At 69.1% G+C, this 57,671-nt stretch carries 45 protein-coding genes and 1 pseudogene (1 of these 46 running past the window's edge); 23 read left to right on the top strand and 23 right to left on the bottom strand.

The window, feature by feature from the left end:
• The 6 genes from BLR41_RS21615 to BLR41_RS21595 all read right to left on the bottom strand — a co-directional run.
• A protein-coding gene (locus BLR41_RS21615) for a VanW family protein (protein WP_176798093.1) crosses the window boundary here: on the bottom strand, positions 1-518 show its 5' portion. Its footprint begins 1,945 nt before the window's first position; 518 of the gene's 2,463 nt are visible here — the first part of the coding sequence; its start codon is at positions 516-518; the stop codon falls past the left edge of the window.
• Positions 519-684: 166 nt separating this feature from the next.
• Positions 685-1,005 (bottom strand): GroES family chaperonin, encoded by a 321-nt coding sequence (locus BLR41_RS21610; protein WP_092632434.1) that lies wholly within the window; start codon positions 1,003-1,005, stop codon positions 685-687.
• An 83-nt stretch (positions 1,006-1,088) separates the two neighbouring features.
• Positions 1,089-2,981 carry an NHL domain-containing thioredoxin family protein gene (locus tag BLR41_RS21605; protein ID WP_425426940.1) on the bottom strand — a complete coding sequence of 631 codons (1,893 nt, stop codon included), beginning with the start codon at positions 2,979-2,981 and terminating at the stop codon, positions 1,089-1,091.
• Between the two features lie 54 nt (positions 2,982-3,035).
• Complete coding sequence (locus tag BLR41_RS22635; protein ID WP_143013159.1) at positions 3,036-3,287, bottom strand: type II toxin-antitoxin system VapC family toxin; 252 nt, start codon at positions 3,285-3,287, stop codon at positions 3,036-3,038.
• Between the two features lie 19 nt (positions 3,288-3,306).
• Positions 3,307-3,582, bottom strand: a complete 276-nt coding sequence (locus BLR41_RS21600; RefSeq protein WP_143013158.1) for a YunG family protein — start codon at positions 3,580-3,582, stop codon at positions 3,307-3,309.
• A gap of 49 nt (positions 3,583-3,631) precedes the next feature.
• On the bottom strand, positions 3,632-4,522 hold the full coding sequence (locus BLR41_RS21595; protein WP_092632424.1) for an ornithine cyclodeaminase family protein: 891 nt from the start codon (positions 4,520-4,522) through the stop codon (positions 3,632-3,634).
• Positions 4,523-4,707: 185 nt separating this feature from the next.
• Between BLR41_RS21595 and BLR41_RS21590 the strand changes: the two genes are divergently transcribed.
• Complete coding sequence (locus BLR41_RS21590; RefSeq protein ID WP_143013157.1) at positions 4,708-5,412, top strand: hypothetical protein; 705 nt, start codon at positions 4,708-4,710, stop codon at positions 5,410-5,412.
• A 384-nt stretch (positions 5,413-5,796) separates the two neighbouring features.
• On the opposite strand, the gene BLR41_RS21585 is transcribed toward BLR41_RS21590, so the two are convergent.
• On the bottom strand, positions 5,797-6,030 hold the full coding sequence (locus BLR41_RS21585; protein ID WP_092632418.1) for a hypothetical protein: 234 nt from the start codon (positions 6,028-6,030) through the stop codon (positions 5,797-5,799).
• A gap of 696 nt (positions 6,031-6,726) precedes the next feature.
• The gene (locus BLR41_RS21580; protein ID WP_092632415.1) at positions 6,727-8,004 is read right to left on the bottom strand and encodes an acetyl-CoA C-acetyltransferase; all 1,278 of its coding nucleotides are present in this window, start codon (positions 8,002-8,004) and stop codon (positions 6,727-6,729) included.
• Between the two features lie 125 nt (positions 8,005-8,129).
• Here BLR41_RS21580 and BLR41_RS21575 point away from each other — a divergent pair, with 125 nt between their 5' ends.
• The 5 genes from BLR41_RS21575 to purL all read left to right on the top strand — a co-directional run bounded on the left by BLR41_RS21575 (position 8,130) and on the right by purL (position 13,868).
• Positions 8,130-9,467: a 3-oxoacyl-ACP reductase gene (locus BLR41_RS21575; RefSeq protein ID WP_092632521.1), complete on the top strand. Its 1,338-nt coding sequence runs from the start codon at positions 8,130-8,132 to the stop codon at positions 9,465-9,467.
• A 151-nt stretch (positions 9,468-9,618) separates the two neighbouring features.
• Entirely contained in the window at positions 9,619-10,488 is an 870-nt protein-coding gene (locus BLR41_RS21570; protein WP_092632412.1) for a MaoC family dehydratase, read from the top strand.
• A 127-nt stretch (positions 10,489-10,615) separates the two neighbouring features.
• Positions 10,616-10,855: a phosphoribosylformylglycinamidine synthase subunit PurS gene (purS, locus tag BLR41_RS21565; protein ID WP_092632409.1), complete on the top strand. Its 240-nt coding sequence runs from the start codon at positions 10,616-10,618 to the stop codon at positions 10,853-10,855.
• Entirely contained in the window at positions 10,852-11,538 is a 687-nt protein-coding gene (purQ, locus tag BLR41_RS21560; RefSeq protein ID WP_092632406.1) for a phosphoribosylformylglycinamidine synthase subunit PurQ, read from the top strand. The genes purS and purQ overlap by 4 nt, the downstream gene beginning before the upstream one ends.
• Positions 11,535-13,868, top strand: coding sequence for a phosphoribosylformylglycinamidine synthase subunit PurL (purL, locus tag BLR41_RS21555; RefSeq protein ID WP_092632403.1), 2,334 nt, complete (start codon positions 11,535-11,537; stop codon positions 13,866-13,868). The genes purQ and purL overlap by 4 nt, the downstream gene beginning before the upstream one ends.
• Positions 13,869-14,039: 171 nt before the next feature.
• Here purL and BLR41_RS21550 read toward each other — a convergent pair whose 3' ends face one another.
• Positions 14,040-14,858 carry a lysozyme gene (locus BLR41_RS21550; protein ID WP_092632400.1) on the bottom strand — a complete coding sequence of 273 codons (819 nt, stop codon included), beginning with the start codon at positions 14,856-14,858 and terminating at the stop codon, positions 14,040-14,042.
• Positions 14,859-15,217: 359 nt separating this feature from the next.
• Between BLR41_RS21550 and BLR41_RS21545 the strand changes: the two genes are divergently transcribed.
• Positions 15,218-17,395 (top strand): putative bifunctional diguanylate cyclase/phosphodiesterase, encoded by a 2,178-nt coding sequence (locus BLR41_RS21545; protein WP_092632397.1) that lies wholly within the window; start codon positions 15,218-15,220, stop codon positions 17,393-17,395.
• 243 nt (positions 17,396-17,638) lie between these two features.
• Here BLR41_RS21545 and BLR41_RS21540 read toward each other — a convergent pair whose 3' ends face one another.
• On the bottom strand, positions 17,639-18,490 hold the full coding sequence (locus tag BLR41_RS21540; protein ID WP_092632393.1) for a GGDEF domain-containing protein: 852 nt from the start codon (positions 18,488-18,490) through the stop codon (positions 17,639-17,641).
• A 506-nt stretch (positions 18,491-18,996) separates the two neighbouring features.
• On the opposite strand from BLR41_RS21540, the gene BLR41_RS21535 reads away from it, so the two are divergent.
• A complete protein-coding gene (locus BLR41_RS21535) occupies positions 18,997-20,478 on the top strand; it encodes a glycosyltransferase 87 family protein (protein WP_092632390.1) in 1,482 nt (493 codons plus the stop codon).
• Between the two features lie 214 nt (positions 20,479-20,692).
• On the opposite strand, the gene BLR41_RS21530 is transcribed toward BLR41_RS21535, so the two are convergent.
• Positions 20,693-22,204, bottom strand: a complete 1,512-nt coding sequence (locus BLR41_RS21530; RefSeq protein WP_143013156.1) for a hypothetical protein — start codon at positions 22,202-22,204, stop codon at positions 20,693-20,695.
• A gap of 220 nt (positions 22,205-22,424) precedes the next feature.
• Positions 22,425-23,687 (bottom strand): hypothetical protein, encoded by a 1,263-nt coding sequence (locus tag BLR41_RS21525; RefSeq protein WP_092632384.1) that lies wholly within the window; start codon positions 23,685-23,687, stop codon positions 22,425-22,427.
• A 333-nt stretch (positions 23,688-24,020) separates the two neighbouring features.
• Here BLR41_RS21525 and BLR41_RS21520 point away from each other — a divergent pair, with 333 nt between their 5' ends.
• Positions 24,021-25,172, top strand: coding sequence for an AI-2E family transporter (locus tag BLR41_RS21520; protein WP_092632381.1), 1,152 nt, complete (start codon positions 24,021-24,023; stop codon positions 25,170-25,172).
• A 296-nt stretch (positions 25,173-25,468) separates the two neighbouring features.
• Here BLR41_RS21520 and BLR41_RS21515 read toward each other — a convergent pair whose 3' ends face one another.
• Positions 25,469-26,665, bottom strand: a complete 1,197-nt coding sequence (locus tag BLR41_RS21515; protein WP_092632379.1) for a GGDEF domain-containing protein — start codon at positions 26,663-26,665, stop codon at positions 25,469-25,471.
• Between the two features lie 545 nt (positions 26,666-27,210).
• Here BLR41_RS21515 and macS point away from each other — a divergent pair.
• Together macS and BLR41_RS21505 are read left to right on the top strand one after the other, a co-directional pair.
• Positions 27,211-28,500 (top strand): MacS family sensor histidine kinase, encoded by a 1,290-nt coding sequence (macS, locus tag BLR41_RS21510; RefSeq protein ID WP_245694695.1) that lies wholly within the window; start codon positions 27,211-27,213, stop codon positions 28,498-28,500.
• 11 nt (positions 28,501-28,511) lie between these two features.
• Positions 28,512-29,189 (top strand): response regulator, encoded by a 678-nt coding sequence (locus tag BLR41_RS21505; protein WP_092632376.1) that lies wholly within the window; start codon positions 28,512-28,514, stop codon positions 29,187-29,189.
• A 49-nt stretch (positions 29,190-29,238) separates the two neighbouring features.
• On the opposite strand, the gene ptsP is transcribed toward BLR41_RS21505, so the two are convergent.
• Positions 29,239-30,876 (bottom strand): phosphoenolpyruvate--protein phosphotransferase, encoded by a 1,638-nt coding sequence (gene ptsP, locus BLR41_RS21500; protein WP_092632373.1) that lies wholly within the window; start codon positions 30,874-30,876, stop codon positions 29,239-29,241.
• A gap of 239 nt (positions 30,877-31,115) precedes the next feature.
• On the opposite strand from ptsP, the gene BLR41_RS21495 reads away from it, so the two are divergent.
• The gene (locus tag BLR41_RS21495) at positions 31,116-31,445 is read left to right on the top strand and encodes a hypothetical protein (RefSeq protein ID WP_143013155.1); all 330 of its coding nucleotides are present in this window, start codon (positions 31,116-31,118) and stop codon (positions 31,443-31,445) included.
• Between the two features lie 364 nt (positions 31,446-31,809).
• Here BLR41_RS21495 and BLR41_RS21490 read toward each other — a convergent pair whose 3' ends face one another.
• Both BLR41_RS21490 and BLR41_RS21485 read right to left on the bottom strand, forming a co-directional pair.
• Positions 31,810-32,115 (bottom strand): glutaredoxin family protein, encoded by a 306-nt coding sequence (locus BLR41_RS21490; RefSeq protein ID WP_425426942.1) that lies wholly within the window; start codon positions 32,113-32,115, stop codon positions 31,810-31,812.
• A gap of 334 nt (positions 32,116-32,449) precedes the next feature.
• Positions 32,450-34,600, bottom strand: a complete 2,151-nt coding sequence (locus BLR41_RS21485) for an MMPL family transporter (RefSeq protein WP_092632367.1) — start codon at positions 34,598-34,600, stop codon at positions 32,450-32,452.
• 125 nt (positions 34,601-34,725) lie between these two features.
• On the opposite strand from BLR41_RS21485, the gene BLR41_RS21480 reads away from it, so the two are divergent.
• Positions 34,726-35,493, top strand: a complete 768-nt coding sequence (locus BLR41_RS21480) for a TetR/AcrR family transcriptional regulator (protein WP_092632364.1) — start codon at positions 34,726-34,728, stop codon at positions 35,491-35,493.
• Between the two features lie 48 nt (positions 35,494-35,541).
• Here BLR41_RS21480 and BLR41_RS21475 read toward each other — a convergent pair whose 3' ends face one another.
• Positions 35,542-37,506 (bottom strand): acyl-CoA dehydrogenase family protein, encoded by a 1,965-nt coding sequence (locus tag BLR41_RS21475; protein WP_092632361.1) that lies wholly within the window; start codon positions 37,504-37,506, stop codon positions 35,542-35,544.
• Between the two features lie 149 nt (positions 37,507-37,655).
• Positions 37,656-38,396, bottom strand: a complete 741-nt coding sequence (locus BLR41_RS21470; protein ID WP_092632358.1) for a MerR family transcriptional regulator — start codon at positions 38,394-38,396, stop codon at positions 37,656-37,658.
• Between the two features lie 197 nt (positions 38,397-38,593).
• On the opposite strand from BLR41_RS21470, the gene BLR41_RS21465 reads away from it, so the two are divergent.
• Positions 38,594-39,322, top strand: coding sequence for a CPBP family intramembrane glutamic endopeptidase (locus BLR41_RS21465; RefSeq protein WP_092632513.1), 729 nt, complete (start codon positions 38,594-38,596; stop codon positions 39,320-39,322).
• Positions 39,323-39,481: 159 nt separating this feature from the next.
• A pseudogene (locus BLR41_RS23920) lies at positions 39,482-39,604 on the top strand (type II toxin-antitoxin system BrnA family antitoxin); the annotation flags it as partial.
• Positions 39,605-39,786: 182 nt separating this feature from the next.
• Here BLR41_RS23920 and BLR41_RS22960 read toward each other — a convergent pair.
• From BLR41_RS22960 to leuS, 3 genes are all read right to left on the bottom strand, one after another.
• Entirely contained in the window at positions 39,787-40,284 is a 498-nt protein-coding gene (locus BLR41_RS22960) for a calcium-binding protein (RefSeq protein WP_176798092.1), read from the bottom strand.
• A gap of 286 nt (positions 40,285-40,570) precedes the next feature.
• Positions 40,571-40,804: a hypothetical protein gene (locus tag BLR41_RS21450; protein ID WP_092632353.1), complete on the bottom strand. Its 234-nt coding sequence runs from the start codon at positions 40,802-40,804 to the stop codon at positions 40,571-40,573.
• A 173-nt stretch (positions 40,805-40,977) separates the two neighbouring features.
• Entirely contained in the window at positions 40,978-43,890 is a 2,913-nt protein-coding gene (gene leuS, locus BLR41_RS21445; protein WP_092632350.1) for a leucine--tRNA ligase, read from the bottom strand.
• A gap of 423 nt (positions 43,891-44,313) precedes the next feature.
• Here leuS and BLR41_RS21440 point away from each other — a divergent pair, with 423 nt between their 5' ends.
• On the top strand, positions 44,314-44,844 hold the full coding sequence (locus BLR41_RS21440) for an SdpI family protein (protein ID WP_092632347.1): 531 nt from the start codon (positions 44,314-44,316) through the stop codon (positions 44,842-44,844).
• A gap of 102 nt (positions 44,845-44,946) precedes the next feature.
• Here the strand turns inward: BLR41_RS21440 and BLR41_RS21435 are convergent, their stop codons facing one another.
• Positions 44,947-45,519 (bottom strand): YqgE/AlgH family protein, encoded by a 573-nt coding sequence (locus BLR41_RS21435; RefSeq protein WP_092632344.1) that lies wholly within the window; start codon positions 45,517-45,519, stop codon positions 44,947-44,949.
• Between the two features lie 323 nt (positions 45,520-45,842).
• Positions 45,843-47,294: a CCA tRNA nucleotidyltransferase gene (locus BLR41_RS21430; RefSeq protein ID WP_092632510.1), complete on the bottom strand. Its 1,452-nt coding sequence runs from the start codon at positions 47,292-47,294 to the stop codon at positions 45,843-45,845.
• A gap of 382 nt (positions 47,295-47,676) precedes the next feature.
• Here BLR41_RS21430 and BLR41_RS21425 point away from each other — a divergent pair, with 382 nt between their 5' ends.
• The 7 genes from BLR41_RS21425 to trxB all read left to right on the top strand — a co-directional run.
• The gene (locus BLR41_RS21425; protein ID WP_092632341.1) at positions 47,677-48,210 is read left to right on the top strand and encodes an NUDIX hydrolase; all 534 of its coding nucleotides are present in this window, start codon (positions 47,677-47,679) and stop codon (positions 48,208-48,210) included.
• A complete protein-coding gene (locus tag BLR41_RS21420) occupies positions 48,207-50,672 on the top strand; it encodes a DUF6049 family protein (RefSeq protein ID WP_143013154.1) in 2,466 nt (821 codons plus the stop codon). Before BLR41_RS21425 ends, BLR41_RS21420 begins: the two co-directional genes overlap by 4 nt.
• A 328-nt stretch (positions 50,673-51,000) precedes the next feature.
• Positions 51,001-52,920, top strand: a complete 1,920-nt coding sequence (gene murJ / locus BLR41_RS21415; RefSeq protein ID WP_218120306.1) for a murein biosynthesis integral membrane protein MurJ — start codon at positions 51,001-51,003, stop codon at positions 52,918-52,920.
• A 137-nt stretch (positions 52,921-53,057) separates the two neighbouring features.
• Positions 53,058-54,701, top strand: coding sequence for a protein kinase family protein (locus tag BLR41_RS21410; RefSeq protein WP_092632331.1), 1,644 nt, complete (start codon positions 53,058-53,060; stop codon positions 54,699-54,701).
• Positions 54,702-54,947: 246 nt separating this feature from the next.
• Positions 54,948-55,556 (top strand): RNA polymerase sigma factor SigM, encoded by a 609-nt coding sequence (gene sigM, locus BLR41_RS21405; RefSeq protein WP_092632328.1) that lies wholly within the window; start codon positions 54,948-54,950, stop codon positions 55,554-55,556.
• Positions 55,553-56,422, top strand: coding sequence for a hypothetical protein (locus BLR41_RS21400; protein ID WP_092632325.1), 870 nt, complete (start codon positions 55,553-55,555; stop codon positions 56,420-56,422). The genes sigM and BLR41_RS21400 overlap by 4 nt, the downstream gene beginning before the upstream one ends.
• Before the next feature lie 242 nt (positions 56,423-56,664).
• Positions 56,665-57,671 (top strand): thioredoxin-disulfide reductase (trxB, locus tag BLR41_RS21395; RefSeq protein ID WP_143013133.1); only part of this gene is annotated, 1,007 nt, incomplete at its 3' end.

Here is a 57,671-nt window from a genome sequence, read left to right as displayed (position 1 = left end):
GTGGAGTCGACGGCCCGCGTGCTCTCGGGCACGGCGGGAATCGTGTCGGTGCGCTCGGTGTCCCCCTCGAAGGGGACCGCCGTCGTCTCCTCGGTCACCCGCGGGATGAAATCGGTACTCTCGGTGGCCGTCTCCGCGGGGGCATCGTTGCCGGTGCCCGCCCCAGCGGTGCCGGTATCTCCGGTACCGCTCGCCGCACCGGCGGAACTACCGGTGGTGGAACTCCCGGGGGCAGTGCCACCCGTTTCGGTGTTCGCGGCCGCCCCGGTCGGCGATCCGGCGACGTGCGGCGGTGTCATACCGGGTTTCGTACTCCGGCGGGACTCGTCGACGGCCTCGTCGTCGTCCGATCGCCCACCGGTGGCCGACTCCGACGTCCCCTCGGCGGCCGCGCCGCCGCTCGGAGCACCACTGCCGCTCAGATCACCGGTGAGAAACTGAATCCGCTCGGTCGGTTCGTCCGCTCGCCGATCCCGACCGCCCTCGGTGCGATCGGGACGTTCGTGGTCTTCCGGCACCGCGTCCCCTTCTTCTCGGTCTTGCGGCGGGGTCGGCAGCACAACTCGAGCCTGCCGACCGGCATCACCGGTACAGCCCGGCTGGGGAGGCCTCACACGGCTTCCGAACTGGTATCACGTGCGCCACAGCACACAGCGGCCACGCCGAACCGGACACGCACCTCGGTCAAAGATACAGACCGGTACCCTGCTCGGTCCGCTCGGAGGCGACGGCGTGCAGATCCCGCTCCCGCAGCACCACGTAGATCTCGCCCTGCACTTCCACCTCGTACTGCTCCTCGGGGTTGAACAGCACCTGATCCCCGGTTTGGACACTGCGCACGTGGCTGCCCACACCGAAAACCTCGCCCCAGAGCAGGCGTTTGGCCACCTGGGCGGTCGCGGGTATCACGATACCGCCGCTGCTGCGACGTTCACCGGACTCTTCGGAGACCCGCACCATGACTCGGTCATGCAACATCTGGATCTCAAGCTTGGCATCGGTCACCCGGAAAGTTTACGCGTCCGGTCGAGCCCGGCGAATGCGCAGGGTAGACCGCCGAATCGGGCCCCGGAACCGTGACGAGCCGGTCACTGCTCGTCCATCCCTCCCATGACCAGCGGCAACCGCCGGCTGCCGCCGCTGTCGAGCCGGACCGGCACTCCCCAGTCCTGCCTGGTCAGTCGACAGGCCGGATGCTCGACCTCGGAGTCGTCGTCGCAACTGGCCGCCTGCGCGACCACGTGCAGCACCCCGTGCTCGATCCCCTCGGCCAGCACGAGCCGCCTGCTCAGCTCCGTACCGACACCGGCGCCCTCGACCAGCATGTTCTCCGGGGAGGAGCTGATCTCGAGCCGCGTGGAAGGGCCGTAGCGCTCGTCGAGCTTCTGCCCGGGCGGAGGCTCGAAGACAACGGTGAGCTCGACCTCGCCGGAACTGACCTCGGTCGCGGGGCGGTTGACCCGCTGGGACCCACCCTCGATCAGTCGCGCGGTCACCCCCGGCGGCACCGGGCGTTCCAGCCGGTGCGCGGTACTGGCCGCGACCACCAGCTCGCCTTCGGACGTGGTGGCACCGGACGGCTCGGCGACACCGGTCGCCAGCGTCGAGACCTCCCCGGTGGCGGGTTCGTAACGCCGAATCGCGCCGTTGTAGGTGTCGCAGATCGCCACGGTGCCGTCGGGCAGCACCGCGACACCGAGCGGGTGCTGCAGCAGCGCCTCGGCCGCCGGTCCGTCGGAGTGGCCGAAGTCGAACAGACCCCTGCCGACCGCGGTGCGCACCTCGAAACCGCCGTCGGTCGGCTCCACCCAGCGCAGCGCGGAGGTCTCGGCGTCGACGAACCAGAGGCGCTCCGGATCGCCCGCATCGGTGGCCGCCGCGACGGCGAGTCCGGAGGGCTGGGCGAAGAACGCCTCGTTCGCCGGGCCGTCGCGCAGCCCCTCCACAGTGGTGCCCGCGAACCGGGTGACGCTCTCCGCCACGGGATCGAACAGCCCCAGGGTGTGGTTCCCGGCCATCGCGATGACCACACCGCCAGCCGGTGCCCACCAGGTCACGTCCCACGGACTCGTCAACGCCGTCCGCGCCGCCGCGCCCGAGTCCGGCTCGTCCCGCCACTGCGCACCGGTTCCCGCCACCGTGACGACCGCACCGTCGGCCAGCCGCAGCCCGCGCAACAGGTGATTGACCGTGTCGGCCACCACGACGTCGTAGCCGACCCGCGCCGCGACCCGCTCGGGCAGCAGCGCCATGCCACCGGGCTCGCTGAAGGAGGCGAACTCGGCGTCGCCGTCCGCGTTTCCCCTGCGGCCGGTTCCGATGCGGCGCAGCTGGGTCTCGCCGTCCGCCGCGAACTCGACCAGCGAGTGCCGCGCCGAATCCGCGACGAGCAACGTTCCCCCCTCCAGGCCGAGCACCTTGGTGGGGAAGCGCAACGTGGTCTCCGGCTCCGGGGTCTCGACCCGGTGTTCGGCACCGCGGTGGAGGGTGCCGCGCCGGTCGTGCTCGGGCACGAGCTCGCCGAGTATCCGGCGCAGTGCCTCGACGTGCCCTTCCCCGGCCGCCTGGTGCACCACGTAGCCCTCGGGGTCGATCAGCACCAGGGTCGGCCACGCCTTGACCGCGTAGTCGCGCCAGGTCGCCAGCTCCGGATCGTCGAGCACCGGGTGGTCCACGCCGTAGCGCTCCACGGCGGCGGCGAGCGCATCCGGGTCCGCCTCGTGCTCGAACTTCGGCGAGTGCACGCCGATGGTGACCAGCTCCTCGGCGAACTCCCGCTCCAGCGGGCGCAGCTCGTCGATGACGTGCAGGCAGTTGACGCAGCAGAACGCCCAGAAGTCCAGCAGCACGAACTTCCCGCGCAGTTCGGTCAGTCGTGGCGTGGTTCCACCGGTGTTCAGCCAGGCGCGCCCGGAGGGTTCCGGGGCTCGGACACGGGCACGACGGTTCTGCTGCGAAGTATTCACGTCCCCAGTCAACACACCCGAACGGCGCGGTGTTCCGCGGGAGAGTTACTCCTGAGTCACGTCTCACCGTCAGTTCGGTGGATGCGGGGTCTCGGTCAACTTGGGGCACACCCTCGCCAGTTCGTGGTCCGTGGTCAGTACCCGAAGCCCGAGGCGCTCGGCCGGCGCGATGTAGAGCGCGTCGAGCAGCCGCACGTCCGCGCGCCGTGCCCACGCCCCCGTCAGCAGACTTGGCAACGGGTGACGAGTAACGGGCATGGCTGGGAGGCGGCCCAGGGCCAATTCGACATCATCGACGGCGAGGTCACCCGCGCGCCGCATTCCACCGTCGTCGCGCGGACTAGCGCTCGAGGTACGTCAGTACTCGTTCTCGGAGGGTTTCGTACTCCGTGTCGAGGCGGGTCCTGCCGGTCGGGCGAGAGACGGGTTCACCGGGGCCGACGAGCTCGTCGGAGGCGAACTGGCCTCGGGTGAGATCCAGTTCCGGACCGCCGCCGAGGCGGTTCCACCAGTGGAAGTCCACCCGTTCGCCCCGGCGGCGAACATCGCCCCGCACGAGGTCGCCACCGAAGAGATCGTTGAAGACGAGGGCGGTGGTGCCGCATTCTTCCCGCACCGCTCGGCGAGTCGCGGCGTGGTTCCACCGGCGTCCGAAGCCGGGCATCTCAACCGGGGGTCGCGTCGAACAGGCGATCGGCGAACAGCACCTCCGAGCCGGCCAGACCGACCGAGCAGTGCACCGTGAGCTGATCGGAGCTCTCCCGACCGGGGTGAGCGCCGATCAGGACGTCTCCCAGCGATACCAGCCTCGCCGGGCCGACGAGGAAGTCGGGCAGGGCCGCCGCCTGCGGCGGCGAGTCGCAGCTGACGACCGCCGCCCGTTCGAGCAGTTCAGGAGGCATTTCGTGCCCGGTGCTCCCCTTCGGCCCCACGGTGGTGACGTGCGCGCCGGGAGCGATGTCGGCCGAGTCGATCACCGGACGCTCCGAACGGGTGGCCAGCACGACGACCTCGGCGTCACCTACCGCCGAAGCCGGGGTCGCGACGGTCTCGGCGCGCAGCCCCAGCCGGTCCCGCACCTCGGCCGCGAACGTCTCGCGGTTGCGCTCGTCCCTGCTGTGCACCCGGACCAGTTCGGGGGAGCGAACCGCGCTGACGGCCCAGATCTGGGTCCACGCCTGCTTGCCGGTTCCGACCACGGCGAGCGTGCTCGCTCGTTCGTCGGACATCGCTTCCACGGCGGCACCCCCCAGGGCTCCGGTGCGTCGGGCGCCCAGCTCGTCCCCGACCACGATGCCGAACAGCCTCCCCGCGGCATCCCACAGCGCCACCAGCTGATCACCGGCGGGCGTACCGGCGCGGTAGGCGCGGAAACCGCTGACGCCGCCCGGCAGGCCACCGGTTGTGTAGTAGTAGTCGAGATCGCCGAGTTCGGCGCTGACCCGGGGAGGTGCGGCGAGCTCGCCCCGAGCGAACCGGCGGAGGGCCTCTCGCGCGGCGTCGACGGCCGTCTCGGGAGCAACGGTGACGACGTCGGAATCGGTGAGTACGCGCATGTGCCGATGTTCGCAGCGTACCCCGCCCCCATCATAAGTCGTGTGACTACGCATGGGCAGCGCGGAGGACCGCGAGGGCGGTGAGCAGGCTGTTCTCACCCGAACAGGGCCGATACCAATCCACGACCACCGGGCTGACGAACCCCCGTTGGCAGATCAACGCGACCACGGGAAGGGTGCTGCCAGTGTCCAGGTTTCAACTGCGTTCCGTCGTGAGCACCGTAGCCGCACTCGGGCTGATGGCCACGGGTTCGGCGGCGGTGGCATCCGCGCAACCGAAGCACGACGTCGAGCACGACCGCGACCGAGGCACGTTCACCGTCGTCGAGCTCGACGAGCTCAACGACAGCGGAGCGCACGGGTTCGGCCTGATCAAACTGCGAGGCCGCGAAGCGACCGTACGGCTCTACAGCTCCGGGCTGCTGGAGAACCAACCGCACGCGCAACACGTCCACATCGGCGGCGCGGGGCGGTGCCCCACCAAGGCCGACGACGCCAACGACGACGGCATCATCAGCACCGCCGAAGGCGCCTCGGACTACGGCGGGATCGGGGTCTCACTGACCACCACCGGTGACACCGGTCCGTCCAGCGGTCTCGCGGTGGACCGGTTCCCGACCGCCCCAAACGGATTCGTGACCTACTCGCGGACGGTGACCGTCAGCGAGGAAACCGCCGCGAACATCCGCGACGGCAACGCGGTGCTCGTGCAGCACGGCATCGACATCAACGACAGCGGCGCCTACGACGGGGACGCTCCGAGTTCGCTGGACCCGTCCCTACCGCTGGAGGCGACAGCACCGGCCGCCTGCGGCACGCAGGGACTGCGGCTCGGCGGCGGTCTCGACGAGCACGGCCTCGGTCTCGGGCTCGGCCTGAGCACGCGGTAAGAACCAATCGAGAAGTTCGAGTCACCGGCCCCGGGTACACCTGACCCGAGGGCCGGTGGACTTCCGTCAGGAGAGCACCGGATTCGGCTGCCGAGAAACAAAACGGCGCGCGCCGAACGTCGGGAGCGTCGGTGCGCGCCGGGAAACGAGCCCCACCGAAACCGATTCACGGGACATCGGAATCAATTTCGCAAGCGGTTTCGTATTTTCATCGGTCGTGCACCGGGGGACAGAGCACGACCGTTCGGTGCTTTTCGGTTCTTCGCCGTCGACACGGCATCACCGCGTTCACGTCTCACCCGCACCCGGATACGGCCACCGGGAACGAAGCACGAGACCGGAACGGCCTCGACGGATCAGCCCCGGATCATCGGTCTCCGCCGGTCAGGCCGCCTCGGACATCCGCCTGTCCAAAGGCCCTTGCTCCGTCGGGGCCACGTGCTCCATCGGAGTCAGCGGGGTGAGGTCACCGGAAGTCGACATGTCGTACTCACCGCTCTCCTCGAAATTCGGAGGTGAGCGATTGATGCGTTGCGGAGTACGGTGGTCGCTTACGTAGAACACGCTTGCCGCCAAGATCGGAAGCAGTGCACCGATCATCACGATGGCAATGTTCATGGTGCCTCTCCTTAAGGCTGTCCGAAACCCTGAGTGTTTTTCCGATCACTCAGGGTGATCAATATGGGGCCATGGCATCGCCCTGAAATACAGGTCTTCCTGTCATACAGGGATGCCGTTATCGGACTCGTCGCTCTCGCGACGAAGAGACACCTCGTCCGGCGCGTGGGAATCCACCCGTTGGGCGAGGACGTATGGGAGGTGCCTACCTGCCGTTCACCGACAGCCAGGACACCGGGGTGGCGAGCTCCGCGATGCTGCCAGGTCGGGGGTCCGACAGCATCGCGGAGTCACCCCGTTCATCGTGCCTGTACATCAAAGCGTTACACCTTCGACATGATGTGTCTTGGATCACATTTTTCGATCCGATCACAATGTCGATCGATCGGGAACACGAAACGGCCTCAGTACGATACGGACAGTCATCCCCGGAGGGGAAAGTATTCTTCGGACGGGATCCGAGAACACTTGATCACCGCGTTGGTTCCCGTCCGACGAACGGAACCGAAGCGGTGCGAATTCCCGAGCGGGGCAACAAATGTAGCGCAGCTCACGGCCCGGGGCACGGCGAGACACGCCGTCTCCCACCGACCCCGCGCCACGACGAGCACAGTCCACTTCGGATAGCCCCCGAGCGGGGCCCGGAGCGCCCGACCTGCCGGTCGGGTGAACACCGGAACTCGAACAGGTTTTTGATCAGCGTTCGACGACGGCGGTGAGCCCCTGACCACCGGCCGCGCAGATGGAGACGAGTCCACGACCGGACCCACGCTCCGCCAACAACTTGGCCAAGGTCGCCACGATCCGCCCGCCGGTCGCGGCGAAGGGATGTCCGGCCGCGAGCGAGGAACCGTTCACGTTCAGTCGGTCGGTGTCGATCTCGCCCAGCGGTTCACCCCGGCCCAGCCGCTCGGCGCAGAACTCGGGATCCCGCCAGGCCCGGAGCGTGCACAACACCTGGGAAGCGAATGCCTCGTGGATCTCGTAGAAGTCGAACTCGCCGAGCGAGCTGCCCACCCGGTCCAACAGCCTCGGTACGGCGTAGGCGGGAGCCATCAACAGCCCCTCGTCACCGCTGACGTAGTCCACCGCCTCGGAGACGAAGTCACCGAGGTAGGCCAACACCGGCAGCTGGTGCCGCTGCGCCCACTCCTCGCTGGCGAGCAGCACCGTGGCCGCGCCGTCGGAGAGCGGTGTGGAGTTGCCCGCGGTCATGGTGGCCTGCTCGCCCCGGCCGAAAACGGGCTTGAGCTCGGCGAGTTTTTCCGGCGAGGAATCCGGCCGCAGGTTCTGATCACGTGTGAGCCCCTGGAACGGGGTGACCAGATCCTCGAAGAACCCTCGCTCGTAGGCGGCACCGAGCCGCTGGTGGCTGCGGGCGGCCAGCTCGTCCTGCTCCGCCCGCTCGACACCCCACGCCGCAGCGGTCCTGGCGGCGTGCTCCCCCATCGAGAGTCCGGTGCGGGGTTCCTCGTTGCGGGGGATACCGGGTACGACGTGTCCCGGCCGCAGGCCGGTCAGCGCCCGCAGCTTGGCCCCGGTGCCCTTGGCGTGGTTGGCGCGCAACAGCACTCTGCGCAGTTCGTCGTTGAGCTCGATCGGAGCGTCGCTGGCCGAGTCCACCCCGCCCGCTATGCCGGACTCGAGCTGCCCGAGAGCGATCTTGTTCGCCACGGACACGACCGACTCCAGGCCGGTGGCACAGGCCATCTGCACGTCGTGCGCGGGAGTACGCGAGTCGAGACCGGAGCCGAGCACGACCTCGCGTGCCAGGTTGAAGTCGCGGCTGTGCTTGAGTACCGCCCCGGCGACGAACTCACCGACACGCCGCCCGGAGAGTCCGTAACGAGCCACCAAGCCGTCGAGAGCGGCGGTGAGCATGTCCTGATTGGACGCACGCGCGTAGGGGCCACCCGAACGTGCGAACGGGATTCGGTTGCCTCCGACGATGGCGACCCGGCGAGTTGTGGACATGGCCGATTCCTCCGCACAGCTGCTCGACGAACACCCGGAACAGCGCCGGGCCTGACTGGAAACTCAACCTACCGACGGGTAGCTTATGCGTCGAGTGCCGGTCACGCATGGAGGAGTTGCTCGTAATGGCGGATCCGTACAGCAAGCTGGTCACATCCCGGTACGGGCGGCAGTTGGCCAACCGGCTCGGGCTGCCCACCCCCACCCCGCTGCGCAGGTACCGACCGGGTGACCCGCTCGTCTCCGGCCCCGTACTGCTCGGAGAAGCCGAAGGGGGCCGGCTCGGCAAAGCCGTGTCCGAGACCCTGCGAGAGGCCGACGCCGAGGTACACCGGAGCCGGGACGACGACGCCGAGTACGCGGCCCTGGTCTTCGACGCCACCGGAATAGCGGGCAGCACGGAACTCGGGGAACTCCACGAGTTCTTCGGCGCCACGATCCGGCGAGTGAGCAAGTGCGGCAGGCTGATCGTGCTCGGCACCCCGCCGGAGGAGATCGACGACCCCGCGGAGCGAACCGCGCAGCGCGCGCTGGAAGGATTCGTCCGCACCGCGGGCAAGGAACTCAAACGCGGCGCCACCGCCCAACTGGTCCACGTCTCCCGGGGCGGCGAGCGGGCGATCGACTCCACGCTGCGCTTCCTGCTCTCGTCGAAATCGGCGTTCGTCTCCGGCCAGGTGATCCGCGTCGGAGCCGCCGAAGCACCCACCGTCGACGCAGCGCGACCACTGCGCGACAAGGTCGCGCTGGTCACCGGCGCCTCCCGCGGCATCGGCGCCGCCATCGCCGAGACCCTGGCCCGGGACGGAGCCCACGTGGTGTGCCTGGACGTCCCCGCACAGGGGGAGGACCTGGCCGAGGTGGCCAACCGGATCGGCGGTTCGACGCTGCAGCTCGACATCACCGCCGAGGACGCGCCCCGGCAACTCATCGAACACGTCGAACAGCGGCACGACGGGCTCGACATCGTGGTGCACAACGCGGGCATCACGCGGGACAAGACCATCGGCAGGATGAGCCGGGACCAGTGGGAAGCGGTGCTGCGGGTCAACCTCGCCGCCCAGGAGCGGATCAACACCGCCCTGCTGGCCGACTCCTCCCCGCTCCGCAGCGGCGGCAGGCTGGTCGGGATCGCCTCCATCAGCGGCATCGCGGGCAACGTCGGGCAGGCGAACTACGCGACCTCCAAGGCCGGGGTGATCGGCCACGTGCAGGCACTCGCCCCGCGCGCCGCGGAACGCGGTGTGACGATCAACGCCGTGGCTCCCGGATTCATCGAGACCGCGATGACCGCGGCCGTACCGCTGTTCGTGCGCGAGGCGGGCCGCAGGATGAACAGCCTCTCGCAGGGCGGGCTGCCGGTGGACGTCGCCGAGACCATCGCCTACTACGCCGATCCCGGGTCGGCCGGAGTCAACGGCAACGTAATTCGCGTGTGCGGGCAGAGCCTGTTGGGGGCTTGAGGGTTTCGTCGGCTCGGTTGGCGCAGGGGCTCGGTTGGCGCAGGGCTCGGGTGGCGGAACCTCTCGCGGGCTCTCGCTCCGGGGAGGCCCGACATCGAGTGGGTAGATCACGACAAGTCGCGGCGGAGTACCGCAGGAAGGTGGGACGAGGATGCCGACCGAGGAACTGAGCGAGTCGCCGAACCTGGGCGCGCTCTATCTGAAGGCAGCGGGAACCACACCGCTGCGGCGGGCCGGGCGGGACGCCGAACTCCCCTACAGCGAGTACGTCCGCTCCGGGATCACGATCGACCGGGAACACCTTGCCGCCTACAACAGGCTGTGCGGATTCGGCACCCGCGACGAGCTGCCGCTCACCTATCCGCACATCACCTCGTTCCCGCTGGCCGTGCGGCTGATGACCGACCGGGACTTCCCGTACCCGCTGGTCGGCCTGGTGCACGTGGCGAACCGCATCACGCGGCACGAACCGGTGTCGGTGACCGACTCGATGACCCAGCGAGTGCGGCTGGCGAACCAGCGCCGCCACCCGAAGGGACAGCAGTTCGACGTGATCACCGAGACCAGCGTCGACGATCGGCTCGTCTGGAGCGAGACGAGCACGTACCTGCGGCGGGGCGCCTCGGACGACTCCGTCCCCAGACCCGAGGGAATTCCGGAGGTGACCGCCGAGGCCCCCACCGCGGCCTGGCGGCTGCCCGCGAACCTCGGCAGGCGCTACGCGGCCGTGTCCGGTGATCGTAATCCGATCCACCTGCACCCGCTCACCGCCAAGGCGTTCGGCTTCCCCCGGACGATCGCGCACGGCATGTGGTCCAAGGCCCGCTGCCTCGCCGCCTTCGAGGGCAGACTGCCCGACGCCTGCACGGTCGAGGTGGAGTTCGCCAAGCCGGTGCTGCTGCCCTCCGAGGTGCGCTTCACCGAACAACCCGGGGAGTCGGACGCGGCGAAGCTCTTCGCGCTGCACTCCACCTCGGGCAAACCGCACCTGAAGGGACGGCTGCACGGCCTGGCCGAGTGACCCAGCTCCCACGTGGTCCCCGGCCGCCCGTGAGGGAACTCGCAGGTCAGTTACGCTTTGCTCGTAACGCCGACCATCCGCGCCCGCGGTAGCGGGACGGATCCGCACAGTTTCCGGAGCGACGCCCGTGGCCCGAGTCGTTGTCGACGTAATGCCGAAGCAGGAGATCCTCGATCCGCAGGGACAGGCGGTTGCCAACGCGCTGCCCCGGCAGGGATTCGAAGGAATCTCGGAAGTCCGTCAGGGGAAGCGGTTCGAGCTGGAGGTCGACGACGACGTCGACGACGACACGCTCGCCCGAATCGCGGAGAACTTCCTGGCCAACCCCGTGATCGAGGACTGGGCCGTGCGCCGGGTGGGATCGTGAGCGCCGCCGGGGCCAGGATCGGGGTCATCACCTTTCCGGGCTCGCTGGACGACGGCGACGCCCGCCGCGCGGTGCGCCGGGCGGGTGCCTCGGACGTGGCGCTGTGGCACGGTGACGCCGACCTGCACGGAGTGGACGCCGTCATCGTCCCCGGCGGATTCAGCTACGGCGACTACCTGCGCTGCGGCGCCATCGCCAAGTTCGCACCGGTCATGACCGAGGTGGTGCGCGCCGCCGGGCAGGGCATGCCGGTGCTCGGGGTGTGCAACGGGTTCCAGGTGTTGTGCGAGGCCGGGCTGCTGCCCGGCGTGCTGACCCGCAACTCGGGGCTGCACTACGTCTGCCGCGACCAGTGGCTGCGCGTGGACAACAACACCAGCACCTGGACCACCCGCTACGAACCCGGCGCCGAGCTGCTGATCCCGATCAAGCACGGCGAGGGACGCTACGTGGCCGAGGACCCGGTGCTGGACCGCCTGGAGGGCGACGGCCGGGTGCTGTTCCGCTACGTGGACGGCAACCCGAACGGCTCGCGACGCGACATCGCCGGAATCACCGACGAACGCGGCAGGGTCGCCGGGCTGATGCCCCACCCCGAGCACGCCGTCGATCCACTCACGGGGCCCACCGACGACGGCCTCGGCATGTTCCTGTCCGCCCTCGACACCCTGGTGGCAGCATGACCGACCCCACCCGCGAAGCCGCGACGCAGGACCCGGCCACGCCGAACGGCGCCGAACCGGTGGACAGCGTCGAGCAGGCCGCACGGACCCCCGAACTCGACCAGCCGTACCGCGAGCTCGGCCTCGCCGACGACGAGTACGAGCGCATCCGCGAGATCCTCGGGAGGCGCCCCACCGAGGCCGAGCTGGCGATGTACTCGGTGATGTGGAGCGAGCACTGCTCCTACAAGTCCTCCAAGACGCACCTGAAGTACTTCGGTGAGACCACCACCGAGGAGATGCGCGCCAAGATGCTGGCGGGCATCGGTGAGAACGCGGGAGTCGTCGACATCGGCGACGGCTGGGCGGTCACCTTCAAGGTGGAAAGCCACAACCACCCCTCGTACGTGGAGCCCTACCAGGGCGCGGCCACCGGTGTCGGAGGCATCGTGCGCGACATCATGGCGATGGGCGCGCGCCCCGTGGCAGTGGCCGACCCGCTGCGGTTCGGTCCGGCCGACGCCGCCGACACCCGCCGCGTGCTGCCCGGTGTGGTGGAGGGAGTCGGCGGCTACGGCAACTGCCTCGGGCTGCCCAACATCGGCGGCGAGGTGGTTTTCGACGAGTCCTACGCACGGAACCCGCTGGTCAACGCGATGTGCGTCGGCGTGCTCAAGTCCGACGAGCTGCAGCTGGCACACGCCACCGGGGCGGGCAACAAGGTGATCCTGTTCGGTGCCCGCACCGGGCTGGACGGCATCGGCGGTGTCTCGGTGCTGGCCTCGGAGACCTTCAGCGGCGACGAGACCGGCAGCGGTCGCAAGAAGCTGCCCAGTGTGCAGGTGGGCGACCCCTTCACCGAGAAGGTGCTCATCGAGTGCTGTCTGGAGCTCTACGGCTCGGACCTGGTCGTGGGCGTGCAGGACCTCGGTGGAGCCGGGCTCTCCTGCGCCACCTCCGAGCTGGCCGCCGCGGGCGACGGCGGCATGCGGATCGATCTGGACACGGTGCCGCTGCGGGCCGAGGGGATGAACCCGGCCGAGATCCTGTCCAGCGAGTCGCAGGAGCGGATGTGCGCGATCGTCCGCCCCGAGGACGTGGACTCCTTCATGGCGGTCTGCCGCAAGTGGGACGTGACGGCGACGGTCATCGGCGAGGTGACCGACGAGGAGCACCTGCGGATCGACTGGCGGGGCGAGTGCGTGGTCGACGTCCCGCCCCGGACCGTGGCCGACGAGGGACCGGTCTATCAGCGCCCGGTGCGGCGCCCCGCGGAACAGGACCTGATCGCCGCGGACGACGCGAACACCCTCTCGCGCCCGGCCACGGCGGAGGAGCTGCGCGAGACCGTGCTGCGGATGGCGGCCTCGCCCAACCTGTGCTCCCGGGAGTGGGTGACCGGCCAGTACGACCACTACGTGCGGGGCAACACCGTGTTGGCGCAGCCCTCCGACGGGGGCGTGCTGCGGGTGGACGAGGAGACCGGCCGCGGCATCGCCGTTGCCACCGACTGCAACGCCCGCTACACCAGGCTCGATCCCTACGAGGGCGCGCGCCTGGCGCTGGCCGAGGCCTACCGCAACGTCGCGGTCACGGGCTCGAAGCCGGTGGCGGTCACCAACTGCCTCAACTTCGGCTCGGCCGAGGACCCCGGCGTGATGTGGCAGTTCCAGCAGTCCGTGCGGGGGCTGGCCGACGCGGCCGCCGAACTCGGCATCCCGGTCACCGGCGGCAACGTGAGCTTCTACAACCAGACCGGTGGTGACCCGATCCTGCCGACACCGGTCGCCGGGGTGCTCGGGGTCATCGACGACGTGACCGCCCGGATTCCCACCGGGATCGGAGCGGCGCCCGGTGAGTCGCTGCTGCTGTTGGGTGACACCCGCGAGGAGTTCGGCGGTTCCGAGTGGAGCCGGGTGGTGCACGGCCACCTCGGCGGCACCCCGCCGCGAGTGGATCTGGCACGGGAACGGCTGCTCGCCGACGTGCTGGGGATCGGATCGCGGGACGGGTTGCTCTCGGCCGCGCACGATCTCTCCGAGGGCGGGCTGGCCCAGGCGCTGGTGGAGATGTCGCTGATCGGTGAGACCGGGGCGCGGATCGTGCTGCCGGAGGAGGCGGACCCGTTCGTGTGGTTGTTCGCCGAGTCGGCGGGCCGGGTCGCGGTGTCGGTGCCGCGCGGCGCGGAACTGAAGTTCACCGAGCTCTGCTCGGCGCGTGGTCTGCCGTGCTCGAAGATCGGTGTGGTGGACGACGAGTCGAAGGCGCTGGAGATCCAGGGCGTCGGCGACATCCCGCTGTCGGAGCTGCGGGAGGCGTGGGAAGGCACGCTTCCCCGACTGTTCGGCTGATCGTTCCCGGGCGGAGTGCCGTCGACACCGACGCCTGTCGACGGCACTCGCCTCCCGGAACTCGTAGCGGTGGTTGTTCGGGTGCTCGGGTTCGGCACCCGAGTCGGCGCCGCGCGGTCTCGGGCCGACTTCCGGACGACGAAGGTCCGCCCGGGGCGCACGGGAGAGTCCTCACCCGCGTGCCAGCCGCTCGAGCTGCTTGTAGGAGCCGTTGAACAGGTTCTTGTCCAACGGGGACGAGGTGTACTGCCAGAAGGTGTGGAACCCCCAGCCGTGCGGTAGCGGACCGATGTAGTCGTTGTAGCGCGCCACCCACAGTGGATTGGTGTCGCCGAAGTCCGAGGCCACGCACTTGTTCCACCAGCTGGTGCTGGTGTAGATGGTGGGGTACCTGCCGGTCAGTTCCCGATAGGTGTCGCTGAAGTCCCGGATCCAGGCCGTCATGGCCGCCTTGCTCTTGCCGTAGCAGGTGGGTCCGTACGGGTTGTACTCGATGTCCAACGCGCCGGGCAGGGTTTTGCCGTCGTCGGACCAGCCGCCGCCGTTGGCGACGAAGTAGCGCGCCTGGGCCGCGCCCCCGGAGCGGTCGGGCAGTGCGAAGTGATAGGCGCCCCGGATCATTCCGACCTCGTACGAGCCGGTGTACTGGTGGTTGAAGTCCGGACTGGTGTAGCCCGTGCCCTCGGTGGCTTTGACGTAGGCGAACCGCATCCCCTTGTTCCACCAGTGTCGCCAGTCGACCCAGTTCTGGTGCCCGCTCACGTCCATCCCCTTGACCGAGGGATTGCGTGCCGTGGCGGGATCGGCGGAGGGATCACCACCCTCGTGTTCCCGAATCTGCGAGCCCATCTCGTGGCCCGCCTGCCCCCGGGCCGGCGAGGATTCGCTCACGGCCTGCGCGGAGGTTCCCAGCAGCAGTACCGTGCCGAACAACGCTGATAAGGCCACGGTCAGCGCTCGGGCGCGACCACATCCCCTCGAACCGTGCATGATTGTCCCCTCGTGCTCGTCCCGCGGCCCGGGGGTGTGGCGTCGGTCCCCACGGGTAACCGCCGTTGTGGAATTCCGGTCGTGCGGCGAAGGCTGCGATCGTTCCACCGCACTACTAGGTATCGTGTTACCTTTTCACCACAACGAGGCAAACCGGACACCGCGTGTTTCACAAAACTCGCCCCGTTCGGGTGACATGATCAGCCGATTCGATCTCCGTCAGCACTTCCCGTCAATTCACAGCGGCTAGCTACCCTGGGCGGCAACAGGTTCCGCGTTCGACCGACGGGTGGCATCGGCCGTATGCTCTCCCGAGTACCTTGCGCGGGCGACTACGAGAAGCGGAGGGCGCCGCGGGCATGACCGGCTGGACAGCGCCTGTTTCAAGCGCTCACGAGGTGACGAGTGTGGACGGACAGCGCAAACGGGACTTCGCCGCTGCCTGGAGCCGGGCGCTCGTCGGGACCAGTTACGTGCCGATGACCGGCGCGGAAGTGGAAGAACTGCTGGAAGGCTACACCGACCAGCTGGTCGAGGCGTTGCTGAGCGAGCCGCAGCACACCGACGCCGCCCGCGAGGTCGGTTCCGAGCTGGTGTCCGTGCACTTCACCGGCGCCGAGTCCCTCGCGAGAACGATCGAGAACGTCGGGGAACACATGCTTCCCACGCTCGGCATCGCGGAGAGCCCCGAGATGCGAACGCGCGTTTCGGCGATCCAGTCCGCGATCTCGGCGGGATTCATGCAGGCGGCCCGCAAACGGACCCTGGACGAGCAGGAAGCCATCCGTCAGGCCGTGCTGGACGCACGCGACTCCGTGGAACAGGCCCTGCGCACCAGTGAGGCCAGGTTCCGGGCGATCTTCGCCGAAGCCGCCATCGGTATCGGGATCGCCGACACCGAGGGCCGGATCATGGAGGCCAACGCCTCCCTGCGGCGGATCCTGGGGCGCACCGCCGAGGAACTGCGCGGCCTGATGGTCTACGACCTGGTCGATCCCGAGGACAACGACACCGTCTGGCGGGTCTACGAGGAACTCGTCCGCGGCGAACGCGAGCAGTACCGGGTCGAGAAGCACTTCACCCGCCCGGACGGCAGCAAGTCGTGGACCGAACTGATCGTGTCGCTGGTACGCGGTGAGGACGGCATGCCGCTCTACCAGGTCGCGATGATGGAGGACGTCACCGACCGCAAGATGCTGCAGGACCGGCTGCGGCACCAGGCCCTGCACGACCCGTTGACCGGTCTGCCCAACCGTGCCCTGTTCCTGGACCGGCTCACCGAGGCACTGCGCGAGGACTCCGATAGCACGAAGCGAACCGACCGGGTGGCGCTGTGCTACATGGACCTCGACGGTTTCAAGGTCATCAACGACAGCCTCGGACACCACGTGGGTGACGACCTGCTGGTGACCGTGGCGCAGCGCCTCGACGAGGCCGTGCGGGGCGAGGACCGGCTCGTCGCGCGGATGGGCGGGGACGAGTTCGTGATCCTCATCCAGGGATCGCAGGGCACGCAGCAGGCCATCGAAGTGGCCAACCACGTGCTGGAAACCCTGGTTTCCCCGATGCGTGTCGGCAACCAGGAGCTCGCGGTCTCGGCCAGCATCGGGATCCTGGAGCGCTCCACGGCGGGGCAGACACCCGCCGAACTGATGCGCGACGCGGACGTCACGCTGTACTGGGCCAAGGCCGAGGGCAAGAACCAGTGGGCGCTGTTCGACACCGAACGCAACGCGAGCGAGGTCGCGCAGTTCCGGCTCTCGGCAGCCATGCCAGCGGCGCTGGAACGCGAGGAGTTCTACGTCGATTACCAGCCGCTGGTCGAACTCGGCGAGTACACCGTCTCCGGCGTGGAGGCGCTGGTTCGGTGGTGGCACCCGGAGCTGGGCAGGCTCGGCCCCGACCGGTTCATCGGTCTCGCCGAGGAGACCGGCATGATCGTCCCACTGGGGCGCTGGGTGCTCAGCAAGGCTTGCGAGCAGGCGAAGGCCTGGCAGGACGAGTTCGGCCGGGCCGCGCCGTTCATGAGCGTGAACCTGGCCGTGCGACAGTCCCGGGACCCCAACCTCGTCTCCGACGTCACCGAGATTCTCGACCGGACCGGTCTGGACCCGGGGAAGCTGCAGCTGGAGCTGACCGAGAGCGCGATCATGGGCACCGCCGACGAACCGCTCGAGGCCCTTCGCACCCTGTCCCGGATGGGAGTGCGCATCGCGATCGACGACTTCGGCACCGGCTACTCCAACCTGGCTTATCTACGGCACCTGCCCGTGCACGAGCTCAAGATCGCCGGTTCGTTCATGGAGGGGCTCGCCGACAGCGAGTGCATCGATCCGGTGGATGCCCGGATCGTGAGCACCCTGGTCGACCTGGCACACACCCTGGGGCTGACCGTGACCGCCGAGGGTGTCGAGACCCACGCCCAGGCCAAGCGGATGAGCGAGATCGGGTGTGAAACCGGGCAGGGCTGGCTCTTCGCGAAACCGGGCCCCCCGGACGCGGTACGAGAACTACTGACCGCCGAACAGCACCGGTGAGGCCGGAACGTCCGAGCGAAACCGATCAACTCCGAGGACGCCGGAGCGGCGCGGCGAGCTTTCCCCGCCTCGGCTGGGTGTTTCCCCGGAACCGAGCTCGCCGGGGACACCTCGCCGCTGCCTTCGGGCCCTCTCCTTGCGGCCGTACGGGGTGGCGGCCGTACGGGGAGACAGCCGGCCGCGGCGGGATACGCCGGGCCGACCAACGAAGCCCCCGGAGCGACGTCGCTCCCGCGGTAAACATCAGTCCTTCAACTGCCGCTCCGCACGACTGATCACCGAATGCACCGAGGCGTGACCGTCGCTCGTGACCCAGGAGACCCGAACGCTCGGGCGGACCTGTCTGCGCTGCAGCCGCATGGGACGGGCCACCGCGCTGCGAGCTCCCTCGGCGATCTCGTCGCCGGTCCCGCTGGGATGTTCCACGACCACCGCGAACTCGTCCCCACCGAAACGGGCCACGGTGTGCTCGTCGGCGACGCTCTGCCGCAGCCTCCCCGCGATCATGGTCAGCAGCTCGTCCCCCTGAGCGAAGCCGTAGTCGACGTTGAACTGTTCGAGCCTGCGGACGTCCACGAGCACCAACGTGGTCAGGGTGGTCCGGCAACGGGCCCGCGCCAGTGCCTGGTCGAGCCTGTCCAACAGCAGCACCCGCCCCGGCAGGCCCGTCAACGGATCAGTCATTCCACGGGAGTGCGACACCTCGGAATCCACCGGTTGGAGGAACATCAACACCCGCTGTTGCGAACAGGTGCGGGTGGGCTGGTAGTCCATCCAGAGGTGCCCGCTCGGCTTGCCCTCTCGGGTGATCACGACGGGCGTGGACATCCGGGTGCCGGTACGCAGCACCTGGCTGGTCAGATCGGTCCAGTCGGGCAGTCGCGCTCCGGTGCTGTCCCGCATCGCCCAGTCCGCCGGGCGCGAACCGGTGAGCAGGTCCGTGCGATCCAGCCGCAGCAGATCCGCGGCGGCATCGTTCGTGGCCAACACCTGACCCCGCTCGTCGGTGAGCATGAATCCGGTGGTCAGACTCATGATGAGTTCATCCCACACCCCGGTGAACTGGGACACGCCAGTGGCATAGACAACACTCATTCGGAGCTACCCTCCCCACCAGATGGAGCAGTGAATTTGAGCCTCCCCTCGTAGCGGGATCGAATTCAAGGGTTCCGACACCACACGTCATGGTGTTTTTTCGTTGAGTTACTAACACAACGTGAGCACTGTCGAACCCCGGGAACCCGAGGTGATGTTTTCGCGACGGTTCGGCGACATCGAGATGAACCGTGGCGGTACTCCGGCGTTGTGCCCCGACCTCCTACTCTGGTTGACATCTCGACTGCTGTCCGGGAACGCGTTCCACCCCGAACGATCGGCCCGCCGCTGGCGTCCGGCTCGCCGGCCCGTGCCACGGGCTCCGGCGCGGATGTCTCCGAGTCGCGGCGGAACCCGCGGCACGGGCACTTGGCGGCTCGGAGTTCCCGGAAGCCGAGCGGGAACGGACGCGGTTCTCGGACCACCCGACGAACCAGCAGGACCAACAGGACGGTGGCAGTGTGCGGCCGACAACACAATTCCCCGAACGGGGATCACTTGTCAGCATGGTGTACGAACACCGAAAAATACTCTTCGTAATCGCACTGTGCGAGTTCCTCGCGGTGGTCCTCGTCTCGGCCATAGACCCGCACGCCCACATCGACGGCGAGGTGTACCGGCTCGGCGCACAGGCGTGGTGGAACGGGCAACCGATCTATCACGATCTGCCGCCCACCGAAGTGGGACTGCGGCTGCCGTTCATCTACCCACCGTTCGCGGCCGTCGCGTTCACACCGCTGGCGCTGGTCTCCAAGACGGTCGCCGTCGCACTGATCATGTTCGTCAGTCACGTCGCCCTGCTGGTCACGCTGTACGTGATCCTTCGGACGGCCGACTTCGGCCCGGCGAGCCGACGAACCGTCCTGCTGATCACCGCCGCGGTGCTGCCGTTGGCCACCCTCGTCGAGCCGGTACGGGAAACCCTCACCTACGCGCAGATCAACCTGGTGCTCATGGCGCTGGTCGCCGTCGACTGCCTGTGGCGGGCGGACGGGCACCGCAAGCTGCCCTACCCCAGAGGAGTGCTGCTCGGCATCGCCGCGGGCCTCAAGCTCACACCCGCCGTGTTCCTGCTGTTCTTCCTGCTGCGCCGCGACCTGCGCGCGATCGTGACGACGGTGGTGACCTTCCTGGCGACCGTGGCACTCGGTTTCCTGCTCGCGTTCGACGACGCGCGCGAGTTCTGGCTGCACGAGGTGTTCGCCAGCAGCGACGTCTCGTTCGGCCCGCAGTTCACGGGCGACGCCTCGATCTACGCGGGCAACGTCTCGCTGCGCTCGTTGCTGAGCAAGCTCGCCGTGCCGGAACCCTGGTTGAGCGGCTGCCTGGGGGTGCTGATCCTGCTGCTGGCGGGCTTGGCGGTGTTCGGGATGCTGGCGGCACTGCGCCCCCGGAACGGACAGCGCCGGGACTACTCGACAGCGCTGGTGATCAACGCGGTGTTCGGTCTGCTGATCTCGCCGATCTCCTGGTCGCACCACTGGGTCTGGGTGGTGCCGGGGCTGGTGCTGCTGTTCGGGCGTGGCTACACCCGGCGCGACTGGCCACTGCTGGTCTCGTTGGGACTCGCGGTGGAGCTCTACCTGATCGGCCCGCACTGGCTGGTTCCCCAGGGTGACGGCAAGGAGCTCACGTGGAACTTCTTCGAGCACCTGATCGGCAACGCGTATGTGTATCTGGGAGTAGGTTTCCTGGTTTACCACGCTTTTCTCGGTTGGCAGGCCCGGTACTCGAATTCCGAGACGAGGACGCCGGTTCCCACCACGCCGAATCCCGGTGAGCGGTCGACTCCCGAGGACCCCGCTCACGGGAACCCCATTACCGAGGGCTCCGCTGTCGAGGGCTCCGCTACCGAGGGCTCCGACAGCGAAAGCTTCGACGACGGGAGAGCCCGCTCCGATGGGACCGAGTCCGGCACCAGCGGATCCGTGGGCTCCGGCCCCACCGGGAGCGCCAGATCGACCGCTCCGGACGGATCCGGCGGCTGAACCGCCGCGGCGGCGATCCCGGAAGTGAGGCTCCCGGAGGCGGCCACCGGAGCTGAGACGACAATCGGGGCCGGGGAGTTCCCAGCTCCCCGGCCCCGATAACGCCGCCCCGCGGCTACCGACAATCGCCAAGCGGTCCCGCAAGGGCGACAGGACGCGTACTTCCGGGGTGGTCAGTCCCGGTCGTACGCGTGCGGCGAACCCGCCACGGCGCTCACACGGCACCGACCTTCGGCATACCGTTGGCGTCCAGCGCGGGCAGTGGACGCGTGTGCCCGTCGAGTAGCGGCAACGCCATCATCTTCGCCGGGACGGCACCACGGGCGGTGGGCCGCTCGCGGAACGGGTTGGAAGTCACCTGCTGCCGTTCCGGCATCGCGGCCGCCAACTCATCCAGCTCCCGCACCACCACGCGCGAGAACTCGGGGCGCTCGCTGAAGACCACCTCGTCCTCCCCGGCTTCGTAGGCCGGGATAGCGGTGGTTGCCTCGACGCTCAACTCGCGTGCGATGCGGGAGAAACCGCCGGTCTCGGCGTTGCCGCCGAACGCGTTGAACTCCCCCAGCGGCTCGGCGAGCTCGGCACCGTCCGAGCCGTTCATCGGATCGGGAGTGGCGACCAGAAGTTCCGGCTCCACCAGCGTGGGCACCTGCTCGGCTCGCTGATGTGCCTCGTTCGGCAGCCGAAGCGGCTCGGCGTCCTCCGCGGGGCGCTCGACACCGGAATTCGCCGAAAGCACCGAGCGCAGCAGCTCGCGCGGCACCGCGCGCAGATCCGGCCCGGTGTCCAGCCCGGCCGAGGTGAGGTCGACCGAATCGGTGAGCAGCAGCCCCGGTGTGTTGTGCGACCGCGCGACCGGACCGGCCTGCACGATCCCCTCGCCGCGTGGGGCGGCCAGTTCGGGAGCCACGGCCGGATCGATGTGCGGCCTCACCAACGCGACGGGCAGCATCTCGAGGGTGCTGTCGTCGACGTGCGGCCGGGCTTCGTCATGCGGCAGGGCGTCGTCATGCGGCAGGGCGTCGTCATGCGGCAGGGCGTCCACTCGCTGCCGGGCATCGACGAGCCTGTCGACGATCTCGCCGATCGGTCCGGACCAGCTCAACGAGCGGTGGAAGCCGTCCGCCGGTTTGCTCTCCTGGGCCGCGTGCCTCCCGCGAGAGCGTTCCCTGGGCTGAGCCTCGGCTCGGGCGGCGGTCCCGAGCGGGGCGGAACGTGCCACGTCCGTGCGCCAGGACAACTCGGGCAGCGCGGTGGCGGGGCCGGTGCGGGGAGGCTCGACCGGCAGGCGCTCCGTCGACGCCGTACGAGGCGGGATCCAGTGCTGCCGGGCTGTTCGCTCGCCGGTCCGTTCGACTGTCCGTTCGACATCGGGCTCCGGCGCATCGGTGATGCGCGGGATCCGCTGAGTGCGCTCGTTGTCGAACTCGGGTGGGACATCGCGTATGGGTTCGATGACGCCGACGAGGGTGTCGGCGGTGGCGTTGGCGATCGTGTCCCGGAGGGGATCCCTGCCGTCCTCCGGGAACAACTCGCCCGCGAAGCACAGCCCACTGCGGCTGGGAGTGCCGTCTCCGGCCGCTTCGGCCGGAGTCAGCGGGTCACCGAGCGGTGAGGTGGGACGGTCCGGGCAGTTCCCGGACGCCGCAGCGACACCGGTACCGGCCGCGAGCATTCCGCCGGTCACCAGCGCTGCTTGCACGCCTCGCCTTGCCCAACTCTGCATGGAACTCTCCTCCGATTCCTTTCCCGCGATACAGGAGTGCCCCTGCACGCAAGCTTTGTGCGAACTGCGATTGCCGAATGACCCGATGGAGCGAGCACGGATTTCGATTCCGGTAACGCTCGGGGTCGAAGTCGCGGAGGGCGAAAAACACTGCTCGGGGTGACGGTGAGTGGAAATCACTCGAACCGGCCCGAGGCGGTCCGCCACGGCGGACCGAGAATCAGTCGGGAGTGGTACCCGGTTGCGGCCCCTCGGGGCTCGCGGGGTCGTAAACATTGGCGCGCGTTATGGCGCCGAACGAGGGGACGGCGGAACGCGAAACGGGAAGCGAGTCCCCTAGGCCGTAACCGCCGTGCGAGCCGCCGCCGGAGGTGTTGGTGTCCGTGCCGCAGCCGCAGTTACCGGACGGGAAGGGAAGTTTCCCGCCACGACTTTCCGTGGACGAACCGTCGCGTTCGGAGTGCGATTCGTGGTTCGGCCAGGCGATGTCGCGGTCGATCGCGGCGAGCACGGCCGCTTCCCGGGAGTCGGATTCGGAACCGGACGCGCCGGAGTCGTTCGACCCGGTCTCGTCGGAGGTGTCGCCGGGATGTGCGGCGGACACACCGTCTTCCGGTAGCGTCCCGGCTCCGATGCCCGTGCTCCCGGCGGGTTCGTCCGGGAACTCGCCCGGCTGCTCTCCCGAGACCGTTTCGCGTAGCGAGTCGTGCAGTTCTCCCAGGCCCGACTCGACGGCTCCGGTGAGCGATTCCTCGCCCGTCGTCCCGGAAATCAGGGTGCCCGTCACTCGCTCGACGGGGTGCAGCAACGGATCGACCTCACGTCGCGCGGTACGCAGCCCGTCGGAAACGGAGTCGGACAGCTGCTCGGTGGTTCCCCGGAGCTCGTCACGATCCAGCACGGTCCGGAGTGGACCGCTTTCCTCGACGGTTTCCCGAGCACGATCCGGTCCGGGGGAAACGGTCGGGGATACCCGGGCACGGTCGTGCTGGAGTCGGTCGGCCCGAGCTCGATCAGTTCGAGCTCGATCAGTTCGACGAGGATCATTCCGGATCCTGTCGTTCTCGGTCGGTGGCCCGGATACCCGGCTCTCCGCACCACTCCCGACAGTCCTGTCGGCCGGATCCACCGTGGTGGTTCGACCGCAAGCTTCGGTTCCCAGCGCCTTGGAGAGGGTCGACACCGGACCGGACCGGGCCGCGCCCGGTTCCGCGGGGGATGCGGCCCGCTCGTCGTCGTAGCGCTCGTGCGCCTCGGAACCGTCCGTTCGCGCACCGGGAGAGCGATCGTCGACGTGTCGGATCAGCGCCCCGACCTGGCGGAGCGTGCCGTCCTCGGAAGGTTTCTCGACCGCCACGGCCTGGGCGGATCCGAAGAGCCAAGCAGCGGAAACACCGGCCACGGTCCCGCCGACGGCGACCAGCGCGCGGGACAGCCACCGCCGTTGGCGGTCGGCCGTCACCCCCTGCTCGCCGTCGAACATGAACTCCGCAGCCTCCTCGGAACGACATTCCCGCCGCGACGGGCCCGGACGAGGAAGGGCGGTAGAACACCGACCGATCCTCGCGTGCGGTCCACTGCCACGCCGGTGGGAGAACGACGTTCCCGCCGACCGACGGACAATCGGACCGGAGCACGTCCAGCGGATTGCCGACGATCACTCTTCCAAAGACATCCCCCGCTTCGCATTCACGCAGCGCTCGGTTCGTCACATCGTGTGACATTCCGGGATGTCGCGTGCGTCCCGAACCGGACACGGCGAAACCGGAGCCGTGAGTCACCACCGTGATCCACCGCGTGCGTATACGGTTGCGGTGTGAGCGCCTTCAAGGTCACGGATTCGGACGAAGCCGCCAGGGTTCCGGTCGCGATACGAACAGCGGCAGCCCTCGGTTGGCGAGTGTTGGTCATCCTCGGCACGCTGTACGCCCTCGGCTGGCTGGTCGGCAAGCTGTCCGTGGTGGTCATCCCGGTGGCCATCGCGCTGCTGCTGTCCGCGCTGCTGGCTCCGGCCGTGTCGGCGCTGAGCAGGCTGCGCGTGCCGCGCGGACTGGCCACCGCGGTCGTACTGGTCGGCGGACTCGCCGCCGTTGGCGGTGTCCTCACCTTCGTCATCAACGCGTTCATCGCGGGTCTGCCCGACCTGCAACGGCAACTGATGGCCAGCCTGGACACCGTCCGGGAGTGGGCGGCCACCGGTCCGCTGCACCTCGGCGAGGCACAGATCAACAGATACGTCGACCAGGTCGGGAACTGGCTGCAGGACAACCAGCAGCGAATCACCACCGGAGCGCTGGCCACGGCCACCACCTTCGGCAGCTTCCTCACCGGAATGCTGCTGATGCTGTTCACCCTGATCTTCTTCCTGCACGACGGCAGGCGGATCTGGCTGTTCCTGCTGGGGCCGATGCCGGATCCGTTGCGCTCCCGGCTCGATCTGGCGGGGACCCGGGGATTCGACTCGCTGATCGGCTACATCCGGGCGACCGGCCTGGTGGCCGTCGGTGACGCGTTGGGCATCGGGATCGGGCTGGCCATAATAGGTGTGCCGCTGGTGGTGCCCCTGGCGGCGCTGGTGTTCCTCGCGGCGTTCATCCCGATCGTCGGCGCCGTGGCGTCCGGAGCGGTCGCGATACTCGTCGCCCTGGTCGCCGAGGGGCCGATCGCGGCGCTGCTGACGCTCGGGGTGGTGCTCGGGGTGCAGCAGCTCGAGGGCAACGTGCTGCAGCCGCTGCTGATCGGCCGTGCGGTGCGGTTGCACCCGCTCGCCGTGGTGCTGGCGATCAGCGTGGGAGCCATAGTCGCCGGCATCATCGGTACGCTGCTGGCCGTGCCGGTGCTGGCGATGCTCAACTCCGCCGTCCGCGCGCTTTACGAGGGCGACGGGCAGGCGGAACCGGCCACCGCCGCCGTGGAAGGCGGGCGGGAACCCCCCGAAAGTGACAGCGAAGAGCCCGCACCCGAGTGATTCGGTCGAATTCGGTTCGCCCCGCATAGCTGATCGGGTAGCCGTCACGTGAGTCGGTGCCTCGCGGCGTTGGGCCGGCTCTTGAGTAGCGACTTCGGGGGGCGGCGATTTCGCGAGAAATCGACGAACCCCCATCACTTACGCAGTCGGCACCGCCGCGGGTTCTCGCGTGCGGCTCTCGCGAGGACGGTCCCGACGTTGTGTAGGTCGCTACCCGAGGTCGGGGCACCCGCAGCGAGAGCCGTGCGGGAGGTTCCGCCACCCGAGCGGCCGTGCCACGGGACCGTGCGAAACCACTACGCGAGGCTGACGGCGTTGCGCCCACCCGCTTTCGCTGCGAGGAGGGCCGCGTCGGCGGCCACCAGCAGATCCTCCAGCTCGTAGCCCACCCGCTCGGTGGCGGCCACACCGATGCTGACGGTGAGCCCGTCCAGTTCCCGGTGCACTCCTCGGGTGTCCCGGGCGGGTACGGACAGCGAGGCGGTGGAACTCCGGATCCGGTGGGCGATCTCGCTGGCGGCGGGAATGTCGGCGTCGGGTAACAGCACGACGAACTCCTCGCCGCCGAAGCGCCCCACCAGATCGCCCTTGCGGACGCTGCCGCGCAGCATCAGGGCCATAGAGGACAGTGCGGCGTCTCCCGCCAGGTGTCCGAGCTCGTCGTTGACGCGCTTGAAGTGATCGAGGTCGAGCAGCAGGATCGCGGCCCGCTGTTTCCGGGAGCTCGCCCTGCCCAGTTCCGCACGTGCCAGTTTGTCCCAGTGGACCGCGTTGACGAGTCCGGTCTTGCCGTCCCGCTGCGCCGAGCGCCGCCACTGCGGTAGCTGACCGGCCATGTCCAGCAGTGCCATCGGCGGTGCGGCGAGCAACGCGCTGGCCGGATGGAGCTCCATCGCCACCGCCAACAGGAGGCCGAGGGCGGCGGCGACGATGCCGAGCAGCACATCGATCGGGTCTCCCAGGATCTCGGCCCTGTCAGCCCGGGGTCTGCGCAGTCGGAGTCCAACCGCCACGATCGCGGCCCGAAGCAACAGCAGGGTGGCCGAGCCCGCGATCAGCAGCAGGGGATTCCACTGCGGCTCGTGCCAACCGACGACCGCCCGGGCCACGAACGTGGCCGAAACGGTGGCGGCGGTGACGAACATCCACCGGTACGACTCGCCGCGCACGCCGAGCACCCCGTGCAGGGCGGGCCCCAGCAACAACAGCACGAGCAGGTTCGGCGGCAGGGTGAGCATGCCGGTGACGAGATAGCAGATGTGGATCGTCCAGGGATCCCGGCGAACCTCGTCGCGCAGCTGGATGGACAACGAGGTACCGACGATCACGACGCCTGCGGTGAACGCGAGCAGCCCGAAGCGGTGCAGCGTCTCGGAAGTCGGCGGAGCGGTGGTCAGAATGACCGCGAACACCAGCGACACGGCCACGAGCTGCACCACGATCACGTAGACCAGCGCCGCGGGCCTGAGCCTCCACAATGGCCAGTACCCCATGAATCTCTCACTCCTCCCCTGTCGGGAGCCTCGCACAGATCCGGCCGGGTTCGTAGCCACACCCGGTGTGGGCTTCGATGCGATGCGTCGTTCACTCGTCGAACCCCGTTTCCCGTTGGATGTCCGAGGTGATCGACTGGTTCCGTTCGGTGAAACCATAGGCTCGATGGCTGGGACGGCAGCGGTTCTCGGTCCTTTCTCGGAACGTCGTGGTGGATACGGGAGCGGGCCGCGAAGTACGGCTGGGTAGTACGACTGGGAAGCACGGCTGGGAAGTACGACCGGGGCGTGGGACGGGGACTGCGCGAGGGGGAGAGCGCGCCGTCCCGCGCGAGCGACGATCGGTTCGCTCGCCCCGCGCCAAGACGAATAAGATTCATACTTGGCTGGTTCGCACGTCACCACGTGCGGAAGAGAGTCGAGGGGCGGGGTGAAAACCGTCACGAAGGTCCCGGAGCGAACTCCGCGAAGGCTGGAACGAGAAGCCCGGCGCGCTCGTCGATACGTATGGCCCTGGCAAGTTCGCCGGAAAGGAACGCCGAAGAGTGGGCAGCACGACCAGCGACAGCACGGACGGACACCGCAACCGACCCCTGTGGCCGAGAATGTGGCGAACACTCACGACGACAGGCGGAACCCCGCACACCACCACCAACCGGAACGGGCAGCTGGAAGCGGTTCCGGACGGGCGCATCCCGCTCTGGCGGGCACACAACGGACTACGTGTGTTGACCCTGATCTACGCCTTCGTGTGGTTCCTGGTCATGCTGCCCCACTACCGCGAACCCGCGCTGGGTTCCGTGATCATGGCGTCGATGGTTGGCTGGACCGCCTTCACCATCTGGCGCTACAGCAAACCGTCGGGGCGCACGAAACGGCTGGTGCTGCTGGACCAGTTCGTCACGACGGCACTGTTCGGGCTCTGCTACTTCGTACTCACCGAGCAACAACTGGAACAGGGCCTGCCGACCGTGGTCACCATGTGGCACGCCTCGATGGTCACCGCTGCCGCGGTACGGTGCGGCATGCCGGGAGGAGTCACGAGCGGCGCGGCCGCGGCGGCGGCCAATCTCGCCATGCGCGGCTACATCGACTCCAACATGTGGATGGACACGGCGCTGCACCTGGTGATCGGACTGCTGCTGGGACTCGCCTCGGAAACCGCCAAGCATTCCACGCGGCGGCTGGCCAGAGCACTGCGCGCCGAGGCGGCCACGGCCGAACGCGAGCGGTTGGCACGCGACATCCACGACAGCGTGCTCCAGGTGCTGGCCCGAGTACGGCGCAGAGGCGGGGAACTCGGCGGCGAAGCCGCCGAACTGGCCACTATGGCCGGTGAGCAGGAGACCGCGCTGCGAGCCCTGGTATCCACCGGCCCGGCCGAACGCGGCGAGACGAGCACGGACCTGGCCACGCGCCTCCGAGCGCTCGAGGGCACGGGGATCAACGTCTCGGTACCCGCCACCGAGGTCACGCTGCCCGCGGAAACGGTCACCGCGCTGGTCTCGGTCGCCGGCGAAGCCCTGCAGAACGTGGCGGAGCACGCGGGAACGGAAGCGCAGGCCTGGATCCTGCTGGAGGACCTGGGGCCCGAGATCGTGCTCAGCGTGCGGGACGACGGGCCCGGCATCCCGGAAGGCAGGCTGGAGGAAGCGGCCGCCGCGGGAAGGATGGGAGTCGCGCAGTCGATCCGCGGTCGGGTGGAGAGTCTCGGTGGGACTGTCACATTGGACACCTCGGTCGGTGAGGGCACCGAATGGGAAATCCATCTCACTCGCACCGATTCGGGGGACCGGACCGTGCACAGTGGTGGACTGGCACGCGGGAATTACTGAGGAGCGAGAGCATGACGGGGTCGAAGATTTCGGTGATGGTGGTCGACGATCACCCGATCTGGCGAGACGGGGTGGCGCGGGACCTCACCGAACGGGGCTTCCGCATCAGCGCCACCACCGGAGACGCGGTCTCGGCACTGCGTATCTCACGGACCGTGCACCCGGATGTGGTGCTGATGGACCTCAATCTGGGCGACACCTCCGGGGTGGAGGCTACCCGCCAGATCACCCAGGAAATCCCCGGTACCAGGGTGCTGGTGCTGTCGGCCAGTGGCGAGCACGCCGACGTGCTGGAGGCCGTCAAGGCCGGGGCCTCGGGCTACCTGGTCAAGTCGGCCTCCGTGGACGAGCTGGTGGACGCGGTGGAACGCACCTCGGTGGGAGACGCGGTGTTCACCGCCGGCCTGGCGGGCCTGGTGCTTGGGGAGTACCGGCGGATGGCGGTCACCCCGGACGACTCGGATCCGGACCCACCGCGGCTGACCGAACGGGAGACGGATGTGCTGCGGCAGGTCGCCAAGGGGCTGACCGCACGCCAGATCGCGAACAAGCTGGTGATCTCGCACCGCACCGTCGAGAACCACGTGCAGTCCACACTGCGCAAGCTACAGCTGCACAACCGGGTGGAGCTCGCCCGCTACGCGATCGAGCACGGGCTCGATCAGGAGGGTGAGGCCCCACCGGAGTGAAGCCTCCCCGAACCGGTGGAGCTTCGTGCACCCGACGACTCGCTGAGGTTCATTCGAACGCCGCACGCACCGCTGCCTTGGCGCCGGCGGCGTCCGAGGCGGCGAGCGCTGTCTCGGCGGCTCGTTCACAGGCTGGCAGCGAGGCCCCGGCAACCGCCGACCCCACGGCGGGAACGGCCGTGGCCACCATGGACAGACTGCTCACCCCCAACCCCACGAGTACGCGGGCGAGCAGCGGGTCGGCGGCCGCTTCCCCACAGACCCCCACCGACTTGCCCGTCTCGCTCCCCGCGCGACCGATCATCGCGATCAACCGCAGCAGCGCGGGCTGCCAGGGATCGTTCAGCCCCGCCAGCGCGCCGAGCTGTCGGTCGGCGGCGAACACGTACTGCGCCAGGTCGTTGGTGCCGATGCTTACGAAGTCGACCACTTCGAGCAGTTCCCGGGCGATCAACGCGGCAGCGGGCACCTCGACCATCGCACCGACGCGGGCGATCCCGGCCGTCCTGGCGCGTTCGGCGAACCAGGCGGCCTCTTCCGGGGTGGCCACCATGGGAGCCATCACCGAGACGTCCGCGCCCGAGTCCCCCGCGGCCCCCGCGATGGCGGTCAGCTGCCGGTCGAGCACCTCGGGCAGGTCGAACGCCACCCGCAACCCGCGCACACCCAGCGCCGGGTTGGGCTCGTTACCGGTGTCCAGGAATCCCAGCGGTTTGTCGGCGCCCGCGTCCAGGGTGCGCACCACGACGGTTTTCCCGGCGAACGGTTCGAGCACCTCCGCGTAGGCCGCCCGCTGGGTGGCGACGTCCGGTTCGTCCTCGGCCGCGAGGTAGCAGAACTCGGTGCGGAACAGCCCGACTCCCTCGGCCCGCGCGGAAACGGCTGCCGCCGTGTCCGCGGCCGCGCCCACGTTGGCGAGGATCTTGACCCGGGTTCCGTCCGAGGTGCCGCCGCTGCCGGTCCAGTCCGTCGTGTCGGCCCGCTCGGCGGCACGGACCTCGACCCGCTCCTCCGACAGTTCTACCGCCCCGCTGTCGCCGTCGACCTCGGCGGCGATCGCGGCGGTCTCGGCGAGCAGTCCGCGCACCGCCACCACGGCGGGGATTCCCAGCGAGCGGGCGAGAATCGCGGTGTGACTGGTGGGGCCGCCTTCCTCGGTCGCCAGGGCCAGCACGAGGTCCGGATCCAGATCGGCGGTGTCCGCGGGGGCCAGGTCCCGTGCGACCAGCACGCTGGGCTCCTGCAGGGCGGGAACCCCGGGGGGCCGCACCCCGAGCAGTTCGGCGATGATCCGGTCCCTCACGTCGTGCACGTCACGTACCCGTTCGGCCAGGTAGCCACCGGTGGCCCGCAAGGACTCCGCGAACTCGCCTGCGGCTTCCAGCACGGCCCGTGGTGCGGGCACCGCGCGCTGGTTCACGAGCTGCTCGGCACGCGAGCTCAACGAGGGGTCCATCGCCATCGCGGCGGTGGTCTCCAGGACGGCCTTGGCGTCTCCCTCGACGCTCGCGGCGCGGGCGAACAGTCCGTCGGCCACCGCTTGGGCGGCGGGTGGGATCCGCGCGGCCTCGGCTTCCGGATCCGTCACGGCGGGGGAGGCGGGGGGTTCGGGCAGGGGCTCGGCGACCCGGACCACCGGGCCGGCGGCCCGACCGTTGCTGACGCCGACACCACTCAATCGCAACATGGTCTAGACCATACCTTTCGGCTGACTGTTCCCGCGACGCCGAGCCTCCCGACGCCGTACGGACTCACAGCACCACGAAACCCGCTCGCACGAAACAGGGATCAGTCCCCGGCGAGAGCGGAATCGGGTACGCGAGGGAACTTACTTCACTCGAACGAACCAGCGGGCCGCCGACAATAGGTAACTCATGAGTAACCGCACGGATCCGCTTCCCTCGTGCTGACCAGCAGGCTGGAGGCATGACACAACGAAACGTGACGCACTCGCGAACCGTCGGACACTCCCGAGCACCCCTGGCCCGCACCGCCCGGATCCACCGGCTCTCGCTGGGTGAACCGGTGGACACCAGCTTCGTGCCCCCGGAAACCGTCCCGAGGGCGGCCACCGCGAACCCCACCAGCGCCGACCACTCGCGCCGGGAAACCGGGAACACGGCCACCACCACCGGACCGGGAACCCCCGGGCTGACACTCGTCACCCGCCTCCCGTACCGCACCGGACGGTTACCCGGCTACCACGCGGACGGCAGGCATCGGAGAGTCTGCCGTTCCCCCGGCGGATCAGGCTGAGCACTCTCGCACGATTCGCGTATTTCGAACCGGTTCCGCCCGCCGATCACACCCCCGTTCGGGGGTTATTGGGAACGAAATCGCACCGTTTTCGGGTTCCTCGGGGTCACACTGGAAAGGTCGCAGCTCGTCGATATCGCGCCATCGGCGATCGCGGCAGCCGGGGCCGGTCGTAACGCCCCCCGTACGGCCGCCCCCGGTCCTCGGCCCCGTGGCCGAGTAACGCCTCGGTCCTCCCGAAACGAGAGCCCGCGGGAATCCGCCGGCCGCGTGTCCCGAGGACCGCGTGTCCCGACGGCCGGGCCTTCCGAGGACCGGCTCTCCCGATGATCGGGCGTCCTCGACGCTCGAGCGGAAGCCGCGATCAGGAATCGCGCAACCGCAACGCCCGCAGCGCACCGTGCACCAGGCCCGGCTCGCTCTCCGGCAGGGCCGCGGGAGCGTGGGTCGCCGCGGCCTCGCGTACGGCCTCGGCGGAGGGGTTGACCGCCGACCAGGAACCGATCACCACGGTGGGAACCGTCTCGTTGCCGTCGGCGAGCTCCCGGACAGCGGCGGCCGCCCGTTCGTCCTGCCAGATGTCGGTCTCCTCGAAGCTCACCCCGTGTCTGCGCAGCCCAGCGCGCAGCGAGATGCAGAACGGGCAGCCCGGGCGGGTGTAGACCAGCACGCTGCCGCCCTCACCGGCTTCCCCCTCCGCCGTGGGTTCCGCGTGCTGGGCGTGTTCCCGGCCATCGGCGTGCTCCGGGTTCTCCATGTGCTCCGGGTTCTCCGCGTGCTGCCCGAACCGATCGTCGGGGTCATTCGGGTTCTGTCGCCAGGACATCGGCCACCTCCGGCTCACTCGTCGTCCTTCGTCGGCACCACCTCGGGCTCCCCGCGTCACACTCTCGCGAGAGCACCGGAGACGTGGCGTGGATGCTCACTCGACCTTCTCGGCGCCGTGGGCCGACTCCGAGGGGTCACGCCCACCGAGCGCCCTGCTCACCACCGGAACACTCCGATCAGCGCACCGATTCCGGCTCCGGCTCGTTCCCGGCCCCCGTCTCGGAGGGGCCGACCCGGCGCTGCAACCGACGCAGCCTTCCCGGTGCCCACCATGACGCATCGCCCAGCGAGCGCAGCAAAGCGGGTACGAGAACCATTCGCACCACGGTGGCGTCCAACAGCAGCGCCACGATCATTCCCACCCCGATGAACCGCATCATCGTGACGCCGGAGAACGCGAAGGCTCCGGTGACCACTATCAGCAGCAGCGCGGCGGCGGTGATCATCCGGCCGGTGCTGGCCAGGCCGGTGCGCACCGCGTCGGGTGTCTCGGCACCCTGGGCGCGTGCCTCGACCATCCTGGAGAGCAGGAAGACCTCGTAGTCGGTGGAGAGCCCGAACACCACCGATGCCATCAGCACGACGATGCCCACCGACAGCGGGGCGGGAGTGACGTTGATCAGCCCGGCGCCGTGTCCGTCGACGAAGATCCAGGTGAGCATCCCGAAGGTCGCGGAGAGACTGAGCACGCTCAGCACCACGGCCTTGATCGGTAGCAGCACCGAGCCGAACGCCAGGAACATCAGCACCAGCGTCGCCCCGACGAGCAGCACCGCCACCCACGGGAGGGTTTTCACGGTGTCGCGCAGACTGTCCAGGTTCAGCGCGGTGGCACCGCCGACCAGCACCTCGGTGTCGGGTGGCGGGGGCAACGACCTGATCTCGTCGATGGCGTCGTTGGCCCGCCCGCCGAACGTCTCCGCCTCCAGGCCCGCCCTGAGCACCACGACCCCGTCGCGGCTTCCCGCGGCGCGGGCCTGGCCGATACCGGGAACCTCGCCGACGGCAGCACCGAAGGAGGCGACCTGCTGGCGCGTGGGGGCGTTCCCGCCGCCGTCCAGCACGATCCGAACGTTGTCGCTGCTCATCGAGGGAAAATCGGCACGCAGCCGCTCGATTCCCTGTCTGGCGGGATCGTCCTTCGGCAGGATCCGCTCGTCCGGTGTGCCGAACTCGGTCCGCAGGAACGGCGCACCCAGCAGCAACAGCACGGCGATGATGGGCAGGGCCGTCAGCATCGGGCGTCGCATCACCGCGTCGGCGAACCGGTACCAGCCGCGCCCGGGTTCGGCGTCGCTCCGGCGGTTGCGGCGCCAGGGCATCGCGAGCTTGTCCACCCGGGGACCGAGCATGCCGAGCACGGCGGGCAGCACCGTCAGCGAGATCACCGCCGCCAACGCCACCGAGGACATCCCGCCGTACGCCAACGAGCGCAGGAAGCTCTGCGGGAACAGCAACAGGCTGCCCAGCGCGATCACCAGCAGCGTGGCGGAGAACGCGACGGTGCGGCCCGCCGTCGCCACGCTGCGGCGCACGGCGGCGCCGGTGGAGTGGCCCGTCGCGAGCTCCTCGCGGAACCGACCGACCACGAACAGGCCGTAGTCGATCGCCAGTCCCAGCCCGAGCAGACTGGCCACGTTGACCGCGAAGGTGTTGACGTCGGCGAACAGCGTGATCAGGCGCAGCAGGCCCAGCGAACCGAGCACGGCGGCACCGCCGACGAGTACCGGAAGGGCGGCCGCGACGAGACCACCGAAGATGATCACCAGCAGTACCAGCACCACGGGCAGCGAGACGGCCTCGGCCATCGCCAGATCGTGCTTGGAGTGCCTGCTCATCGACGCCTGCAGCGGGACGTTTCCCGCCACGTCGGTACTCGCTCCGGCCACGTCGAGCCGATCGGCTATCCGCTCGTAGGCACCGGTCTTGTCCTTCTCACCACCGGCGAGTTGGATGGTGGCCAGCCCGGTGGTGCGGTCCTCGTTGGTCAGCGCCGGGTTCGGGGTGCTCCAGTAGGAGTCGACCTCCCGTACGGCGGAGTCCGGCAGGTCGGCCAGCGTGCTCCGGATTCGTTCCCCCAGTTCGGGGTTGTCCACGGTCCCCCGGTTCACGCTGTAGAGCACCACCACGTCGCCGCTGGACCCGAGCGCCCGCTCGGCCCGTCGCTGCGCCTCCGCGGCCTCGCTGTCGGGTGACTCGTAACCGCCCTGGGACAATCGGTCGAAGACCCCGAATCCCCAGATACCGCCCGTAACGACCACTAGTAGCACCGTCACCAGTACCGGGAGCCTGCGGCGATATGCGAGGGAGCCCCAGGAAGCGAACACACGGACCTCCGGCTGTGCGGACCGAGCCGTACAGTCACCACGACCCGACCATTCCCGAGTTAACGGCGTTTACTTCGCACCACTGTAGCGATGAACTCCGAGATAAGCACCAGATGGAGTGACACATGAACGGAGTCACTCGCCGTGAACAGCTGCGTGCTGCCACGGACCTCGACATCCGCAGGCACGCGCGCGAACTGCTGGTCCGCGAGGGACAGGAAGCGGTGACCCTACGCGCGATCGCACGTGAGCTCGGCATCACCGCGCCCGCGCTGTACCGCTACTACGACTCCCGCGAGGACCTGCTCAACCGGCTCTCCGAGGACATCTGCGACGACCTCTCGGCGGAGCTGAACGAGACGATGTGCGGGATCGAGGACGACCACCTGAGCAAGGTGTTCGCGGTCTGCCGGGGCTTCCGGAGCTGGGCACTGACGCATCCACGGGAGTTCACGCTGGCGTTCGCCACCCCTGGCGGAAACGGCAGCGGGCACACCGGTGCCGACGCTCGGAAGTCCGACTCCACAGCGACGCCGGAGAAACCCGCCACTCACAGCGACGAGCTGAGCAGCGTCTTCCTCGGCGTGGTCGGGCCGCTCATGGCGGAGGGGCCCGACAACCCGCAGCCACCCCGGATCCCGGAAGAGCTGCGAGCCGGACTCACGAACAGCCAGCGGGAACTGACCGCGGCCTGCGAGACCCACGGCATCGAGATGCCCCCGGAGGCGCTCAGCCTCGAGGCGGTCTACATGATGCTGCGCTGGTGGGCGAGGCTCTACGGCCAGGTCGCGCTGGAGGTCTTCGAGAAGTTCCCCTTCGACGTGAGTCACGCCGACCGGCTGTTCGAGTCGATGCTGGAGGAGCTCGGCCGGGAAGCCGGGCTGTACCGGTAACGGGCGCCGGACCGGCGAACACCTCCGGCGGGGTCGCGGGCGGGACCTTCAGCCGGTACCGGGCTGCGCACCGGTGGCTATCGGCGCCCGCAGCCACTGGCGCGGTATCCCGAACGCGGTGATCAGCTCGACCGCGTGCGGGCGCAACCCCTTGCACAGCGCGTTGACGGCCTCGGTGACCGCCTTGGACCGGCGCGGGCTGATCCGCTCGTGTTCCAGGAACCAGCCGCGATCGGCCTCGATGTTGCACAGCACGTACAGATCGCACAACCGCTCCAGCATCTCGGCGACCGCCGGATCCGTACAACGCTCGATCCCGGCCACGAACGCCTCCAGCACGATGCGGTCGATGTGCACCCGCGCGGCGCGCAGCACGTGGTCCTGCGCGTCGTTGAACACCTCGAACGGGTCGTTGTCACCGGAGCCGGCACGGCGCAACCTGCGGGCCACCCCGTCCAGCACGTGCCGTTCCCGGTCCTCGAACAGCCGCAGCTGCCATCCCCGGTCGAACAACGCGTCCTCGTCGTCGCGGCCGGGTGAGGCGTCCACCAGACGCTGGATCAACGATCGGGCGGCGGTCCGCTCGATCACGGTTCCCACGAACTGGTCGGCGACGTACCGGGCCATTCCCAGCGTGCCGAGCTCGTCGAAACCCTCGCGGTAATCGGTCAGCAGCCCCTTGGCCACGAGTTGCAGCAGCACCGTGTTGTCACCCTCGAAGGTGGTGAACACGTCGGTGTCGGCCTTCAAGCCGGTCAGCTGGTTCTCGGTCAGGTAACCGGATCCACCGCAGGCCTCGCGGCAGTCCTGGATGGTGCGGGTGGCGTGCCAGGTGGTCACCGCCTTGAGACCGGCGGCACGGGACTCCAGCTCCCGCTGGGCGCGCCCCTCGGGATCATCCTCCGGGGAGGCTTGCCGCAGGTCGTGCAGCGTGGCGACCAGTTCCTCCTGCGCGAAGTGCAGCGCGTAGGAGGTGGCCAGCGCGGGCAGTAGTTTTCGCTGGTGTGCCAGGTAGTCCAGCACCGGTGTCTCGCCGCCGGTTCGGGGATTGGTGAACTGGCGCCGGGCGTCGCCGTAGCGCAGCGCGATCTCCAGCGCGAGCTTGGTCGCGGCCCCGGCCGTTCCGGCCACCGACACCCGACCGGTGATCAGGGTGCCGAGCATGGTGAAGAACCGTTTGTTCACCCCCTCGATCGGGCTGCTGTAGCTGCCGTCCTCGGCCACGTCGCCGTAGCGGTTCAGCAGTGCTTCCCGGGGCACTCTCACCCGGTCGAAGGAGATCCTGCCGTTGTCCACCCCGTTGAGCCCGGCCTTGCGGCCGCAGTCCGAGATAGACACTCCTGGGAGCGGCTCTCCCGCCTCGTCGCGGAGGGGGACCAGCAGGGCGTGCACCCCGTGGTTCGCCGTCCCGCCGTCGGCGGTGGGGGTGTACAGCTGGGCGAAGACCGCGGCGGTGCGCCCGTCCCTGGCGGCGTTGCCGATGTAGTCCTTGCGCGCGGACTCGTCCGGGGTGTGCACCACGAACTCGGCCGTGGCCGGATCGTAGACGGCCGTGGTTCCGAGGTGCTGCACGTCGGAGCCGTGCCCGGTCTCGGTCATCGCGAAACAACCCGGCTCCGAGAGATCCATGATGGACCGAAGGTGTTTCTCGTGGTGGCGTTCGGTTCCGAGCGCGGTGACCGCTCCGCCGAAAAGTCCCCATTGGACACCGGATTTGACCATCAGCGAGAGGTTGCCCGCCAGCATCTCCATGGCCACCACCGAGCCGCCGCGGTCCCCGGAGCCGCCGTACTCGACGGGAAACCCGACCCGGACGATCTCGCTGTCGGCCAACCGCCGCAGCTGTTCGAAGGTGTGCGCCCGGTGGGACTCGGTGTCCAGCCCGTCGCCTGCGGGCAGAGATTCGTTCTCCAGGACGCCACGCACCCGGTCCCGCACCTCGCCCCAGCGGCCATCCAGTGACTCGCGCAGCTTCGCGGGATCGAACTTCACGGGGATACTCGGGGTCCGCATACGTCCTCCAGCTCGTTCGACTGCCGCCCGACCGGTTACCCCGTGGCGGAGTTGTCGAACCAGTCTGGCGCTCCCCGGGGTTTCGGCGCGCGCCCACCCCGGCGGACGAGTGCCATCCGGCAGCCCCACAGCCACGCGCTCGTCCCGGATCACCCGCCGCCCGAGCTCGTGCCGTCCTTCGGGTGCAGCGCGTCGATGCGCCGCAGCACATCGAGCTGGGCGGGGTTGTACAACTCCAGCAACGCCTGGACGACGACCGACTCCCTGGACGTCTCTTCCCGCCGCCGGGCTTTCGCCCACGGATCAAGCAGCGCGGGGTGGTTCTGGTAGTGCTGGCGGATCTCCGACAAGTAGCGCTCGGCCAGCCGACTCCGAGTGTCCTCGCTCGCGTCCGCGGGCAGGGCGTCGAACTCTTTCTCAACCGGCGTGGGAGGTCGCGACAGCATCTCCCACAACGCCGCCATCGCCGAGTCGCCGAAGACCCGCGAATAGATCAGCAGCAGGGCCCGGTCGGCGTCCGAGCGCTCGGCGGCGACCTCGTCGAAGCCCGCGGGCAGGTCGGCCGGGGAACGATGCCGCAGGATCACGGCCAGCTCCTCCCGCATCCGCTGCTGCCGTTCGATGCTCGCCGCCAGCTCGTCGTCCAAAGCGCGGAGGGACTGCTCCGTGTTCTCCTCCGATTCCTCCATCACAGCGATCTCGGAAAGCGGCACGCCCAGGTCGACGAGCCTGCGGATCCGCAGCAGTCGGACCAGGTGCCCGATGCGGTACCGCTTGTACCCGTTCGCCGCCCGTTCCGGCTCGTCCAGCAGTCCGACCTCGTGGTAGTGGCGGACGGTTTTCAGCGTCGTGCCCGCGAGTTCTGCCAACTGCCGCGTGCTCCAAGCCACCGGACCGCCTTCCTCTCGTGCTCCTCGGCAACCGCTGTCCTCGACGGTGGGTCGTGTGCCCGAGGACACAGTCAAGCAGCACCGGGCGAGCTTGACCATGCCCCAACGGCACGGTTTGCGATGACTCGCGTCGGCCGGAAGCGGTGCACCGGTGCGACGCCCCCTTCGAGAACAACGAGCACGAGGAGTCAACCACCATGTCCACTGATCAAGCCGAACTACAGCAGCCGACATCGGCGGATACCACCTCACCGAAGCGCCCGGGATGGCCCGAGATCGTGGTCGGCCTGCTCGCGATGCTCGCCGCCACGGCCCTGGTGCCGTTCTTCGGCCCGTGGGGGCTGGAACTGGGCCCGACGGCGTACGGGCTGGTCCTGACCGCCTGGTCGGGCGTGGTCGGCCTCGCCGGCTTCGGCGTGGCAGCGTTGCTACGCATCCGTTCCCTGGCAGCCTTCAGCGTGCGCCGCACCACCTGGCGCTGGATGCTCATCGGTGTGAGCGGGGGCGTGGTCGCCCTCACTGCCAATCTCCTGTTGAGCTACGCGATCATCGGCATCACCGGATTCGACTCCAATCCGCAGGGCACGTACTACGACGCCGCGAACGGCGGGGTGCTGCACCTGATCCTGACGTTCGTATTCCTGTCCCTGCTCACTCCCATCGGTGAGGAGTTCCTCTTCCGTGGCGTGGTCGCCAACGCCCTGCTGCGCTACGGAACCGTCACCGGCGTACTGAGCAGCACGGTGATCTTCGCCCTGTTCCACGGCATCAACATCGTGCTGCCCGCGGCGATCGCGGTGGGCGTCATCGCCGCCGAGCTGATGCGCCGCAGCGGATCGATCTGGCCCGCGGTGGCCGTCCACACCGTCAACAACCTGGGGCTGCCGCTGTACGTGCTGCTCACCGGCGTGGTCGGGCCCGCCTGAGCTCGCGGCACACTGCCGGAAGAACCGATCGGCCGCATCGGCGGCAAGTGGCGCTCAGCCGGACCGTGCGTCCGGAGAACATCGGGATCATCTCGGTGCACAGGTCTCGCGCTGCGGAGGTAGGGATTTAGAGGGCTGCGGAGTTCGACGACAACTTCGATCGCGGCGCTGGATAGTGAAGCCAGGAGGCTGGGTGTGACGCGACAGTCCGTCATCAAGGTCCGGCTCGCCGACCGGCTGGAACACACCACGCACGCTGCCGGAACCCGCGAATCAGCGGGACTCGACGCCCTGCCGAAGCCCTGCCCGCCCAGAATCCTGTTCGAGCTTGACGCTCGCACGGCGAATCCGCGGTCGGCTGTCGCTCCTGCAGCCCGGAATGGGGAGATCACGACCGTTGCACGGCGACAGCCGACCGGGACTCGTCGTGCCGCCCCGCGAGGCGGCACGACGAAGTGCAGGCGTCAGCCCCTGCCGTAGTAGGGGATCTCGCAGTTGACGACCTCGTCGTCGAGATCGGCGTTGTAGCGGTCGGTGCCGGGACCGCAGTCGACGACGTCCGCCTCGTCGTCGGAACCGAGCTCGTCGGACATCACGGTGTCGTCGCCGGGACCGGCGTATAGATAGTCACCGCCCGGTCCACCGTGGAGGAAGTCGTTGCCTGCACCGCCCCGGATGACGTCATTGCCGGAGTTGCCGAACAGGCTGTCCTCATTGGCCTCGCCGAAGATGACGTCGAAGCCGCCCCGGCCCTTGATCACGTCCTGACCGGGGGTGCCGTACAGCCCGTCCGGCCCGGCGGTCCCCTCCTGGTGGTTCTCCTCGTCCGTCGCGACGGTGAGCGTAGGCTGGGTCTGGGAAGGCGTCGCCGCTGCCAACGGCGCGCCTACCACCAGAGCAGCCGCGGCGATTCCGGTTCCCACCAGTCCGGTCAGGCCGGTTCTCGTACGCGTAGTACGCACAGCGGTTCGCTCCTCTCGCCGTGCGATCAGCTCTCCGTAGCCCTGGGGCTGATCGCACGGTTCGGTTTCCGTATGTCCCCCGTCCGGACGCACGAATCCCCAACCGGGTTGAGCGAAGATCACCGACGAATCCCACGAACTTCGGCACGATTCACCGTGGCCGCGGCGAAAGTCGAATCGGGAGACGTGATCGAGGTAAGCTACCGCTCGTTCGGACCTCGGAGGCACGGGCCGGAAAGGCTTCGAAATCGGCCCACCACATCCGCGAGGGGCACGGTCGTTTCGCTCACTCGGAGTCGTGCACATCGGACACGGTCACATCGGTCTCGGCCAAGGCGTGTTGTTCGGCCCGGTACTCCCGCGGTTCCTCGTCGGACAGCCGTGCCAGCGCGGCGAAGGACGCGTGCTCGAAAGCCGGTCGGGCCACGGTCTCGTCCGGGCTCGCACCGCCGTAGTCGCGCTCGGCGATGCGAGCGAGCCTCTCCCGAGTGGCGGAGTCGATCCGCACGTTCGTTCGCATGTTTCGATCATGCACCGCTCACGCGGCCCCTACCGGCAGCAGGCCCCAGGGCGCGGCACGGTCCCGTGCCCGCTCATCACCGGCGAGCACGTCGGGGCTCCGGCTCCCGTACGAGGAACCGAAGCCCCGGCGAGGACGCTGTGGCGGGCGAACCCGCCACGACGGGAAAGCGATCAGCCGACCACGTTGACCAGCCGCCCGGGAACCACGATCACCTTGCGCGGCTCGCCGCCGCCCAACAGCTCGACGACCCTGCTGTCGGCCAACGCGGCGGCGCGGATCTCGTCCTGCTCGGCCGAGGCCGAGACGGTGATCCGGGAACGGACCTTGCCGTTGAACTGGATCGGGTACTCGACCGTGTCGTCGACGAGGTACTCCTCGTCGGCCACCGGGAACGGCCCGTGCACCAGGCTCCGCTCGTTGCCCAGCCGCGACCACAGCTCCTCGGCCAGGTGGGGCGTCAACGGGGCCACCAGCAGCACCATCGGCTCCATCACCGCGCGCGGCGGGCCGGCGGCACCCGAGTACGCCTTGGTCACCCGGTTGTTCAGCTCGATCAGCTTGGCCACGGCGGTGTTGAACTGCAACGCGCCGTAGTCCTCGCGCACCCCGGCGATGGTCTTGTGCAGCGCACGCAGCAGCTCGACGTCGGGTTCCTCGTCGGTGACCCGCACCTCGCCGGTCCGCTCGTCGACGACGTTGCGCCACAACCGCTGCAGGAAGCGGTGCGAACCGACCACGTCCTTGGTCGCCCACGGCCGCGAGGCGTCCAACGGCCCCATGGACATCTCGTAGAGCCGCAGCGTGTCCACGCCGTAGGCGTCGGCCATCTCCTCGGGCGAGACCGAGTTCTTGAGGCTCTTGCCCATCTTGCCGTACTCGCGGTTGACCTCCTCGCCGTCGTGGAAGTACTTGCCGTCCTGCTCGACGACCTCCTCGGCGGGCACGTAGACACCGCGCGAGTCGGTGTAGGCGTAGGCCTGGATGTAGCCCTGGTTGTACAGCCTGCGGTACGGCTCCTCGGCCGAGACGTGCCCCAGGTCGTAGAGCACCTTCTGCCAGAACCGCGCGTACAGCAGGTGCAGCACGGCGTGCTCCACGCCGCCGACGTAGAGATCCAGCCCGCCCGGATCGTTCGCGCCGTGCCGGTCGGGACGCGGCCCCATCCAGTACCGCTCGTTCTCCGGGTCGACGAACCGCTCGTCGTTCTCGGGATCGATGTAGCGCAGCTGGTACCAGCAGGACCCGGCCCACTGCGGCATCACGTTGGTGTCGCGGTGGTAGTGCTTGAGCCCGTCGCCCAGGTCCAGTTCCACCTCGGCCCAGTCGGACGCCTTGGAAAGCGGCGGTTCGGGACGGCTGTCCGCGTCCTCGGCGTCGTAGGTGCGCGGGGAGTAATCGGCCACCTCGGGCAGCTCCACCGGCAACTGGTACTCCGGCAGTCCCCTCGGGTTGCCGTACTCGTCGTAGACGATCGGGAACGGCTCGCCCCAGTAGCGCTGCCGCGCGAACAGCCAGTCGCGCAGCTTGTACTGCACGCTGCCGTTGCCGTGCCCGTGCTGCTCCAGCCAGGAGACGACCTTGGTCTTGGCGTCCTCGACCGCGAGACCGTTCAGGCTCAGCCCCGTGACCTCCGAGGCGGAGTTGATCGCCGGTCCGTCACCGGTGTAGGCCTCGCCCTCGAAGTCGGCAGGGGGTTCCACGGTGCGCACGATGGGCAGCCCGAACTCGGTGGCGAACTCCCAGTCGCGCTGGTCCTGCGCGGGGACCGCCATGATCGCGCCGGTTCCGTAGGCCAGCAGCACGTAGTCGGCGGCGAACACCGGAACGAGTTCGCCGTTGACCGGGTTGACCGCGCGCAGCCCGGTGAAGACCCCCGTCTTGTCCTTGTTCTCCTGCCGGTCCAGCTCGGACTTCGTCGCGGCGAACTCGCGGTAGCCCGCGAGGGCCTCAACAGGCCCCGAGTAGCCGCCGGTCCAGCGTTGATCGGTGCCCGCGGGCCACTCGCCGAACTTCTCGGGATCGGCGAGGATCTCGTCGACCAGCGGGTGTTCCGGGGCGAGCACCATGTAGGTGGCGCCGAACAGGGTGTCCGGCCTGGTGGTGAACACCTCGATCGTCTCGTCCCGGTCCTCCAGCGCGAAGCGCACCTCCGCGCCCCGCGAACGACCGATCCAGTTGCGCTGCATGGTCTTGACCTTGTCCGGCCACTCCAGCCGGTCCAGGTCGTCGACGAGCCGGTCGGCGTAGGCGGTGATCCGCATCATCCACTGCTTGAGGTTGCGCCGGAACACCGGGAAGTTGCCGCGTTCGCTGAGACCGTCCGCGGTGACCTCCTCGTTGGCGACCACGGTCCCCAGCCCGGGGCACCAGTTCACCGGGGCCTCGGAGAGGTAGGCCAGCCGGTAGGAGTCGATGATCTCGCGCTGCCGGTCGCGCCCCAGTTCGTCCCACGGGGTGCCGTCCGGCGTGGCCCGCTCACCGGAGGCGAACTCCGCTTCGAGCTCGCTGATCGGGCGGGCCCGCCCCCTGCCCTGGTCGGCCTCGGTGTCGTACCAGGCATGGAAGATCTGCAGGAAGATCCACTGCGTCCACTTGTAGAACTCGATGTCGGTGGTGGCGACCCGGCGCCGCTCGTCGTGACCGAGCCCGAGCCTGCGGATCTGCGTCAGGTAGCGCTCGATGTTGTTCTCGGTCGTGGTCCGCGGGTGGGTGCCGGTCTGCACCGCGTACTGCTCGGCGGGCAGCCCGAAGGCGTCGAAACCCATCGTGTGCAGCACGTTGCGCCCGAGCATCCGGTGGTAGCGCGCGTAGACGTCACTGCCGATGAACCCGAGCGGGTGCCCCACGTGCAGGCCGGAACCCGAGGGGTAGGGGAACATGTCCTGCACGAACAGCTTCTCGGATGCGGCGCCCTGCCCACGCAACGGTCCCACCGGGTTCGCGGCGTGGTAGCTGCCGAGCTCCTCCCAGCGCCGCTGCCAGTCCCGCTCGATGTCACCCGCGATGCCCGCGGTGTACCGGAAGGGGGGCGTGTCGTCGCCCGCACCATCCGTGCCCTGTGAGTTCCGTTCCGCGCCACTCATCGTGTGCGTTTCCTTCCCCTAGTCCGTCGCTCCGACTCGCCGGGTAACGCTCCGAGCGACTCATCGGTGTGCCGCCACTGAAAAGTTAAAAACCCCTCAGCCCTTGCCGGGCATGAGGGGTTGCCGCGCCGAGGATCGATCGCCTCAGCGCGGCCTCGTAAGCAGTCGGGCGGTGGCCACGACGGCCAGCATAACCGGAGCGTAAAGCGCGATGACCGGGTGGGAACCCCCGACAGGGGGACAGGTGCGAACGATGCGGCTGCCCCGGACGGCGTCGCGGCCGACGTTCGAGACCGAAGAGGCGGATCCGGGGCCTACGGCGGGAACCGTAGCAGTGGAGTCGGAGTGCCACCACGTGTGCTCCCGCGCACCCGAGGCGGGAGCTGTCCGTCCCCCTGCGCGGCGGCGTCGTAGGCTGGCGGGGTGGCACTTGCATCGCTGATCATCGTGTGTGCCGTCGTGATCGTCGCCGGTCTCGCCGCGCTGGTTCTGGGGTGGCGCGGGTTGCGCGGCACGCTGCCGCGCAACCGGTACGTGGGGGTGCGAACCCCGGCGGCGCTGCGTGACGACGAGACGTTCCGACTGGCCAACCGGGTGGCCGCTCCGCCGATCCTCGCGGGGGGAGCGATCGCCGTGGTGGTGGGATGCTGCCTGGCCGCGCTGGGCGGCACCGGCACGGGATGGCTGATCACCGGGATCGGCGTGCTCGGCGCGCTGGTGCTGATAGTGGCCGGTGGCGTGCTCGGTGGGCGAGCGGCCGCAGCGGTGCCCGAGACCGCGCCGGCGGCTTCCGGATGTGCCACCTGCTCCTCGGCACCCGCCGGGAACGTGTCCGAGCCGAGCGGTGGTGGCTGTGCCGCGGCGGGACTGTGCTCGGCGGCGGGCGGATGCTTCGCCGCCACGGCCACGGGAGCCAGTGGGGGCGAGGGCACGGCTCCACCGGACGACCGGTGAACCGGGAGCACCGCGAGGTGGCTTCCACCGAGGAGCACTGCCGCGCACCGAGGCGGGTGCGCACCGGCACGGCACTTCCGCTGCCCGCGCGGGAGAACTCGCTCAGTTGAGCTGGACATCCCCCGGATGGGTGGCCAGAAAAGCCAGTGGCGGCCCCTGCCTGCGCAGCACCCCGGCCCACAGGTTCTCGTCGGGCGGCGCGATCACGTCCTCCGGCAGGGCGGGGAACACGTGCCAGTCCCCCCGGTCGATCTCGCCCGCCAGCTGCTGCCTGCCCCAGCCCGCGTAGCCCGCGAAGAACCGCATCCCGCGTGCCTGCCCGGCCAGCTCGTCCGGATCACTGTCCAGATCCACCAGCCCCACCGGGCCGTTGACGCCGACGATGTTGCTGAACTCCCCGGCGTCGACTCCGGTCCGCAGCGCGGCGAGGCAGATCGCGGTGCGCTGCTCGACGGGGCCGCCGACGAACAGCGACTGGGGTTCGCTCGCCAGCTCGCTCCACTTGGGCAGCACGTCGTGCACCGGTATCCCGCTGGGCCGGTTGAGCACTACGCCGAGCGTGCCCTCGTCGTGATGGTGAATGACGAAGACCACCGCACGACTGAAGTTGTCGTCCTGCAGCGTGGGCGCCGCCACCAGCAGCGTCCCCGGTTTCACATCCGTGTCGGATCCCACCCGCCCATGATCTCACTATCGGGAGGAGTTGGGGAGCAGCCATTCCCGCCGCGGAGTGCCGGGGCGCCGATACCGCAGCTCGGATCCCCACTGGCCGGCACGTCCGCCCCGCGTACCGGGACGGCGACTGCCCGGCAGCGCGGGAGGGCAGCGGCGGGGGACGCGACCCGGCCTCGATTTCGCGCGAAATCGACGGCAGGCGGCAGCGGGGGCGGCGACAGCTATCGAGGGCACAGCGCCGGGAGCAGTGCGCAGGAGCCGGTAACAGTGAGCACTACTACCGAGCAGTGATGCTCACTAATAATGCCGACTACTGCCCCCGACTACTGCTCCGGCGGCTCGATCCCCTGCTCACGGGCCCAGCGGCGCAGTTCGGCGATCGCGTCATCCCGCTCCAGCGGGCCCTGGTCCAGCCGGACCTCCTTCAGATGGCGCCACGCCTGACCGACGAGAGGACCCGGACTGATCCCCAGCAACCGGATGATCTCGTTGCCGTCCAGATCCGGGCGGACCCGCGCCAGATCCTCCTCCTCGGCGATGCGCTGGATGCGGGCCTCCAGGTCGTCGTAGGAGCGCTGCAGCGCCCGCGCCTTGCGCTTGTTGCGGGTGGTGCAGTCGGCGCGGACCAGCTTGTGCAACCGCCGCAGCAGATGCCCCGCGTCGTTGACGTAGCGCCGCACCGCCGAATCGGTCCAGTTGCCCTCACCGTAGCCGTGGAACCGAAGGTGCAGGTACACGAGATCGGAGACGTCGGAGACGACCTCCTTGGAGTACCGCAGCGCGCGAAGCCGCTTGCGAGCCATCTTGGCACCGACGACCTCGTGGTGGTGAAAACTCACCCCGCCGCCCGGTTCGAAACGGCGGGTGGCGGGTTTGCCGATGTCGTGCAGCAACGCGGCCAGCCGCAGCACCAGATCAGGCTCACCATCGGGGTCCTCGGCACGCTCCAGGTCGATGGCCTGCTCCAGTACTACCAGTGAGTGGTAATAAACGTCCTTGTGCTGGTGGTGCTCGTCGATCTCCAGCCGCATCGCGGGCAGCTCGGGCAGCACGTACTCGGCCAGGCCGGTGTCGACCAGCAGTTCGATCCCGCGGCGGGGGTAGCCACCGCAGAGCAGCTTGGAAAGCTCCGTCTGGATCCGTTCCGGCGTGATGCGCTCGATCTCGGCGGCCATCCGGCGCATCGCGTCGAGCACCCGCTCGGCGGGCTCGAAGCCCAACTGCGCCGTGAACCGGGCGGCGCGCAACATCCGCAGCGGGTCGTCGGCGAAGGACTCCTCCGGCGGCGCGGGGGTGTCCAGCCGCTGCTGGACCGCGTCGCGCATGCCGCCGTGCGGATCGACGAACTCCCCGGAGATCGGTTCGACCGCCATCGCGTTGACCGTGAAGTCCCGGCGCAACAGGTCGCCGGTTATGGAGTCGCCGAAGACGACCTCGGGGTTGCGGCTGGTGCGGTCGTAGGTGTCGGCCCGGAACGTCGTGATCTCCACGGTGACGCCGTGCCGGTAGGCCCCCAGGGTGCCGAACTCGATCCCGGTGTCCCAGATCGTCTCGGCCCAGCCGTCCAACAGCTCGCGCACCCGTTCCGGTCGCGCGTCGGTGGTGAAGTCGAGGTCCCCGCCGAACCGGCCCAGCAGCACGTCGCGCACGCTGCCGCCCACGATGTAGAGGGACAACCCCTCGGCCGCGAACCGTTCGGCCAGTTCCCGCGCGGTCGGCACCAGTCGCGACAGCTCCCGCACCACGTTGTGCTGCGCCGTCCGCACGGCGGTCACTTCGGGGTCGTCGGTCCGCGCGGCGGAGTCGTGGGAACCTGCGGCGTCGAAAACGGAAGGGGACACGGCGTCAGGGTATCGGCCCCGAACGAGCCCACCACGGCGGTCACCGCACCTCCTCCCTGCCGGGGCCGGAGCGCGTGCGGAGCCGGCCGAGCCGGTGCGGCGTCCCGGGCGGGAACTCGTGGAACATCCACCGTCGAACCGGAGTGCGGCCGGGCTCGTGATCATTACTATGATCGCATCGTTCGTAGCCCGAACGGGTGATCCCGGATGATCGAGGGGAGCAGACCGAGGGGAGCAGGGCCCGCGACGGACGGAACGCGCCACGGCGGTTGTCGAGAACAACGGTTATCCGCCCGATCGCATTACCATCGGCTACATGCCCCCTCTGCCCGGTCGCTCCGGCGGCTCCCGATCCAAACGTCGGGGGCCGCGGCGGCGGCGCGGGCTGCGGACCGTGGACGAGACCTCCGCCGGTGGGCTGGTCGTCGACGGGGGATGGGAGAACGCCGCCGTCATCGGACGTTCCGACCGGCGAGGCCGGTTGCTGTGGTCCCTGCCCAAGGGTCATATCGAGACCGGTGAAACACCGGAGGAGACCGCCGCACGAGAAGTATCCGAGGAGACGGGCATCATCGGACGGGTAATCCGCCCGATCGGGACGATCGACTACTGGTTCGTCGCGGACAACCGGCGAGTGCACAAGACCGTGCACCATTTCCTGCTGGTGGCCATGGGCGGCGATCTTTCCGACGAGGACGTGGAGGTCACCGAGGTGGCGTGGATGCCGCTTGGTGAGCTGGACAGGGCTCTGGCCTACGCCGACGAGCGCAGGCTCGTCCAGCACGCGATCGCGCTGTTCGGGCCCGGCACGGGCAGCGCGGAGTTCGGTACCGGAACGGAGCACGGATGACCCGCGGCCCCGGTCACGTACGAAAGCGACGCGGCGCACGGATCCGGTTACGGGTGGGCCTGCTGCTCGTGGTGAGCGCCCTGCTCGCGGCGTTGGCCCCCGTGGCCGCCCCGGTGGCCGAGGCGCAGCCCACCGAGCGGATCGACATCGCCGTCTCCACGGTCACGCCGCAGCTGGTTCGGAACGATTCGTCGAACACGCTGACCATCAACGGAACCATCCACAACACCAGCGACAGCACCCTGCGCGACCTGGAGATGCGACTACAGCGCGGCGAGGCGCGCGCCACCCGCGCCAGCGTGCTCACTGCGCTGCGGGACCGGGCGTCCACCGCCGTGGTGCGGACCAGGTTCGAACCGGTCGCCGCCGAACTGCCCGCGGGCGCCCGGACTGACTTCGAACTTCGGGTGACGCTGAGCGGCACGGACTCCCGCGCACTGCGCATCGGCTCCCCGGGGATCTATCCGCTGCTGCTCAACGTCAACGGTGAGCTCACCTCCCAGCGGCGGGCCCGCGTGGGCTCCACCCGGTTCATGCTGCCCGTGCTCTCACCTCCGGGCGGCTCCCCGGCGTCCCCCTCCGAGAGCACGCCGGTGACCACGCTGATACCGCTGATCGACTACCCGAGGATGATCCAGCAGCGGCTGCCCGGACGGCCGACCATCCTCACCGACGACCGACTCGCCCGATCACTGGCGCCGGGCGGCAGGTTGCACGGCATGGTCCGGGCGGTGTCCGAAGAAGTCCCCCCGGACGCACCGCTGGGCAAGGGACTGTGCTTCGCGATAGACCCGGACCTGATCGTCACGGCGAAGGCCATGGCCGAGGGCTACCGGGTGCGCCGGGACAACGGCGAGACGGTGCGGGGAACCGGTTCCGAGGCCGCCAAGGCCTGGCTGGACGACCTGCGGGCGGTGACCGAGGGACGTTGCGTGATCTCGGTGCCCTACAGCGACACGGACGTGGTGGCGCTGGGGCGTGCGGAACTGCCCGAACTGATCGAGGACTCGCTGGACGGCGCGGACGCGGTGAGCGAGACGCTGGGCGTCGAGGTCCGCGAGAAAGTCCTCTGGCCGGTGGACGGGGCGCTGGACGAACCGGCCGCCTCGCAGCTCGCCGGCACCGCGGTGAGCACGATGCTGCTGCACCCCGACTCACTCGCGAGCACCGACGGGTCGCTGCGGCCGGTGCGGCTGAGCACCGCGAACTCCGATTACACGCCGAACGCTCGACTGATCGACCCCCTGGTGGCCGACGCGCTCAACCCGATGCGCGGGCAGAGCGCCGCCAACTCGACCCGGCTCTCCCCGCTGGGTGACGCCACCCCCGCGCTGCTGGACGGCCTGGCGAGCCTGACGTTCCGCTCCCGGAGCGCGACGGTGCCCGGTACCACGCTCATCGCTCCACCCCGCCGCTGGAATCCGGACGAGGGAGAACTGCGCGACTTCCTGTCGGGGCTGCGAACACTGCGGGACGCCGGTTTCGTGCGGCCGACGGCCCTGCCCGAGTCCGGCGGCAGCTCGACGAAGCAGGGAGCCGCCGGAACGCGGGAGCAGTCCGCCGGGAGCGGTCCCCAGCAGGTGGCGATCACCTATCCGACGAGCAGCGCCGCCGACGAGATCCCGCAGCGGGTGCTCGACGAGCTCGCGACGCAGAACCGCAAGGTCGGCCAGCTCTACCGGGCCGCCGCGCGTGAACCCGCCAAGAACGTCGACCCGGCCAGCGTGACCACGCCACTGCGCAACGGGCTGCTGCGCGGGGCCTCCAGCGCCTGGCGGGGCGAGAGTGGGACGGCCCGGCGATGGGTGGACACGGCGGAACAAACCCTGCGGGGCGTCCTCGGCAGTGTTCGGCTGGGGAATCCTAAGCCGATCTCGCTGACCTCGAGCAACGGCAAACTGCCCGTGACGGTGGTCAACAACCTGCCGGTGACCATATGGTTCGAGCTGCACGTGGACAGCCCACGCGGGGTGAGCGTGGACGACCTCGGCAGGCTGAAGGTCCCCGCCAACGGCAAGCGCCAGTTCCTGCCGAAGCTGCACGCCGAGCGGGCGGGCAAGTTCACCGTGGATGTGACGATGCGCACCGAGGGAGGCACGAAGCTGGGCAGGACCCAGCGCATCCGGGTGAAATCGAACGCCTACGGCGCGGTTTCGCTGATCATCACGATCAGCGGTGCGGCACTGCTCGTGCTGCTTTCCGGCAGACGTATCGTCCGCCGGATCAGGGGCCGCAACGGCACCACCGCGCCGGACGATGCCGACGGGACGAACGGTACCGCCGGGACGGCTGGGCCCCAGTCGGGTCCGAACGGGAGTGAGCCATCCGACACTCCGCCGAAACCGCCTGAAGCGGAGAATTCGGACAAAACGAGCGAAACACCGCTCGGTTCGGGGGACGCCACCGGAACGGACGACGCGTCCGAACGCCCGGCCACCGAAAATGATCCACAGCAGAGCTGAGACCCTTTGTCCCGAGCCCCTGTGACCTGAGCTCCTGCGACCCGATCCCCTGTGCACGGACTCGCGATCGGCTTCCGGGCGCACCGGAACACGGCGGCCCCGGGGTGCTCCCCGCTCCGGGAACACCCCAGTGGTCGGGAAACCCCCGGTCGTCGGGAAACCCCCGGTCGTCGGAGGCGTCGCTCGCTGGTCGGCGAGCGCACGAGGATCATCTCGCCGGAGCGTGGCGGCCCGCCCACCCGTAACGGCGAGCCATCGGGTGATGCGGCCTCAGCTAACCTGGCCGGGTTGCACACGTACGGGTGAGCATGCCGATCGAAGGAATGAGTTGGTGAACGGAGACAACCGCACCGGATCCCTCGGTTCACGAGGAAGCCCCGGTGGGGAGGACGCTCACCCGACAGAACCGCTCCCACGGGTGACCGGTTTTCCGGCGGCCCCCACCGCGGCACCGGAGACGGACACCTCCGGCAACGCCGCGGAGCTGACCCAGCCGATCCCGACCGTCGGCCACGGCCCCGGCAACGTCCGGGCCGAACAGCACACCGAGGTCTTCCCCAGCGTCGACGACAGGGCCGAGCGCTTGACCACCGACCGAGAAACCGCCGGCGCCCAGGGGGAGGAGACTTCCGAACCCCGGCACAGCGGCGGCAAGAAATCACTGCTCAAAGCCAGCGGCTCGATGGCGATCGCCACGCTGATCAGCCGGATCACCGGCTTCGGCTGGAAACTGGTGCTGGCTTACACCATCGGCTTCAGCGTGGCCAACGACTCGTTCACCGTCGCCAACACGCTGCCGACCAGCATTTTCGAACTGCTCATCGGCGGTGTGCTCACCAGCGTGATCGTGCCGGTGCTGGTGCGGGCGCAGAAGTCCGACGCCGACGGCGGGCAGGAGTACGTGCGCAAGCTGCTGGCCGCCTCGGGACTGGTGCTGCTGCTGGGCACCCTGCTGTCCCTGCTCGCCGCACCGGGACTGGTCTGGCTCTACATGGGCGACTCCGAGAAGGCCAACCCGGAACTGGCCACGGCTTTCGCCTACCTGCTGCTGCCCCAGATCCTGTGCTACGGCGCCAGCGCGCTGTTCGGCGCGCTGTTGCAGTCCAAGCAGATCTTCGGCCCGCCCGCCTGGGCACCGGTGATGAACAACGTGGTCATCCTCGCCACGCTCGGCGTCTACACCCTGCTGCCCGGCGAACTGAGCGTGAATCCGGTGCGGATGACCGACGCGCACCTGCTGACCCTGGGGATCGGTGTCAGCTGCGGTGTGCTGGCGCAGGCCTGCGTACAGCTTCCGGCCTTGCGCCGGACCGGGCTGAGTTTCCTCCCCAGAATGGGCTGGGACTCCCGGCTGTCCGAATTCGGCGGGATGACGCTGTGGATGCTGGGCTACGTCGGGGTCAGCCAGGTCGGACTGTTGGCGCTCTCCCGCGTGGCCACCGCCGCCGACCCCGGTGCGTGGTCCATCTACAACTACGCGTGGATGCTGCTGCAGCTGCCCTACGGCGTGATCGGGTTCTCGGTGATGACGGCGATCCTGCCGCGCATGAGCGCGGCCGCCGCGGACGGGGACAACGAACGGATGATCGGCGACCTCTCGCTGGGCAACCGGCTGTCCACCGTCTCGCTGCTGCCGATCAGCGCGGTGATGACCGCGCTCGGCGTGCCGATCGCCATGGCGCTGTTCTCCGTCAGGGACGGCATCGGCTCGGTCGAGCAGCTCGGACTCGCGTTGGTCGTCTCCTCGTTCGGGGTGCTGCCCTTCGCGATCACCATGATGCAGATGCGCGCCTTCTACGCCCTGAAGGACGCGCGGACCCCCACGCTGATCATGGTCGTGATGACCGTTGTGAAGGTGTTACTCGCGATCGGGGTGGCCGCTCTCCTGCCCGAGGAGAGCGCTGTCCTGGGGATAACGTTCACGAACTCGTTCACCTTCGTCATCGGTTCGCTCGTCGGCGAGCTCTGGCTGCGGCACCGACTGGGCCCACTGGGCACCCGCCGTTTTCTGAGCACTTTGGGCAGAACGCTGGCGGCTTCCGTGGCAGGCGGGGCACTGGCATGGCTGGTCAGCACCGGTATCGACACGCTCGTTCCCGGCGAGGCCGGTGCCTTGATCGGTTGGCTGCAGGTGGTGTTCGGCGGCACTATCGGGCTGGCCGCCATCTTCGGCGTGATGTGGCTGCTGCGGGTTCGGGAACTCCAACCCGCGTTCAACCGAATTACGGGTCTGCTGCGTCGCCGCTGAGGACGGTGTCACGTACTCTCGAACGGGGAGTCTCTACGGCGGGGCGGACGGGATCATGGTGGGCTACGGCCGCCCTTGCACGAGCGGGGTTCGCGTTCGGCGACCCTTTGCCGACGGGAAGAATCGGGAGACGGCAGGTGAGCGGAAAACCGACCGAGCAGCCGGGTGCCGGACAGCACGAGGACACGATCCACAACGAACGAACCGTGCGTCGGGAGGACACTACGAGTACGGCACACGCATCCGAGCAGCGACTCGCGCCGGGAGCGGTACTCGACCACGGACGATATCGGCTGCTCGCCAAGGTCGGTTCGGACAGTCGTTGCAACGCTCAGCTCTGGCGGGCCAAGGACGGCGTCCTCGGACGCGACGTCTCCCTGACGATCATCGTGGGGGACAGCACCGACACCACGCAGACCTCGGACGCGCGCCGCACGCTGGAACGCGCGATGCACGCCAGCACTTTCAATCACGTCGGAGTCGCCAGGGTGCTCGACGTGGTCAGCAGCGCTCCCGGTGATCCGGACGGCGTGCTGGGCATCGTGATCGCGGAGTGGACCCACGGCAGCGACCTGACCGAGTTGATCTCGGACGGACCGCTGGCCCCGGGAACCGCCGCCAGGCTGCTGCAACCCCTGGCCGCCGCCGTGGAGGCGGCGCACCACGCGGGACTTGTGCTGGGCATCGACCACCCGCAGCGGGTGCGGGTCACCGGCGACGGCGAGATCCGGATGGCGTTCCCGGGGCCGATGCCGGACGCGGGTTCCGGGGAGGACGTGCGCGGCCTGGGCGCCGTGCTCTATCTGCTGCTGACCGGCCGCTGGGCGCTGTCCGGCAGTCCGGAGGGCGTCTCCTCCGCACCGGCGGGCCCCGACGGGACAGTCGTCCCGCCTCGCACGCTGCGCCCGGCCATCCCGCTGGAACTGTCCACGGTGGCGGTACGCGCACTGGGCAGTCCGGAGTCGAACGGCACCACCGGCGGGGTGCGAACCGGCGCGGCGGTGCTGCGGGTGCTGGAGCAGTACGCACAGCAGGACGCGGGCGAAGCCGTGATGCACTCGGCCCCCGCGGGGGTGGAAGCTCGTGGTGACGACGTCTGGCAACGCGAGGACCCCAAACCGGATCCACGCAAACGGCGCAAACTGATCTACGGGGTCGGAGCCGTGGCCGTGGTGACGCTCTTCGTGGTCAGCTGGCTGGCCGCCATGCTGATCGGCATGTTCGTGGGCCCCACGGATACGGCGGGCCCCAACCGGATCGTCGGTGGGGAGACGAACAGCGACTCGCAGCAACCATCCTCGTCCAGCTCGGAGGAGAGCTCCCGGCCCCAGCCGAAACCGGTCGCGGTGACCGGCTCGGACGTGTTCGTCACCGAGCAGGACCGGGACAACCAGGACGAGGTCGGCCTGGTGCACGACGGCGACAAGGGCACCAGCTGGCAGACCGACGGCTACAACGACCAGCTCGGAACCGGTTTCAAGAGCGGGATCGGCGTCCTGCTCACCCTGGAGAACCCCTCGAAACTCACCGAAGTGGACGTCACTTCCCCCAGTTCGGGGACCGAGCTGGAGATCCGGGCGGCCTCCGACGACTCTCCGGAGCTGTCCAGCGCGAAGGTGATCGGCAAGGGCGAACTCAGCGACGGAACCACCACCATCCCGGTGAAAACCGACGAATCCACTTCGCACGTGCTCGTCTGGATCACCGGACTCTCCCAGGGCGACCGCTACAGCTCCGAGATCGAGGAGATCGAGCTGCGCGGCGTCAACGGGCAGACGTGACTCGGTGATCCGGCACGACGCTACGAGACGACGCGACGTGCCGGCGGACGGGCCGCGCCCCTCCCGGCGGCGAGCTCCCGGCGGGGAGGGGAGGCACCGAGCCGCTGGGAACGCCGGTTCCGGAGTAGTTCTCGCACCCCGGCACCGTCGGGACAGGACACCAGAACGTCCACTCCGGTGGGCCTGCGCCCCCCTCTGACCAATCTGGTGGATGTGTAACAGCGCATAATCAGTAGGGTTCGTGGCGTGTCAGAAACCGCCAGTTCGGATGCCGATCTCATAGCGGCTCACCTATCCGGGGACCGGCAGGCGTTCTCCGAGCTCTTCCGGCGGCACCGTGATCGACTGTGGTCGGTGGCCCTGCGGACGATGCGCGATCCGGAGGAAGCCGCCGACGCGCTGCAGGACGCGATGATCTCCGCGTTTCGCAACGCGGGTTCGTTCCGCTCCGAGTCCAGGGTCACCACCTGGCTGCACCGGATCGTGGTGAACGCCTGCCTGGATCGAATTCGCAGACGTCAGACCCGAGCCACCGTCCCACTACCGGAGGACGGCCCGGGCGAGCCCGCACACCCGCACGACAGAATAGCCGAGCACGACACCCGGATGGTCGTATCGGACGCGCTCGGCGAGCTGCCGGAAGATCAACGAGCCGCTATCGTGCTCGTGGACGTCGAGGGATATCCGGTTTCGGAAGCGTCGAGACTGCTCGGCGTGGCCGAGGGCACCGTCAAAAGCCGCTGTGCCAGAGGCCGGATCAAGTTGGCGCAACTTCTCGGGCATCTACGGAACCCGAGTGCGGACGCGCACGTCTCAGACGAAGGCATGGCCACGCGTCGACGGGAGGGACGATGAGTGGCGAGGATCGGCGTGCCGGTGAGCACGGGGTTCCGGAGTGGTCCCCCGAGATGCTGGCCGAACTGCACGCGGGAGCGCTCGACGAGGAGACCGCGGCGCGACTCCGGCCCGTGACGAGCGCTGATCCGGCCGCCGCGGCGGTCCTGACCGCGCTGGAGACCACGCGGACCCAACTGGCGGAAGAGGTCGCCGTCGAGATACCGGAGGAGGTGGCGGCCCGCATCGAGCGGTCACTGGCCGTCGAACCGCTTCCGGTGGCCACGGACGGGGCCGACGGGCAACCCGACCACACCGTCGGAGCCGAGGTCCACGGGGACGAGCGGGCGGACTCCCCCGGGGCGCCGGTGCCGGAACGGGCCGAAGTGATCGACATCGGACGTGCTTCCGGCCGGGGCGGCAACCGACGCCGCCGGGGGCTCGCGTGGGGCTCGGGTCTGGTGGCCGCGGCCGCGGCGGTGTTGGCCGTGGTGCTGGTCACGGTTCCGGGCGGTGAACCCGGCGGCGACCGGGCCGGGGACACCGGTTCGGAGCCCCCGGTCGCCACCGACACCTCGGATCCGCCGTTGGCGCTGACCGGGGAGCAGGCGACGCTCACCGGCGAACAGTTGCAGGCGGTGCTCTCCTCCGAGGAGGAGTACGCGGGCGGGCTGGACGACCCCGGCCGACTGTTGCGGTGTTTACAGGCCAACGGGATCTCCGACAGCGACCCCATGGGAGCGCGGCGGATCACCTTCAACGGTGAACCGGCCCAGCTGATGGTGCTGTCCACCGGCGAGGTCGGCCGGTTCCGGTTATTGACGGTCGGCCCCGAGTGCGGGGCGGGCGAGCCCGCGACCCTCTCGGACACCGTGATCGGTGGCTGACCGGGAGAACCGAACCGGCTCGTCCGCCGGGGTGCTCTACCTTTCCGTTCCGTACGGCGAGGTCGACGAGCCGCCCGGGCGGTGACAGCCGGGTTCACCCCGGCCTCGGACCCACCGGTCCAGCATGTGGGCGGGGGCACTCACCCGGCCGGTGCGGGAACAACCGACACCTAGTATCACGTTGACGATGATGCGCGCGGACACCGACCACGCGCGAACGACGTGACGAGGGAAGGGGCGCGGTGACTGGCGACGTGCGGAATTTGATCGTCGTGGGCTCGGGTCCTGCCGGGTACACGGCTGCGGTGTATGCGGCGAGGGCGGAGCTGCGACCGTTGGTCTTCGAGGGCACCCAGTACGGCGGTGAACTCATGACCACGACCGATGTGGAGAACTATCCCGGATTCCGCGACGGGATCATGGGCCCCGAACTCATGGAGCAGTTCCGCTCGCAGGCGGAGCGTTTCGGGGCGGAGCTCAAGACCGCCGACGTCGAGGAGATCGATCTCGGCGGGGAGATCAAGACCGTCACCTCCGGCGGTGTGGAGTACCGGGCCAGGGCCGTGATCCTGGCGATGGGGGCGGCGGCGCGCTACGTCGGCGTACCCGGTGAGGACCGGTTGTTGGGGCGTGGTGTGTCGGCGTGCGCCACCTGCGACGGGTTCTTCTTCCGCGACCAGGACATCGCCGTGGTCGGCGGTGGTGACTCCGCCATGGAGGAGGCCACCTTCCTCACCCGGTTCGCGAACTCGGTGACCATCCTGCACCGTCGCGAGGACTTCCGCGCCTCCAAGATCATGCTGGAACGCGCACGGGCCAACGACAAGATCCACTGGCGCACGAACACCGTGGTCACCGAGGTCAACGGGGACGGGACCGTCTCCGGGCTGACCGTGCGTGACACCGTGACCGGGCAGGAGTCGCAGCTGCCGGTGACGGGCATGTTCGTCGCGATCGGGCACGATCCGCGGAGCAAGCTCGTCACCGACCAGGTCGAGGTGGACGAGGAGGGCTACGTGCAGGTGCGGCATCCCTCCACCGCCACCAACATCCCGGGTGTGTTCGCCGCGGGTGACCTGGTGGACAAGACGTACCGGCAGGCTGTCACGGCTGCCGGTTCGGGTTGCTCGGCGGCCATCGACGCGGAGCGTTGGCTGGCCGAACACGAAGCCTCCGAGGCGGCCGAGGTCGCACCGGAACTCGTCGGCGGTGGCTACGGAGCCGCCACCGAAGCCGACACCGCGGCAGC

Origin of the sequence: Actinopolyspora mzabensis (assembly GCF_900101095.1) — a bacterium.
GTDB lineage: Bacteria > Actinomycetota > Actinomycetes > Mycobacteriales > Pseudonocardiaceae > Actinopolyspora > Actinopolyspora mzabensis.
Note: the sequence above shows the minus strand (reverse complement) of the source record. Positions and strands in the feature narration are given on the sequence as shown.

Coding starts and splice junctions, on each gene's coding strand:
- BLR41_RS21425 (WP_092632341.1), top strand. CDS start 47,677: ATGCCCCCTCTGCCCGGTCGCTCCGGCGGCTCCCGATCCAAACGTCGG.
- BLR41_RS21465 (WP_092632513.1), top strand. CDS start 38,594: ATGTCCACTGATCAAGCCGAACTACAGCAGCCGACATCGGCGGATACC.
- BLR41_RS21535 (WP_092632390.1), top strand. CDS start 18,997: ATGGTGTACGAACACCGAAAAATACTCTTCGTAATCGCACTGTGCGAG.
- BLR41_RS21595 (WP_092632424.1), bottom strand. CDS start 4,522: ATGCGCGTACTCACCGATTCCGACGTCGTCACCGTTGCTCCCGAGACG.
- BLR41_RS21475 (WP_092632361.1), bottom strand. CDS start 37,506: ATGCGGACCCCGAGTATCCCCGTGAAGTTCGATCCCGCGAAGCTGCGC.
- BLR41_RS21495 (WP_143013155.1), top strand. CDS start 31,116: ATGACACAACGAAACGTGACGCACTCGCGAACCGTCGGACACTCCCGA.
- BLR41_RS21515 (WP_092632379.1), bottom strand. CDS start 26,665: ATGGGGTACTGGCCATTGTGGAGGCTCAGGCCCGCGGCGCTGGTCTAC.
- BLR41_RS21585 (WP_092632418.1), bottom strand. CDS start 6,030: ATGAACATTGCCATCGTGATGATCGGTGCACTGCTTCCGATCTTGGCG.
- BLR41_RS21480 (WP_092632364.1), top strand. CDS start 34,726: ATGAACGGAGTCACTCGCCGTGAACAGCTGCGTGCTGCCACGGACCTC.
- BLR41_RS21420 (WP_143013154.1), top strand. CDS start 48,207: ATGACCCGCGGCCCCGGTCACGTACGAAAGCGACGCGGCGCACGGATC.
- BLR41_RS21505 (WP_092632376.1), top strand. CDS start 28,512: ATGACGGGGTCGAAGATTTCGGTGATGGTGGTCGACGATCACCCGATC.
- BLR41_RS21525 (WP_092632384.1), bottom strand. CDS start 23,687: ATGTTCGACGGCGAGCAGGGGGTGACGGCCGACCGCCAACGGCGGTGG.
- BLR41_RS21575 (WP_092632521.1), top strand. CDS start 8,130: ATGGCGGATCCGTACAGCAAGCTGGTCACATCCCGGTACGGGCGGCAG.
- BLR41_RS21540 (WP_092632393.1), bottom strand. CDS start 18,490: ATGAGTGTTGTCTATGCCACTGGCGTGTCCCAGTTCACCGGGGTGTGG.
- purL (WP_092632403.1), top strand. CDS start 11,535: ATGACCGACCCCACCCGCGAAGCCGCGACGCAGGACCCGGCCACGCCG.
- BLR41_RS22635 (WP_143013159.1), bottom strand. CDS start 3,287: ATGCGGCGCGCGGGTGACCTCGCCGTCGATGATGTCGAATTGGCCCTG.
- BLR41_RS21570 (WP_092632412.1), top strand. CDS start 9,619: ATGCCGACCGAGGAACTGAGCGAGTCGCCGAACCTGGGCGCGCTCTAT.
- BLR41_RS21580 (WP_092632415.1), bottom strand. CDS start 8,004: ATGTCCACAACTCGCCGGGTCGCCATCGTCGGAGGCAACCGAATCCCG.
- ptsP (WP_092632373.1), bottom strand. CDS start 30,876: ATGTTGCGATTGAGTGGTGTCGGCGTCAGCAACGGTCGGGCCGCCGGC.
- BLR41_RS21450 (WP_092632353.1), bottom strand. CDS start 40,804: ATGCGAACGAACGTGCGGATCGACTCCGCCACTCGGGAGAGGCTCGCT.
- BLR41_RS21400 (WP_092632325.1), top strand. CDS start 55,553: ATGAGTGGCGAGGATCGGCGTGCCGGTGAGCACGGGGTTCCGGAGTGG.
- BLR41_RS21545 (WP_092632397.1), top strand. CDS start 15,218: ATGACCGGCTGGACAGCGCCTGTTTCAAGCGCTCACGAGGTGACGAGT.
- BLR41_RS21530 (WP_143013156.1), bottom strand. CDS start 22,204: ATGCAGAGTTGGGCAAGGCGAGGCGTGCAAGCAGCGCTGGTGACCGGC.
- BLR41_RS21550 (WP_092632400.1), bottom strand. CDS start 14,858: ATGCACGGTTCGAGGGGATGTGGTCGCGCCCGAGCGCTGACCGTGGCC.
- leuS (WP_092632350.1), bottom strand. CDS start 43,890: ATGAGTGGCGCGGAACGGAACTCACAGGGCACGGATGGTGCGGGCGAC.